The sequence below is a fragment of the Candidatus Paceibacterota bacterium genome (assembly GCA_035452965.1).
Taxonomy (GTDB): domain Bacteria; phylum Verrucomicrobiota; class Verrucomicrobiia; order Limisphaerales; family UBA8199; genus UBA8199.
On sequence record DAOTCE010000041.1, the window covers coordinates 1 to 42079 of the forward strand.

At 63.0% G+C, this 42079-nt stretch carries 30 protein-coding genes; 19 read left to right on the plus strand and 11 right to left on the minus strand.

Features of this window, described 5'->3' with window-relative positions:
* Both P5205_19960 and P5205_19965 read left to right on the plus strand, forming a co-directional pair.
* The coding region (locus P5205_19960; GenBank protein ID HSA12641.1) for a hypothetical protein at positions 1-894 on the plus strand (894 nt) is incomplete at its 5' end.
* A 127-nt stretch (positions 895-1021) separates the two neighbouring features.
* Entirely contained in the window at positions 1022-2071 is a 1050-nt protein-coding gene (locus tag P5205_19965) for an NAD-dependent epimerase/dehydratase family protein (protein ID HSA12642.1), read from the plus strand.
* Here P5205_19965 and galK read toward each other — a convergent pair.
* From galK to P5205_19985, 4 genes are all read right to left on the minus strand, one after another.
* A complete protein-coding gene (gene galK / locus P5205_19970; protein ID HSA12643.1) occupies positions 2068-3237 on the minus strand; it encodes a galactokinase in 1170 nt (389 codons plus the stop codon). The two genes, P5205_19965 and galK, sit on opposite strands and share 4 nt — an antisense overlap.
* Before the next feature lie 25 nt (positions 3238-3262).
* The gene (locus tag P5205_19975) at positions 3263-4312 is read right to left on the minus strand and encodes an aldose epimerase family protein (GenBank protein HSA12644.1); all 1050 of its coding nucleotides are present in this window, start codon (positions 4310-4312) and stop codon (positions 3263-3265) included.
* A gap of 108 nt (positions 4313-4420) precedes the next feature.
* On the minus strand, positions 4421-4645 hold the full coding sequence (locus tag P5205_19980; protein ID HSA12645.1) for a hypothetical protein: 225 nt from the start codon (positions 4643-4645) through the stop codon (positions 4421-4423).
* Between the two features lie 16 nt (positions 4646-4661).
* Positions 4662-6593, minus strand: a complete 1932-nt coding sequence (locus tag P5205_19985) for a sodium:solute symporter family protein (GenBank protein HSA12646.1) — start codon at positions 6591-6593, stop codon at positions 4662-4664.
* A 227-nt stretch (positions 6594-6820) separates the two neighbouring features.
* Here P5205_19985 and P5205_19990 point away from each other — a divergent pair, with 227 nt between their 5' ends.
* Positions 6821-8002: an aminopeptidase gene (locus P5205_19990; protein ID HSA12647.1), complete on the plus strand. Its 1182-nt coding sequence runs from the start codon at positions 6821-6823 to the stop codon at positions 8000-8002.
* Between the two features lie 58 nt (positions 8003-8060).
* Here the strand turns inward: P5205_19990 and P5205_19995 are convergent, their stop codons facing one another.
* Together P5205_19995 and P5205_20000 are read right to left on the minus strand one after the other, a co-directional pair.
* On the minus strand, positions 8061-8546 hold the full coding sequence (locus tag P5205_19995) for a hypothetical protein (GenBank protein ID HSA12648.1): 486 nt from the start codon (positions 8544-8546) through the stop codon (positions 8061-8063).
* Positions 8547-8756: 210 nt separating this feature from the next.
* Complete coding sequence (locus P5205_20000; protein ID HSA12649.1) at positions 8757-10103, minus strand: twin-arginine translocation signal domain-containing protein; 1347 nt, start codon at positions 10101-10103, stop codon at positions 8757-8759.
* 318 nt (positions 10104-10421) lie between these two features.
* Between P5205_20000 and P5205_20005 the strand changes: the two genes are divergently transcribed.
* The 3 genes from P5205_20005 (at position 10422) to gltA (ending at position 13901) form a co-directional block, all read left to right on the plus strand.
* Complete coding sequence (locus P5205_20005) at positions 10422-11366, plus strand: hypothetical protein (GenBank protein HSA12650.1); 945 nt, start codon at positions 10422-10424, stop codon at positions 11364-11366.
* A gap of 231 nt (positions 11367-11597) precedes the next feature.
* On the plus strand, positions 11598-12437 hold the full coding sequence (locus P5205_20010; protein ID HSA12651.1) for a sulfide/dihydroorotate dehydrogenase-like FAD/NAD-binding protein: 840 nt from the start codon (positions 11598-11600) through the stop codon (positions 12435-12437).
* Positions 12438-12488: 51 nt separating this feature from the next.
* Entirely contained in the window at positions 12489-13901 is a 1413-nt protein-coding gene (gltA, locus tag P5205_20015; GenBank protein ID HSA12652.1) for an NADPH-dependent glutamate synthase, read from the plus strand.
* A gap of 122 nt (positions 13902-14023) precedes the next feature.
* Here gltA and P5205_20020 read toward each other — a convergent pair whose 3' ends face one another.
* On the minus strand, positions 14024-17140 hold the full coding sequence (locus tag P5205_20020; protein HSA12653.1) for a sulfatase-like hydrolase/transferase: 3117 nt from the start codon (positions 17138-17140) through the stop codon (positions 14024-14026).
* A gap of 135 nt (positions 17141-17275) precedes the next feature.
* Here P5205_20020 and P5205_20025 point away from each other — a divergent pair, with 135 nt between their 5' ends.
* From P5205_20025 to P5205_20050, 6 genes are all read left to right on the plus strand, one after another.
* Positions 17276-20131 (plus strand): sulfatase-like hydrolase/transferase, encoded by a 2856-nt coding sequence (locus P5205_20025; GenBank protein ID HSA12654.1) that lies wholly within the window; start codon positions 17276-17278, stop codon positions 20129-20131.
* Positions 20132-20608: 477 nt separating this feature from the next.
* Positions 20609-23404 (plus strand): hypothetical protein, encoded by a 2796-nt coding sequence (locus P5205_20030; GenBank protein HSA12655.1) that lies wholly within the window; start codon positions 20609-20611, stop codon positions 23402-23404.
* 29 nt (positions 23405-23433) lie between these two features.
* Positions 23434-24720, plus strand: a complete 1287-nt coding sequence (locus tag P5205_20035) for a coproporphyrinogen-III oxidase family protein (protein ID HSA12656.1) — start codon at positions 23434-23436, stop codon at positions 24718-24720.
* Positions 24717-25613, plus strand: coding sequence for a radical SAM protein (locus P5205_20040; protein HSA12657.1), 897 nt, complete (start codon positions 24717-24719; stop codon positions 25611-25613). The genes P5205_20035 and P5205_20040 overlap by 4 nt, the downstream gene beginning before the upstream one ends.
* 189 nt (positions 25614-25802) lie before the next feature.
* Positions 25803-26591 (plus strand): hypothetical protein, encoded by a 789-nt coding sequence (locus tag P5205_20045; protein ID HSA12658.1) that lies wholly within the window; start codon positions 25803-25805, stop codon positions 26589-26591.
* 75 nt (positions 26592-26666) lie between these two features.
* Positions 26667-27896, plus strand: coding sequence for a M14 family zinc carboxypeptidase (locus tag P5205_20050; protein HSA12659.1), 1230 nt, complete (start codon positions 26667-26669; stop codon positions 27894-27896).
* Between the two features lie 51 nt (positions 27897-27947).
* Here the strand turns inward: P5205_20050 and P5205_20055 are convergent, their stop codons facing one another.
* Complete coding sequence (locus P5205_20055; protein ID HSA12660.1) at positions 27948-28925, minus strand: alpha/beta hydrolase; 978 nt, start codon at positions 28923-28925, stop codon at positions 27948-27950.
* 170 nt (positions 28926-29095) lie between these two features.
* Here P5205_20055 and P5205_20060 point away from each other — a divergent pair, with 170 nt between their 5' ends.
* Positions 29096-29935: a uracil-DNA glycosylase gene (locus tag P5205_20060; protein HSA12661.1), complete on the plus strand. Its 840-nt coding sequence runs from the start codon at positions 29096-29098 to the stop codon at positions 29933-29935.
* Positions 29936-30274: 339 nt separating this feature from the next.
* A complete protein-coding gene (locus tag P5205_20065) occupies positions 30275-30949 on the plus strand; it encodes a DedA family protein (GenBank protein HSA12662.1) in 675 nt (224 codons plus the stop codon).
* Here the strand turns inward: P5205_20065 and P5205_20070 are convergent.
* The 3 genes from P5205_20070 to P5205_20080 form a co-directional block, all read right to left on the minus strand.
* Positions 30936-31163, minus strand: a complete 228-nt coding sequence (locus P5205_20070; GenBank protein HSA12663.1) for a hypothetical protein — start codon at positions 31161-31163, stop codon at positions 30936-30938. The two genes, P5205_20065 and P5205_20070, sit on opposite strands and share 14 nt — an antisense overlap.
* Positions 31164-31343: 180 nt before the next feature.
* Complete coding sequence (locus tag P5205_20075) at positions 31344-33494, minus strand: right-handed parallel beta-helix repeat-containing protein (protein HSA12664.1); 2151 nt, start codon at positions 33492-33494, stop codon at positions 31344-31346.
* Positions 33491-34579 carry an alanine--glyoxylate aminotransferase family protein gene (locus tag P5205_20080; GenBank protein HSA12665.1) on the minus strand — a complete coding sequence of 363 codons (1089 nt, stop codon included), beginning with the start codon at positions 34577-34579 and terminating at the stop codon, positions 33491-33493. Before P5205_20080 ends, P5205_20075 begins: the two co-directional genes overlap by 4 nt.
* Before the next feature lie 204 nt (positions 34580-34783).
* On the opposite strand from P5205_20080, the gene P5205_20085 reads away from it, so the two are divergent.
* From P5205_20085 to rsfS, 5 genes are all read left to right on the plus strand, one after another.
* A complete protein-coding gene (locus tag P5205_20085; GenBank protein ID HSA12666.1) occupies positions 34784-36415 on the plus strand; it encodes a sigma-70 family RNA polymerase sigma factor in 1632 nt (543 codons plus the stop codon).
* 238 nt (positions 36416-36653) lie between these two features.
* Positions 36654-38549, plus strand: coding sequence for a M61 family peptidase (locus P5205_20090; protein ID HSA12667.1), 1896 nt, complete (start codon positions 36654-36656; stop codon positions 38547-38549).
* Positions 38550-38649: 100 nt separating this feature from the next.
* A complete protein-coding gene (locus P5205_20095; protein HSA12668.1) occupies positions 38650-41037 on the plus strand; it encodes a carbon starvation CstA family protein in 2388 nt (795 codons plus the stop codon).
* Positions 41038-41057: 20 nt separating this feature from the next.
* Positions 41058-41633, plus strand: a complete 576-nt coding sequence (nadD, locus tag P5205_20100; GenBank protein HSA12669.1) for a nicotinate (nicotinamide) nucleotide adenylyltransferase — start codon at positions 41058-41060, stop codon at positions 41631-41633.
* 27 nt (positions 41634-41660) lie between these two features.
* Positions 41661-42032, plus strand: a complete 372-nt coding sequence (gene rsfS / locus P5205_20105) for a ribosome silencing factor (protein HSA12670.1) — start codon at positions 41661-41663, stop codon at positions 42030-42032.
* Positions 42033-42079: the final 47 nt, after the last annotated feature.

The window sequence follows — 42079 nt, forward strand, 5'->3', positions numbered from 1 at the left end:
TCCGAGAGCCGCACCCCGCGTCGTTGTGAACAACTATGGAAACCGTATCAGGCCCTGGTGCCTCTGGCGGGCACTCAAGCCCCGTCCATCCTGTATCTGAGTGACGACGCTTCGGGCGTGCCCATGCGCCCAGAGGAACTGGAAGGCCGGGCTGGCAAAGGGCCCGAGGGCCAAGCCAAGACCCGCATGGCTAATCTGGGTTGCGTCTTCACACAGCATCAGGTCGATGATAAAGGCCACCCCATACGCGATCCCAACTCAACCACCTACGTGTCCACTATGGGGCCGATCGAGGAGTTCGGCCCACTGTTGCGGCAAGAGGCCATTCGCCGGGGGCTGGCCTTAGCTACCTTTGTGGTGCTGCTCATCGACGGGGCTGAGGGATTGGCCAACATGGGGCGGCTCTGTTTCTCCACGGCCCTCCAAATCGTGGACTTCTATCACGCTATGGAGCACGCTCACAAGGTGTTGGTGGCCCTGCTGGGCAGCAAGGATCATCCCGATTATAAGCGGCGGCTCGGACGTTGGGCGCGGCAATTACTCCGAAATAAAGTCGAACGCCTCATCGCAGTCACGCGCAAGGAATGCGCGGGCACCGCCCGCGCCGACGCGGTAGAAAAGGAATTGGGTTACTTTGTTCGTAACGTCCAACGTATGCAGTATGGCACTTTCCGTAGCCGCGGATTCTTCATTCGTTCGGGGGTCATCGAAGCCGGCTGTACGACGATCATCGGGGCGCGCTGCAAGCAGTCAGGCATGTTCTGGAGCGTACCGGGTGCGCAAAATATCCTCGCACTTCGCTGCACCAGCGCCAGTCGTCGCCTCGACGACTTCTGGAAAGCACGGCTCAACACCCACGCCGCCGCCAATGATTGCTTAGCACTGGCCGCCTAACCGGAGAAATTTGTCCCGCGCACTCTAAATTATCCAACCTCCTTTTGGACTCGCCACTTGGCTTCCCGGCTGGCAACTTATCAAGCCCGGCCCCTGAAGCAGTGCGCCGCGGTAGAAGAAAGAGTCTATGATTATTGAAAAGAAACGACTGATTGAGAAAGACCCAAAGCTCAAAAAGGACGATCTGATCGTTATTGGGGGTGGCGGTGGATTCATCGGCGGGGCGCTGGCCCGCTACTTCCGCGATAAAGGATTTACGCGCATTCGTTCGGCGGACAAGAAACCGTTGCCGGAGTGGTATCAGCACGTGACCGGGGTCGAGCGCCTTCACTTGGACCTGACCATTCCGGAGAACTGTGCGCGCCTCTGCGAAGGGGCCGTCGAGGTGTACAATTTGGCGGCCGACATGGGCGGCATGGGTTTCATCGAGCGCTTCCGCGTCGAGTGCTTGCGCAGCGTGCTGATCAACACGCACATGATCGAGGCTGCGTACCGAGCGGGCGCGCGTCGCTATTTCTACTCCTCGTCGGCTTGCGCCTACAACATCACTTTGCAGCAGGACCCGAAGGTGCGCGCATTGAAGGAATCCGACGCCTATCCGGCGATGGCCGAGCGCGGTTACGGCTGGGAGAAGCTGATCTCCGAGATGTTCTGCGAGGAATACTGGGCCGAGCGCGGCATGAAAACCGCCATCGCGCGATTCCACAACGTGTATGGCCCGTGGGGCACCTGGGACGGCGGGCGTGAAAAGGCCCCCGCGGCCATCTGCCGCAAAGTCATTACTGCCATAGACACCGGCAAACTCGTGATCAATATTTGGGGCGACGGCACGGTGACCCGCAGCTTCATGTATATTGATGACTGCGTGAAGGGGATTGACATGATCATGCACTGCGACGACCTGATTGCCACACCGATCAATCTCGGCACCAGCGAACTGGTGACCATTAACGAGCTGGTATCCAAGGTGGAGAAGATCGCCGGGGTGAAGCTCAAGCGGGAGTATGACCCGACCCAGCCGCGTGGCGTGGCAGGACGCAATAGCGACAACACCTTCATCAAGAAGATGCTCCACTGGGAGCCCGACACCCCGTTGGACAAGGGCCTGCGCGAGACCTACAAGTGGATCAAGACGCAGTACCTGGCCAAAAAGGCCGGCAAGCGAGTGGTGGACTAGGTCCGCAGCACCGTCGCCCCAGCGGCGGGGCGCGAGACAAAGAGGGAGGGCTTGATCTTTGTGCGCTGCTCGTATTCGGCAGCGACACGCTCGGAAATAGCCCCGACCTTATCCGCGCGGACCAGCGCCACGGCGCAGCCGCCGAAGCCGCCACCGGTCATCCGGCAGCCGATCACGCCGCCTTGGGGGCCGATCGCCCGGGCAATCTCCACCACGGCGTCCAGTTCCGGGCAACTGACCTCGTAGTCGTCACGCAAGGAAGCATGGCTGGCGTACATCAGCTCCCCGACCGCCGGCCAGTTTGAAGCACGCACTTTTTCGGCCGCGCGAGGGGTCCGCTCGATTTCGCCAATGACATGCCGCGCGCGGCGGAACACGACGTCCTCCATCCCGCTCCGGCTCCGTTCCAGCTGGTCGGCTGTGGCGTCGCGCAAGGAGGCGACCCTGAGGATTCTTGCCGCCTGCTCGCACTGGGCCCGGCGTTTGGCGTACTCCCCGCCGGTCAATTCGTGTTTCACGTTGGTATTGATGATGAGGAGCTCCATCGCCGGGTCGCTCATCGGCACCAATTCCGGCCTGCGGGAACGGCAATCCAACAGCAGCAGATGGTTCTCCTTGCCCATCACCGAGATGAACTGATCCATGATGCCGCAAGGCATCCCGGCGTAATCGTGCTCGGCCTTCTGACAAAGCAGCGCCTTCTCGACGGGATCAAGCTTCTGGCCCGTGATGATCTCCAGCAGTGTCGCGGTGGCAACCTCCAGCGCGGCGCTACTCGACAACCCGCCGCCCAGAGGCACGGTGGAATGCAGCACGGCGTCGAAGCCAGCCGGCTTGTGGCCGCGCGCGAGGAAGCCGGCGATCACACCCATGGGGTAGTTCGCCCAATAACCTCGCGGGCCGGGACGGAGCGGCTGGCTCAGGTCCACGCTGGCGGTGCCATTGCCCGAGGCGCTGCGGAGCGTAATCTTGTCCGAACCATTCGGCGACGCGGCGATGACCGTGTAACGATCAATGGCCATCGGCAGAACAAAGCCATCGTTGTAGTCCGTATGTTCACCGATCACGTTGACGCGCCCGGGGGCGGCGGCGATCCATTGGGGGTCGCGGTTGAAGCTCTTCCTGAAGTCAGCGGTCGTGAGCTGGGCAAGTTCTTGGAGTTTCATAGGTGTGATGGATGACGCGCGCGGCTTAACTGGTTGAGAACCGGTGGATGGTCAACTGGTGGTAGGTCTCGCCCGGCCGCAAGACTGTGTTCGGGAAATGCGGGATGTGAATCGAGTTTGGGAAATGCTGCGCTTCGAGGCAAAGCCCGCAATGCCGGACGTAAACGACGCCGTCCCGGCCAATGAGCGAGCCGTCCAGCCAGTTCGCCGTGTAAAGCTGCACGCCTGGCTCCGTTGTAAAGACCTCCATCACGCGGCCCGACCGCGGTTCGACCACCCGGGCGCAGAAAGCAGGCTGGCCGGAGTTTGTGGCGTCGCCCCGGAGGACAAAATTATGATCGTAACCCTGCGGCTTCCCACCCAGTTCCGCAAACCGCGCGCCGACGGTCGTGGGCCTGGTAAAGTTGAGCGGCGTGCCTCGGACCGGACGGACTTCGCCTGTCGGCACGTTGGTGGGGCTCTTCGGCGTATAGAAGTCTGCCGCGATGGTCAGCTTGTGGGCCTTGATGTCTCCCTGGCCCGCCAGGTTGAAGTAGGAATGATTCGTGAGGTTGATCGGCGTGGGCTTGTTCGTCGTGGCCGTGTAGCTAATCAGGAACTCGTTTGCGTCCGTGAGCTTCATGCAGACAATCACGGCCAGCTTTCCCGGGTAACCTTCCTCGCCGTCCGCGCTGGTGTAACTGAAACGCACCGTTGCTCCCCGGAGCGGCTCGGCCTTCCAGAGCACCTTGTCGAAGCCCCGGATACCCCCGTGCAACGCGTTGGGACCGTTGTTAACTGCCAGAGAGTAGTGCTTGCCGTCGAGCGTGAACTGCCCGCCGGCAATCCGGTTGGCCACACGCCCCACTGTGCAGCCAAAGTAAGGATGGTCCTTGAGATACTGTCCGAGGTTGTCGAACCCGCACACCACGTTGCCCAGGCGGCCCGTGCGGTCGGGCACGCGCAGTTCCGTAAGCATCGCCCCGTAGTTGGTGATCCTGGCGACGAGGCCGTGGGCATTCGTTAGCGTAAACAAGTCCGCGGCCCGGCCAGAGGGCAACTTGCCGAACGGCGATTTGACGACGGTGGCTTTCATGGGCAATGAACGGTTCGGCGTAGCGGACTAGTCGAAAGGAGCAGCAGGCAGCCGCATCCCAGAACCTTGGGGAGGGAACGACGCGCCGAAGAACTCATGCAACGGCCGCTACTTCTGCACGGGCCCGGCCGCGCTGTCCTTTTTGCGCATGGCCATAATGAGCATGAACACGCCGAACAGGAGCAGAATAATGCCCCAGATCAGGTTGACGTTGATGCCGAGCGATCGCTGATACATTTCGGCGTCGCCCCGGGTGGCAAAGCCGAAGATGGTCATCAACAAACCGACGAGCGAGAACATGAGGCCGATTGGCCAGCGAATATCGAGACCCATAAAGAGTTTCTTTCGTTTACCAGAAAATGATGTTGAGAATGACGCAGGCGATCAACAAGACCGTGCCCACGACCGCGGGGCGCAGATACCATGCGGTATCTTCGTCCTTGATCTTGGGTGTGAGCGAATAGACCAGTCCCTTGAGTTCCTCGTTGGTCTTGGTCCGGCGCGTGGCCAGGGAGATGACCAGCGTCAGCGTAAAGCAGACCAGGAAGGCGAAGCCGGCCAGCCAGAAGTTCTGCGCCATTTCGCTCGGGAAAATCTTCATCACACCCAGGTAGCCGCCCTTGACGCCCGGTGTGTTGCCGGTCGCAATGGTCAATGCGTGGAAGACGGCCGAGCCGCCGATGCCGCCGAACAACCCGAGGAAGGCCCCGGTGCCCGTGCAGCGAGCCCAGAACATGCCCAACAGGAAGGTCGCAAACAGCGGTGCGTTCACAAAGCCGAACACGAGCTGAATAATGTCCATGGCGTTGTTGTAAAGCGACGCGAAGTAGGCGGCCCCTATACTCACCAGAATGCCCACTACTGTCGCCGCCTGTCCCATCCAGAAATAGTGTTGGTCGCTCTTCTTCGGCGCGATGTAGGCCTGGTAAAGATCGTAGGTCCAGACCGTGTTGAAGGCGGTCACGTTGCCCGCCATGCCCGACATGAACGACGCCAGCAACGCCGTCAGCGCCAGGCCCAGCAGGCCGGTCGGACAGTACTTCTTCACCAGGGATAGGATCACACCGTCATAGTCGTACTCGGCGACCGCGTTGTAGAGCCCCTCTTTGATCTGCTCATCCTGCAGGCTGCCGGCGTCCTTGACCAGCGCGGCGACCTTTTCTTGATCCATCTTCTTGCCGATGGCATCGCTCACCGCTTTGAATGCGACCGTGCCGTCCATCGCACCAGCGGTCTTCACCACTGCCGCCGCGTTGGCATACACCTCGTCACTGATGATCGGTGGCGGGATGCGGTAATTCTTGTTCGGCATCGAGGTCAACGCCACCGCAATCATGCCGGGCACGATCACCAGCATCGGGAAGAGCATTTTCGGCACGGCGGCAACGAGTGGTGTGTTGCGGGCGGCGGTCATGTTCCGGGCGGCCATCGCGCGCTGCACCACGAGGAAGTTTGTGCACCAGTAGCCAAACGACAGCACGAAGCCCAGACCGAATACCATCGCAAACCAATCCACGCCCATTGGGTTGTTGGCCGGCCCGGCCAGTAGCGGCTGCCAGGCGCTGGACCAGGCGTTTGAGGCGTAGGTCGTGCCGGCTTCCTTCAAGTGCAGCGCTCCGGGATTCGTAGCCACGCTTTCCAGCGCCTTGTTCATTGACCCCCAGCCGCCGACATCCTTAAGGCCGAGGTAAACCACCGGCGCAAATCCGAGCACGATCATGAAGAACTGCAGCACCTCGGTGTAGATCGCGGAGGTCAGGCCGCCCTTGAGAACGTAAACCAGCACGACCCCGGAGCAGATCCACAGCGCGACGTGATAGTTCCACCCCAGAAGTTGGTTGAGCAGCTTGGCCAGGGCGTTCATTGAGATGCCGGAAGCGAACACGGTCATGACCGCGAAGGCGACCGAGTTCAGCGCCCGCACCCGCTCGTCGAACCTCATTTTGAGGTATTCCGGCACGGAGCGCGCCTTCGAGCCATAGTAGAAGGGCATCATGAAGATCGCCAGGAAGACCATCGCCGGAATTGCTCCCACCCAGTAGAAATGGCTGGTGGCGATGCCATACTTGGCCCCGCTGGCTGCCATGCCGACCAACTCCAGCGCGCCGAGGTTCGCCGAGATGAAAGCCAGTCCCGTTACCCATGTCGGGATGGACCGGCCCGAGGTCAGGAAGTCCGACGAGCTCTTGAGGTACTTGCGAAGGGCGAAACCAATGCCGATGACAAAGCCCGTGTAAGCGAGAAGGATGAAGTAATCGGGCCAGGCGAGTTGTACATGCATAGAGTTCGAATAGATTGGTGAGGTATTTAGGGTTTCTGCCGGCTGCTTGGCAAGTTCAAAATGCCCGCCGTTGGAGGCTGGTGGGGTGCGGTCGGCTAATGGCGTCAACGAGTGATGGCGGTCATGGGTGACCGACGGCGCGACATCTTCAGCTCGCACCCATCTGGACGCAGATTCGACATTTGCCAAAGTCCTCGCGACGATTTAATGGGAAAGGGCGGATTCTGATGAAGTTGAACCCGATACAAGTCCAATGGGGGCGCCGCTGGCTGTCGGCGCCCGCCCTCCTGCTGGCGGTGCTGGTTGTGTCCGGCTGCCGGTCGCTGAGTTATTACGGCCAGGCAATCAAGGGCCACTACCAGGTCATCGCGCATGACCAGAAGATCGAGAAACTGCTGGCCGACCCGGAAACACCGGAACCGCTTAGAGCGAGACTGCAACTCGTTCACGAATTGCTCGTCTTCGCCGCGGAAGACCTCAAGCTGCCTGTGAATGGGCAATACCGGAAGTATGCGGACGTGCACCGCCCGTTCGTGGTGTGGAATGTCGAGGCCGCGCCGGAGTTTTCGCTCGAACCCAAAGCATGGTGGTATCCGTCTGTCGGGCGCCTAGAGTATCGCGGATATTTTACCGAGCGCGGCGCGCGGAAGTACGGCGCGTGGCTGCAGCAGAAGGGGTATGATGTCTACCTGGGTGGCGTGAGGGCGTATTCGACGCTGGGCTGGTTCAAGGACCCCGTGCTCAACACTTTCATTTTCGATGCCGAGCCAAATTTGGCGGAAACCATCTTTCACGAGCTAGGCCACCAGCGCGTTTTTGCCAAAGGCGATACTGACTTCAACGAGGCCTTTGCGACGGTTGTAGGTCAGGAAGGCGCCCGACGCTGGTTGCAGGCGAAAGCCGATGCGACGGCCCTGGAGGATTACCTGGCCCAGCTTCGGCGCACCGCCCAGTTCGTGCGCTTGGTGATGAGTACCCGTCAGAAGTTGGAATCGCTTTACGGCGACGAGCGCGATAGGGGAGGCAAGATCAAGACGGCCAAACGAAAGCGCACGGTTCCGCCCGAGCAGTTGCGGCAGCAAAAGCTACAGTTGCTCAACCAATTGCGGCAGGAATACGAGGCGCTAAAGGCGCGATGGGGTGGGAGTCCGGAATATGACGACTGGTTCGCCGGCGCGCTCAACAATGCCCAGCTCAATTCAGTGGCGGCCTACTACGATCTAGTGCCCGGCTTTGAACGGCTGCTCGCGCAGAATGGGGGCGACTTGGAACGCTTCTACGAGGAAGTTCACAAGCTGGTCAAAAAGCCCAAAGCGGAGCGCCATCATCGGCTGCGGGCACTGGGGGCCGCCGGGCATACAGCCCTTCAGCGCCCTATTGCGTGGTGGAGCGATGCAACGTGGCCGTAGGGCTGGACCTCCGAGGTCTAACGCCAGTTCGGGGTCTTGACCGTGGGCAGATCGCAGGTCAGAACGACCAGTTTACAAATGGGAAGACCACCGCCAGCCTGTCTGGAAACTCGTCGAACCAGGAATTGTCCGTGATGATATTGACAAAGCCGAGCTGCACGCCGCGGAAACTTTCGGAGTAATTCACAAACCCGCATTGAACGCCGGAGGCGTGCGTGGCCACATTCACACCGCCCCACTGCAGGCCTTTGAATTCCTCCCGCGCGTAATTCACAACGCCGAGCTGCAACCCGGTGTATCTCTCCGCGTAGTTGACCAGGCCCCAGCTAAAGCCGCTGCTCTCGCCGGTGCTTCCATTGACGAAGCCCAATGCGAACGCGCTCTGCGGATTCTCGCCCCAGATGCTCAGCGAGAGGCCTTTGATAAATGTATCGCGCGAGTAAAGGGCAACGTCCGGCGTCAGAGACAGTTGCAGCGCCTTCTCCTCGGCCGTTACGCTGACAGTCGCGGTACAGAGAATGACCAGGGCAATGAGTTTCTTCATAATGGGGAGCATAGAGCCACCTGACCCAGTCGGCAATTCGCGGTATCAGGCCGACATGCGAGCAAGCGTAACGGATGGCCGCGGTTAACACGCTGTCGAAGCTGCGAGGCGGGAGTATGGTGTGCTGCTGTGCCATGCCGGTGAGTTCAGCCTGTCCTCTCCCATCCACCGCAGACGTTGTTCGAGAAGACGGAACGGGTGGGTGTCGTCTCAGACCCCCGGAGTTTGGCCCGGCATGGCGACAGGGTAGTGACCCTTTGCATCGGGCATGGCCGGCGGGTTGGAGTCCCAGGTGAAATTGTCAAGTCCGGGGGCCAGTTCAATCTTGGAACCGATGGCTTCGTCCCAGGTAATCAGCTTCCCGGATTCGCAGGCCATGCGGCCCATGATGGCGGTGAAGCACGACTTGGCGCAGCGCTCGCTCTCGTTGTAAGGCTTGTCGTTGCGGATGGCATCGAAGAGCAGGTCATGCTCGCGCTGATACTGATCGCACGGCTCCCCTTTGTAGCTCCAGATGAGGCTATCGGAGGTTTGGCGGTAGCCCTGGAAAAGGCGCGGTTTGGGCTGGCCTTCGCCGAGAATGGCGCTGCCCTTGGTGCCTTGGAGGATGCTGCCGAAGAAATCATAACAGTTGGCAATGTGCCGTCCTTGCGCCACGAATCGTGTGCCGTCAGGGAATGTGTATTCCGCCTCGTAGTGGTCGAAGAGCTGGTCAGCATCCTTGCGGACTTGTCGTCCGCCCATGCCCTGGACGGAGACGGGCCACGCATTTTTGGCCCAGCAACACACGTCAATATTGTGGATCAGCCAGTCTTCGAGAAAAGTGCCGTTGAGCCAGGTGAAGCAACTGTAGTTGGCGATCTGGTAGGCCAACTCCTTCGTGCCGGGTTCCCGGGCGCCGATGCCGACGGGGCCGTGCATCCGGTAGGCCCAGCAGGTGACCAGCTCGCCGATCAAACCGTCGTGGACCTTCTGGATAGCTTCTTCGAGAGGTTTGGAGTGTCGGCTCATAAGGCCGCCGGCGATCTTGAGGTTCTTCTGCGCGGCTTCCTCGCCGGCCTTCAGCACGCGGTGGATGCCGGGCGCATCTACTGCAAAGGACTTCTCCATGAAGACATGCACGCCTTTGCGCACCGCGAATTCGAGGTGGATGGGTCGAAAGGCGGGTGCGGTGGCCAGCAGAACGACGTCGCCCTTGTCGAGAGAGTCAATGGCCTTCATGAATGCGTCCAGCCCGACGAACTGGCGTTCCGGGGGCACATCGAGCTGTTGCCCGTGTTTGGCTTTCAGATTCCCCAGGCTGCTTTGGAGGCGATGCTGGAAGACATCCGCCATGGCCCAGAGCTTGGTGGGGCCTTGGGTGGAAAGAGCCTGCGCGGCGGCGCCGGTGCCGCGTCCGCCGCACCCGACGAGGGCGAGTTTAATGGTGTTGTTCTCGGCGGCGTGGCCTGGGCGGGCGACGGCGCCGGCCAGGGCGGCGCCAGCCAGCATGGTGCCGGAGGTTTTGAGGAATTTCCGGCGGGAGGTGGCCGTCAGGGTGGGGGAATTGGAATTCATGGGGAGTTCAGGACTCGTGATCAAAGACAAACTGCTCATTACGGTCAGCCCCATGATTCCCGGGCTGAGGGTTTTTGGCAAGGCTGTTTGAGCGGTCGCAGCGGGCGCGTATTGCGGAGTTCATTTTCGGATTTGCAGGGTCAAAGGGCTTTGTTAAGGTCAGGCGCTCGCAGTCATCAACTGCGAATCGTGGGCGGAATGCGCCAGACATTACACGGCGGGCGACCTCGGAGGCTGGACCTGTCAGACCCGGGAATCGCTGCGGTGACGGAGCAGAATTAACGCAGAAGGAAGAAAGGCAGAGTTGTGAGAAACCGGATGAAACTGAACGTTGAATTGACAGGGCTTGCCATGCGGTTGGCGTGCGCGGCGGGTTTGCTGTTGGCGGCGGCGGCGCTGGCGTCCGAGAATGCGCCGCACCGGCCGTTCGCGCAATGGGCCGAGCTGCCGCGTCCGCGCCAGTTTGTGGTCGGGCTGGTGTACGCGGAGTCCGAGGCTTACCGCATTTGGGCTGGCGGCAAGGAGCGCGACATCAAAGTGAAGGACGGCGGAGAGAGTTACGGGATTGACATCAACCAGGGGTACCTGGCGCTGCAGTACGGCATTACGGAGCGGTGGGCGGCTGATTTGAATGTCGGCTTTACGTCCTGCGGATGGCGCAGCTTCTCCCCGGACCAGGGGACGGAATCCACCACCGGGCTGATGGATTTCTCCTTCGGCGTTCGCTACCAGATTTTCAACGAGGCCCAGCACACCAACCCGGCGTGGCTGCCGACGCTGACTTTCCGGGCGGGCGCAGTGCTGCCGGGCACGTATGACGAGGACTTCGAGTTCGCGCCGGGCTTGCGCTCGGCGGCGATCGAGCCGGAGCTGCTGGCCCGCAAGCACTTCGGCTGGCCGGGCCTGGGGGCCTACTGCGACGCGTTGTATCGGTGGAATCGCACCACGGGCAATGACCATTACATCGTGGCAGTGGGGCTGTTTCAGCAGATCAAAGGCTGGGAGCTGGACGTGGGCTATCGGCGGCTGCAGACACTCTCGGGCGATGACATTCAGTTCGGGAACCCTAACGATCTGAGCACGATTGATTACCCGCGGGACCCGCGGGAGATCAGCGACTCGCTGGAAACCGGTTTCAGCTACACAACCGCCAAGCGGCAAATCCGCTATGGCTTCCAATTGCGCTGGGTGTGTGACGGCAACAACACTGACCGCAAGCTCTGGGTGGGGGGCTCGGTGGACATACCGATTGGGGGGAGGTAAGGCCCTCCCGGCAGCGCGGCGAGCGGGAAGCTGGCGACGCTGAGGCAAAGCGGGCGCCAGCTGTTCCGTGTTACCCTGTTTGCTCAAGCGCCCGAGGGAGATTGTGGAGCGCGATCTATGCGGCACAACCTCTCCCCGCATGGTTTTCCTGCGAATAGTCAGAGCCAGCCAGTTGACTCCGGTGTAGTCTATGCGCAGTATGATGACCGTATGTCAGTTCGGCCGTTGCGCATGCATAGTATTGTTGCCAAAGTCCAGCTGAGCCCCAATGTCACCCGGCTCGATGTCGTTGCTCCGCGGATTGCCCAGATCCGGCAGCCTGGCCAGTTCGTGATCGTGCACCGGGCCGAGGGAGCGGAACGCATCCCGCTTACCATCGCAGACGCGGACCCCGAGGCCGGGACGATTGCGCTGGTGATCCAGGCGGTGGGCAAGAGCACGCGAGAACTGGTGGCACTGGAGCCGGGCGCGGCCATTGCTGACATCGCCGGGCCGCTGGGTCATCCGACCGAGTTAATTGCCGCGGGCCGGGCTCTCTGTGTCGGAGGGGGCGTCGGCACGGCCGTGGTGCATCCCATTGCCCAGGGCTTGAAACGCCGGGGCGTGGGAGTGCTTAGTATCATCGGCGGGCGATCGAAGGAGTGGGTCATATTCGAGGCGGAGCTGGGGCGGTTAGGCGAAGTCATGGTCTGCACCGACGACGGCAGCTACGGGCGCCGCGGCTTCGTGACCGACGCCGCCAAAGACGTCCTGGCCGGGGGCGGCATTGGCGTTGTCTATGCGGTCGGCCCGGTGCCGATGATGCGCGCCGTGGTGAACCTGACCAGGCCGCTAGGCGTTCGCACTATCGTCTCACTCAACCCTGTGATGGTGGATGGCACCGGCATGTGCGGCGGCTGCCGGGTCGCGGTCGGCGGCCAGACCCTGTTTGCTTGTGTGGATGGTCCGGAGTTCGATGGGCACCAAGTTGACTTCGACCTGCTTATGGACCGTTTATCTACCTACCGTGACTTCGAACAACGCGCCCTTGCCGCTTGTGCTGACGGCGCCTGCAAGATTGGGCTGGGGTAGGCGCTCCTCATGGCACCTCGGCAGTTTCCTTAATTCGGATCACAGAATTCTGTGCCTCCCAAGCTCTCCACCAAGCAACGCCTGCAAATCAACCGCCAGAAGATGACGGAGCAGGACCCGCTGGTCCGCAGCGCCAACTTCAACGAGGTCAACCTGGGTCTGCCTGAGAAGGTCGCCTTGCTCGAAGCCGAACGTTGCCTGCTGTGTAAGGATCCCAAGTGCATTACGGGCTGCCCGGTGAGCGTCAACATCCCGCGCTTCATCGCGCTGCTGTCCGAGGGCAAGCTGCCCGAGGCCGCGCAGTGCATGCTCGAAGACAACGCGCTGCCGGCAATCACCGGCCGCGTTTGCCCGCAAGAGACGCAGTGCGAGATCGAGTGCATTCGCGGGAACAAGGGCCTGCCAGTGGCCATCGGCTACCTCGAACGCTACGTCGGTGACTGGGCCCGCGGCCACAGCGACCAGCAAACGCTGCACATCGCCCCGCCCAGCGGCAGGAAGGTGGCGGTCGTTGGGTCCGGCCCCGGCGGCCTTACCGCCGCGGGGGAACTGGCCAAGTCGGGCCATGCCGTCACGATCTTCGAGGCGCTGCACAAACCGGGCGGCGTGCTGGTCTATGGCATTCCCGAGTTTCGCCTGCCCAAGAAGATCGTCGAGGCGGAAGTCGCGCGCCTCCAGCGGGCCGGGGTGAAGATCGTCTGCAATACGGTCATTGGCCGGACTTATACGGTGCAGGAGCTGCGCGAGCAGTTCGACGCCGTGTTCATCGCCAACGGCGCTGGCCTGCCCGTGTTCATGAACGTGCCGGGGGAGAATCTCAAGGGCGTATATTCCGCCAACGAATATCTTACCCGCGTGAACCTCATGGCTGCCTACCAATTCCCGCGGGCCGATACTCCCGTCCTGCAGGGCCAGCGTGTTGCCACCATTGGCGGTGGCAACGTCGCCATGGACTCCGCCCGCACCGCCAAGCGGCTCGGAGCCGCGTCCTCCATGGTTATCTACCGCCGTACGCGCAAGGAAATGCCCGCGCGCGCCGAGGAAATCCACCACGCCGAAGAGGAGAATATCCAGTTCGAATTCCTCACCGCGCCCGTTGAGGTGCTCGGCAACGACAAAAAGTGGGTCACTGGCCTGAAGTGCATTCGCATGAAACTGGGTGAGCCCGACGCCTCCGGCCGCGCCCGGCCCGTCGTCATCCCCGGTTCGGAGTTTGTCGTGCCCTGCGACGTAGTGGTCGTGGCGATTGGCACCCGCGCCAACCCGCTGCTGACCGCCACCTGTCCCGAACTGAAGCTCAACCAGCGGGGCAATGTCGTTGTGGACGACCGCGGCATGACCAGCCTTCCGGGCGTCTTTGCTGGCGGCGACATTGTCCGCGGCGCCGCCACCGTCATCCTCGCCATGGGCGACGGCAAGCGCACGGCCAAGGCGATAGACGAGTATTTGCGCGGCGCGGGTTAACACCCCCCTCGCCATCGTTCCCGGCAGGAGTCAATAGCCCCCTGGCTTTGGCAGCCTCTCTCCTTCAAAGAGAGAGGAGGCTCGCATTAGTTCCCTGGTTCGTTCCCGTTCAGGTGCGCGGTTCAGGACTTCTTCTGCTTCGCAGGTTTCTTGTCCGGCGGCTGACCGCGCCAGGATCCGAGCGGCAGGACATTGGCCCGCGCCGCCCACGCTCGCCACTGGGCAGCCAAGTTCCTTGCCTTGCCCGGGCGCTGCGCGGCGAGGTTGTACATTTCCGTCCGGTCCGCGGACATGTCATAGAGTTCCCACGGTTGGTTAGCCTTGGCAACGAGCTTCCATTGGCCGTCGCGGATGGCGCGGTTGCTCTCATGCTCCCAGCAAATCGGCTGAGCGCGCGCGATGCTTTCTCCCGCGAAGGCCGGACGAAGGCTGACTCCTTCCATGGGCTGGATTTTCTGTCCGCCTTTCTCGGCCGGGTAGGTAGCTCCGCCTACGTCTACGCAGGTGGACATTAGATCAACCAGATGGGCGGGCTCGGCCACGAGCTGGTTGCGCAACGTTTCGGGGATGGCCTTGGGCCAATGGACGATGAGCGGGGTGGCGATGCCTCCTTCGTGCACCCAGTGTTTGTATTCGCGGAACGGGGTGTTGGAGACGTTCGCCCAGCCGCGCCCATAGCCCACGTAGGTATCCTCCGGCCCCGGCATAACATCGGGGCCGGTGCGCACGGGACGGCCGTCGCGTGTCTGCATCGGCGGCCAGATTTGCTTCTGGAGTTCGTCGGGAGCCATCGGCTTGCAGACCATGTTTCTCACCTCGTCGGCATTCGACTTGCGCCCCATCGGTTCGGCACAGCCGCCGTTGTCTTGCAGGAAGAAGATGAGGGTGTTGTCGAGGCGGTTCTGCCGCTTGAGTTCGGCGACGATGCGGCCGATGCCCTGATCCAGCCGGTCCACCATCGCGGCATAGACTTCCATGCAGCGAGTTTCCCAAGCCTTGTTGGTGACGGTGGCCCAGTCTTCAGCTTGGGGCGACAGCTCCCACGCGCGGTCAATTAGGCCCAGTTCCTTAAGCCGGGCGAAGCGGGCGGCGCGGACCGGGCCGTAGCCGGCGTCGTATTTGCCCCGGTACTTGGCGATATCCTCCGGCGGCGCGTGCATGGGCCAGTGGGCGGCGGTGTAGGCGACATACATGAAGAACGGTTCGCTGGGCTGGCTTTGCGCGTGGTCGCGGATGAAGGTAATGGCGTTGTCGCTGATGGCGTCGGTGTAGTAAAAGCGCGCGGGTTTGTATTCGGGATCATTGGCGGGCGTGATGTAGGTGTTGTCGCGGCAGAGGGTGGTGGGGTCGTAGAAGCTCCCGGCGCCGGTGACGGTGCCGTAGAAGCGGTCGAACCCGCGCTGCAATGGCCAGTTATGTTTCGGGCCATCGGGTGCGATGGCATCGCATACGTGCCACTTGCCGCATACATAGGTGCGGTAACCTGCCGGGCGCAGCGCCTCGGCAATCGTCACGCAGCGCTGGTTCAAGTCCCCCGCATAACCGTCGTCTCGGCCGCTGCCGTGGCCGGTCATGTGCCCCATGCCGGCCTGGTGCGGGTAAAGCCCGGTCAGCAGGCTGGCCCGGGTCGGACAGCAACGCGCGGTGTTGTAGAACTGGGTGAAGCGCAACCCGTTCTTCGCGAGGGCATCCAGGTTGGGTGTGGCAATCTCGCTCCCGTAGCAGCCAAGGTCGGAGAAGCCCATGTCGTCGGACATGATGAGGAGGATGTCGGGACGCGAGGCCGCGGCGGAGACCGGCGCGGGGCCCGGAAGCGACTTCTGCCACTTGAGCGCCTGGGTGGAGAGGCTCTCGGCTGTAGCCTGCTCTTTGTCGGCCAGGTTGGCCGTTTCATTCGGATCGGCGGCGATATTGTAAAGCTCGCGCTGGGTGCCATCCGCGTTCACCAGCAGCTTCCAGTTACCGTCACGGACAGCCACGTTCGGGCTGCGGTCGGCTCCCTTGGGGTAGGCGAAGGCATGGTCGTTGCGGCCGTATTCCCAGAAGAGCGGCCGCGCGCGATTGGCGGCTGGCTTGCCCGAAAAGGCCGCGCTGAGGTCCACGCCGTCGAGCGCGGCATCTTGCGGCAGCGGCGCGCCGGCGAGGGCGCAGAGGCTGGGGAAGAGGTCCACCGCGCCCATCAGCGTTTGGTCATCTGTGCGCCCGGCTGGAGCGTGGCCGGGCCAGCGCACGAGGAACGGCATGCGAATGCCGCCTTCGTAAAGGCTGAGTTTGCTGCCGCGCAGGCCTCCCGAGCGCGTCCCGTGGAAGGTGGGCAGCGCGCCGTTGTCACTGGAGAAGATCACCAGTGTCTTTGCGTCGAGGCCCAACTCCTTCAGCCCGGTCATGAACCGGCCGAGCTGCCGGTCGTATTCGTCGAGCACAGCGCTGAACTTGCGCTCCTCCTCCGGGCCGTTCGGGTATTCGCGAAGCCGTTCCTCGCTGGGGACCCAGGGCGTGTGGACTTCGTCCGGCCAGATGTTCACGTAGCAGGGCTGATCGCGATGCCGATTGAGGAAATCGAGCGCCTTGTCCACGAAGAACGCCGAGCGGTCCCATCGTTTGACCTTGTCGTGCTGGGACCAGATCCAGTTGGTCGCCGTGATGTCCGGGTGCGGGTCCGGGCTTTCCCAGGTGCTGGCGTGTTCGTCGAAGCCGTAGGCGGAGAAGGGCGGGGCGTTGGTCACGTCGCGTCCGCCGCCCATGTGCCATTTGCCGAAGTGCCCGGTGGCGTAGCCGGCCGCCCGGAGTGTGCGGGCCAGCGATGGGGCCTTTGGATCGAGGAAGTCCGCCTGCTCGCAAGCGCGGTTACCCTTGCGCGTCTGCAGGTAGCTGGTGATCCGCCAGCGGGCGGGATACATCCCAGTGGTAAAGCCGGTGCGCGACGGCGAGCAAATCGGCGAGGCGGTGTAGAACCGGGTGAAGCGGATGCCCTCCCGCGCCAGGCGATCCATATTGGGGGTGGGCGCAAACTTGCCGCCGTAGCAACCGGGGTCGCCATAGCCCATGTCGTCCGTGAGGATGAAGACGATGTTAGGACGGCTGGTCGGAGCGAGATCGGCTGCCGCGAGCGGGGTGGCGCGTTCGAGGCAAAAGGCAGCGACGATTGCAAGTCCGCCAACATGCCAGGGCTGCTTCAGCCTGAATCTGGATCTCGGGGGATGGCTTGGTTTGCTGGGGTCCTGTCTGGTTGCAGTCATAGATACATAGGGCAATGCTGTAATGCGGCAAATCTTAGGGACAATCATGGTCCCGGCACAACGATTTGTCTTGCGTAACCTTGGGCCAATCTAAACCGTCTTAGCCCTATGCGTGCTCTTCTAAGCCGATTGTTGATGCTATTCCCACTGGCCACTTTGACTGTGGCGGGAGCGGCCTCCCGGCCCAATATCATCTTCATCCTCACTGACGACCAGGGTTACGGCGACCTGTCCTGCCACGGGAATCCTGTCCTCAAGACACCGAACCTCGATCGCCTGCACGATGAGGGTGTGCGTTTCACTGATTTCCACGTTAGCCCCACCTGCGCGCCAACCCGGGCGGCACTGAACAGCGGCCGGCATGAGTTTTGCAACGGTGTGACCCACACCATCCACGAGCGCGAGCGGCTCTCGCTCAAGACCACGACGCTGGCCCAGATGCTCAAGGCGGCCGGCTACACGACGGGCATCTTCGGCAAATGGCATCTGGGGGACGAGGCGGAATACCAGCCCAACCGGCGCGGCTTCGATGAGGTGTTCATTCACGGCGCGGGTGGCATCGGCCAGACTTACCCGGGCAGTTGCGGCGATGCGCCGGGCAACACCTATTTCGACCCGGCCATTCTGCACAACGGCAAGTTCGCGCAGACGCGGGGCTATTGCACGGACGTGTTCTTCGCCCAGGCGATCAAGTGGATCGAATCCGTGAAGGGGGCGCGGCCTTTCTACGCCTATATCACGCCCAATGCGCCGCACAAGCCGCTCCAGGTGCCCAAGGAGTACGAGCAGCGCTACGCCGGCAAGGTGGGCGGCGACGTGGCGAAGTTCTTCGGCATGATCGCCAACATTGACGACAACGTGGGCCGGCTGCTTGCGAAGCTGAAGGAATGGGGCATTGAGCGCGACACGCTGGTGGTGTTCATGAACGACAATGGCGGTACCGCGGGCACCCAAATCTTCAATGCCGGTATGCGGGGGGCGAAGAACTCGCCCTGGCTGGGTGGCACACGGGCGGCTTCGTTCTGGCGCTGGCCGGGAACTTTCCAGCCCGCGGACGTTAGTGCGCTGGCAGCCAACATTGATTTCTTCCCGACCCTGATCGAGCTGGCTGGCGCGAAACTGGGCCCCGGGATGCAGGCGCAAGTCGAAGGCCGCAGCCTGGTCCCGCTGCTGAAGAATCCCAAGACGCCCTGGGCCGACCGAGTGCTGTTCACCCACACCGGCCGCTGGGAGCGTGGCCAGGCGGCACAGTCCAAATACCGCAACTGCAGCGTGCGCAACAGCCGTTGGCACCTGGTTTGTGTCTCCGGGTCTGGGGAGAAGGCCTGGCAGTTGTTCGACGTTCAGGCCGATCCGGGCGAGAAGAACGATGTGGTGGCGCAGCATCCCGAGGTGGTCCGGGAACTCGACGCCGCGTACGACAAATGGTGGGAGTCCGTCCAACCGCAGCTCGTGAACGAGAATGCCGTTGGGCCGAAGGTGAACCCCTTTAAGGAGCTGTACTGGAAGCAGTTTGGGGGCGGGCCGGACGAAGAGGCGTCCCGGCAGAAGGACTCGGCCCAATCCGGGCAGCGCGCCAAGACCCGGCCGAACGTCCTGTTTATCGCCGTGGACGACCTGCGGCCGGAGTTGGGTTGTTACGGCAACACTGTCATCAAAAGCCCCAACATTGACCGCCTGGCCCGCGCCGGAGTCGTCTTCAACCACGCCTACTGCCAGCAGGCGGTCTGCTCGCCGTCCCGCACCAGCCTGTTGACCGGCACCCGGCCCGATACCACCAAAGTCTGGGACCTCCAGACCCATTTCCGCAAAGCACTGCCCGATGTCGTCACCCTCCCGCAGCACTTCAAGAACAACGGCTACTTCGTCCAGGGCATGGGCAAGATCTACCACGGAAGCCTCGACGACGCGATCTCGTGGTCGGTGCCCTGGGCCGGCCCCAAGACCGAAACCTACGCCTCAGCCGATAACCGGGCGCTGGTGGAGAAGAAGCGCCAGAAGGCGAAGGCGGCGGGCAAGAAGGGGGACAACCTCCAGCGGGCGAGCAAGGGTCCGGCCTACGAGGGGGAGAACGTGCCCGACAACACCTTCCACGATGGCGCGTTGGCGGATATGGCCGTTGCCGCCCTCCGCGGCCTCAAGCAGAAGCAAGAGCCTTTCTTCCTGGCCGTCGGCTTCATTCGCCCCCACCTGCCCTTTGTCTCGCCCAGGAAGTACTGGGACCTCTACGACCCGGCGAGGATTCCGCTGGCCCCCAATCCGTTCCGTCCCAAGGGCGCGCCGGATTACGCCGTGCTGGAGGGGGGCGAGTTGCACGCTTACGAAGGCGTTCCCCCCGGCCATATTCCGGACGACTTCGCCCGCCGGCTCAAGCACGGCTACTACGCCGCGACCAGCTACATGGATGCCCAGGTTGGCAAGGTGCTGGACGAACTCGAGCGCCTCGGCCTGCGCGACAACACCATTATCATCCTCTGGGGCGACCACGGCTGGAAACTCGGCGAGCATGACGCCTGGTGCAAGCACAGCACCGTCGAGAATGACACCCGGGTTCCGCTGCTCATCTCCGCGCCCGGCATGCAGCACGCCGGGAAACGCACCGACGCCCTGGTCGAGTTCGTGGACATCTACCCCTCATTGGCCGACCTAGCCAGCCTGCCTCTGCCCAGCCATCTCGAGGGCACCAGCTTCCGACCGGTGCTCGATGACCTCAAACGTCCTTGGAAGCCCGCTGTCTTTAGCCAATACCCACGCCCTGCCAGCGGCAAACAGCTCATGGGCTACAGCATGCGCACCGACCGCTACCGCATGACCGCCTGGCTGCACCGTGACGACCACTCGAAGGTTGATGCCCTCGAACTCTACGATCACCAGGCCGATCCGCAGGAGAACGTAAACATCGCCAGCCGGCCCGAGAATACCGCGCTGGTCAACGAGCTGAGAGCGAAGCTCAAGGCGGGCTGGCAGGCGGCTCTCCCGCCCCGCCCGTAATTGAGGACCGCACGCGTCCCATGGGCAGGCCGGGGCGTTCCGCCCGAGGTCGTTCCTGGCGCTCGCCAGCCGCCTCCGCCAAAGGTATGCGGCGCCGTTGGCGTGCGTGTGCGGGAAAACCCGCTCGTATTCCGCTGATATTCCGCTCGTACTCATTGCCGGTGGACGGAAACATTGGGGAGAGTTCGGCGCCTCACTGGTGTAGCTTCACGCGTTGTTCGCCGGCTCGACCGGCAGGGCTGCGTTGCTCCAGAAGGCAATCCGGTGAGCGGGATCGCCAGGGGAGGACGATTGATTGGCTCGATGTTCGGTCCTCTATTTTCGATTACCCAACTTCGACACAATAGCGCATCATGACGGTCGAACAGGATAGACAGTTGGATTGCCTGAAATGATCACAACATGCGACGATTACTACCGCCCCAAACAACCGATTGTCCTAACTCCCGGTTCACCAACAAACGATCGGAAGGATCCATGAAAGCTCGACACATTTTACTCGCATTCCTCACGCTCTCGTGCGCTGTGGCGCTGGCCGAGGACACTTACTACCACATTCCGCTCACCTCTCTGAAGCTGGCAGAAGGGGCGTTGCCCACCGGCTATGAATGGAAGGGCCCGGCATGGCGGATGGCCGAAGCGCTGCAGCCCTATGCGGTGCTCGACGGGGAGAGGGAAGCCTATGTTGGCGGTGGAAGCATTGCACCCTGGAGCCTTGCCGAACAGGCCTTCCAGAACAGGCTCCTGGTGCTCCGTATGCCCAATGGTCGGCCCCCCACTGGCCGCCTGTTTGTCCCCAATACCAACCTGAGCGGGATGGTCGCGCTCAAGTTCAAGGTGGCGGCCGCCTCCGCGTCAGCGGCGTCTAAGCGGGAGTTCTTCAAAGCTAAGGAGGACTACTACCGCAACTTGCGGCAGCAGAACATCCCGGGCGGCGCCTGGTTCCGCCATCAGGAAAGCGAGGCAGCCAAGGCCAGCGGCACTAATGTGATGAGGGAACAGGCCGACCGTGGTTTCAATCCGCGCCGGCCAGGGTCCTGGGACGATAGTTATGACTCGACCTACGACCTGTTTAGCGGCGGCCGCGCTCTCAGCGAGAACCTGCAATTGGACCGGTTGCTGACTCCTGTCGGGACGAACACAAACCTTGTTGCCCTCAGCACTCTCACCGGCGTTACCGTGCGCGAGATGGATTGGAAAACGCTGCTTCAGGACCGCAAGCCCGCCCTTGACCCGCTGGCCGCGCATATCCCTTTCGACCAGCATGCCTTGTTCTTCTCCACCTTCGAGGCGATGAGCCGCTGGATTGATGAAGCCGACCAGGACGGCACACCGGTCCTGCAGATCTTCGAGCCCCGCGCCGAGGACGCCAATTCGCGGGGGCGTTACCAAAAGCAACTGTGTCTTGAACTCAATGCCCTCTCGCGCCTGATCGGCCCCCAACTCATCGCCAGCGCCGCGTTCACCGGTTCCGACCCGTACCTGCGCACGGGCAGCGATTTGGCGGTGTTATTCGAGACAACCTCACCGGCGATGCTGAAGGCGCTGCTCCAGGCCCGGCAGGCCGCCGCGCAGCAGGCCAATCCAGCGGTCAAGGCCGTCAAAGGCGACATTGCCGGCGTGGCTTACACGGGCATGATCTCGGAAGACCGCGCGGTTTGTTCCTATGTCGCGGCCCTGGAGGATGCCGTGCTGGTGAGCAATTCCCGCGCGCAACTGGAGCGCATTATCAGCGTCGCCAAAGGCAAGACCCCCGCTCTGGCGTCTCAAGACGATTACCGTTATTTCCGGCAGAAGTACCCCAGGACCGAGCCCGGCGAAACCGGCTTCCTGGTCCTCTCGGATGCTACCATCCGACGCTGGTGTGGTCCCCAATGGCGCATCGCCAACTCCCGCCGCACTCGCGCCGCGGCCGTCCTGACTTGGCTTCAGGCCGCGCACGCGGACGAGTTGGCCACCGGCCAGGCCAAACCCGGCTGCATCGCGACCAACCTGCCCGAGGTTGGCGACGTGCTGCTCACTACCAACGGGGTGCTTTCCGCCACCTACGGCACGATCGCGTTCCTGACGCCGATCCTCGAACTGCCCCTGACGCAGGCGACCCAGGCCGAAGCCGACGCCTATAACCGCTGGCGAGAGGGCTACCAGCGAAACTGGAGCCAGGTCTTTGACCCCATCGCCATCCGCTTTTCGTTGCAACCGGAACGCCTCAGCGCTGAACTGAGCGTGATGCCGCTCATCGCGGGCTCCGAGTACCGCCAGTTCATCCTGATGAGCAGCGGCGGGCGCATTGCACCGGACGCCGGCGATCCGCACCCCGAGGCGCTGCTCCATCTGGCCCTGGCGATCAACGCGCAATCCGAACCCGTAAGAGAGTCCGGCAATTTCCTCGGCGGTTTCAGTCCTTTGCTCAAGGTGAACCCGCTGGGCTGGCTGGGCCAGTGTTTGGCCATCTACGCGGACCAGGATCCTTTCTGGGATCAGCTGAGCAAAGCAGCGAAGAGCTCCGAGTTCCTGGAGAAGAGTTATCCCCGACTGCCGGTGGCCCTTTATTGCCAAGTCAAGAACCCGTTGGGGGTCACGGCATTTCTCACCACCGTGCGCGGGTTCGTGGAACAATCGGCACCGCACATGACCACCTGGGAGAATCTCGAATACAATGGCCAGGCCTATGTGAAGGTCACTGCCTCGCAACAGACGCAGGCCGAAGGGGGAGTGACCAACCTGTGCGTCTATTACGCTGTGACCCCCAATTCGCTGGTCTTAACCCTGAGCGAATCGGTTTTGAAACGAGCCCTCGACCGCCAGCACACTCAAGTCGCCGATCGGCAGGCCGCCCGGACCAACGCGCTACCGGCACAGCCTTGGTTGGGCACCAACCTTTGCCTTCGGGTTGATCAGAGCTTCGTGCCCACTCTCGAGTGCCTCTTCCGCGACGGATTCCGCCCCGCGCAGCAGCGGCTGGCGTGGAGCAACCTACCCATCCTCAACGAGTGGAAGCGTCGCTATCCGCAGCAGGACCCGGTCAAGCTGCATGAACGACTCTGGCACACCACGCTGGTCTGCCCCGGCGGCGGCCACTATGTTTGGAATGAGCAATGGCAGACGATGGAATCCACAGTGTATGGCCATCCCGCCCAGCCCAAGCCCGGCCCCGAGAAGATCCTGCCCGTCGCCAACGTAACCAGCGCCAACCTCGGTGTGAGCTTCGAGAACCAGGGGCTCTCCGCCAAGGCTGTCCTGGAACGCAACGCCAGCAAATCAGTTCCCTGAGAGAAGAAAGGGGGCTGGTTCCGGCCCGTATGCAGAAGTCTGACCTGTGCTGGAAGCCGTTCCTGCATCGCGCAGTGACGGGCCGGTGGCAGCGGCCGCGGCTTTCCGCCATCGCAGCCCCCTGGCCCAGCGGCTTGGAGCGGGCGGGACTCTACTTGCACGTCCCGTTTTGCAGGAACCTCTGTCCTTTTTGCCCCTACAACCGCACGCTGTACTCGGATGCGGGCTACGCGCGGTTCGAGGCAGGAGTGCACGCGGAAATTGACCTCTACGCCCCGTGCCTCAAGGGAACGAAGATTGACACGCTTTACATCGGTGGCGGCACGCCCACGGTCAATCCGCCCGGGCTGCTTCGCCTCGTGCGGCACATCCGCGAGGCCTTTCCCGGCGTTTACGACGGGTGCGTCGAGTTGCACCCCTCCAGCATGGACGACGGCTGCCTGGCGCTCTTGCAGGGCGCTGGAATCAGGCGGCTCTCCGTCGGCGTGGAGTCCGCGAGCGACCGGCTGCTGGCGTTGCTGGGGCGGAGCCATGATGGGGCGACGGCGCTGGAGGCAACGCGCCGCGCGATGGCCGCCGGGTTCGATTCAGTCAATGTGGATCTGATGTTTGCGCTCCCGACGCAGACGCTCGCCGAATGGCAGGCCGACCTCGAAGCGGTCTTGAGTCTGGGGGTGGATCAGATCAGCACTTACCCGCTCTTCGGATTTCCCTACTCCGAGCGGGGCCGGGAGCGCCGGCTTTCGGAGATCGAGCGTCCTTCGGGCGCGTTGATCCGGTCCATGCTTGCTCTGACCCACGAGGAGGCGGAACGGCATCACCTGAAACAGTGCGCCGTGTGGAGCTGGATCAGGCCGGGACGAAGCAAGTTCAGCTCGATCACGCGTCATCACTATGTGGGGTTTGGCCCCAGCGCCGCCTCGATGATCGGCAGCGCGTTCTACGTCAACACGTTTGACGTGGACGCCTACGCGGACGCGCTGACGCGTGGGCGGCCGGTGGCGCTGGTGCTGCCGGTGGACCGCCGGCTGGAAATGGCCTACTGGCTCTACTGGCGCGCCTACGAGCTGAAGGCCCGCGAGGCGGACTTCCAGAAGGTGTTTGGGGTGGACGCATCGCTGGAAGGCACCTTCGGAAAGATCACGCGGTTGTTCAGGGCATTGAGGCTGGTGCAAAGCGAACCGGACGGTTGGCGCATTACCCGCCGGGGCGCTTACTGGATTCATCGCCTGCAAAACGAGTATAGCCTGAATTACATCAACCGTCTGTGGGGGACCTGCCGGCGTGTGGCGTGGCCGCAAGAGGTGAGGCTATGAAGGCGAGGGTCTGGGCGGAACGGGCGGCCTACGCCTTCAAGACGCTGGTGCTGCGGCAGCATCGCCCTTGGCTTGTCGGGCTGGTGATAACCGATCAATGCAACCTGAATTGCCACTACTGCGAAAGCAAGAACACCGGGCAATACCGCTTCACCTGGCCGGAAACCTGCAAAGCCGTCGAAGCCGCCTATGGTCGCGGTTGCCGCTCACTCTATTTCACCGGCGGCGAGCCCATGCTTTGGCGCGATGGCGATAAAGCCATCCAGGACGCCGTCTCTTACGCGCAGAGCCTGGGATTTCACGAGATCTTCATCTTCACGAACGGGACATTTCCACTGAATACCCGGGGCTGCCACTTTATCGTCACCGTGGATGGGCCGCGGGCAGTCCACGAGCGGATTCGGCCCGGCACGTATGACCTGATCCTGCACAACGTGAGACAGGCCGTCACGAAGGCAGTGTTCGCCTCCATCACGCTGGGGCGCCAGAATGTCGATTGCATTGAGGAATTCGCCCGGGAGATGGTGTCAGCCGGGTTGTTCCGGGGTATCTCTTTCAATTTGCTCACGCACTGGCCGGAGATGGTTCAGCGCCACGGCATCCCTCCCGCCGATCGTCTGGCGGTAATGGATCGGCTTTGGCGCCTCAAGCAGAAAGGGTATCCCATTGTGCTTTCGCGGGCGGCGTGGCGCGCGCTGCGTGACAACCGCTGGAAGCGGCCTATTCGCGAGATCCAACTCATCACGAACCAGCGAGTTTTCGACTGCTGCCGCGATGTGGATAACCCTGCCATCTGCGAGAATTGCGGCTATGCGAACTGTGTGGAAGTCGCGCAGATACTGGCGCTTCGGCCTTCCGCTCTCTGGCAGGTGCTCAAAATAGTCGGGAACTGATCTCCTGGCCCAGCCGGTCTATCGCCATCTACACCTCCTGCAGGATCCCAGGCTCTGAGGCCGTTGCCGGCGCAGAGCTGTGTGGGTTCGACGGTCATGGCCAGGGCATGGGGCATTTGCACTCAGGTAGCAGCCGGGTATGTTTACTTTGGTGCAAGGGTGCGAAACCTGCGCGCCACGTGTGCGAGTATGCGCCTGACCGAGTCGGATTTGAAGTTTGTCGTGCAGACCGTGGCTACCCTGCGGCGGGACCATGACAACATCCTCAGTTTAGTCCGAGACAAGGATGACCTGCTGGAGCTGATGCTGGAGGACCCGAAGCTGGCGGAGCGCTTGCTCGCCGGACGGGAAGTGTTCGTCCACGTCTCGCCGTACCTGACGTTTGCGGTGCTCCTGCGGCGCATCCAGCGCGATCTCGAAGGCCAGTCGTTCCTGATCGACCGCGACGCCCGCGGCAGGTCCATTCCCGTATTCGAGGCGCGGCGGGCCGTTCAACTGCTCAAAGACCCATCCACGCGCGAGTATCTGACCGAGATGCTCTGCTCGTTTGTGCGGACCAACACGGGCATGCTTTACTGGAAGGGGCATGGCGCCTGGCACAAACGGAGAATCAGCGACATGGATATGGACGACATGATCGCGCTGTGCAACTTAGCGGAGCCGGCGTTTAAGCCGCGCCTGTACCGGCGCATTGCGGACATCGCGCTGTTCCTGACAGGCATCTACCCCGACCATGCGTCCTCTGCGGAAGGGCGGGCGCGGGGCCAAGCTGCCCGCCGGCGGACCGTGCCCGACTACGAGCGCGAAGGCCGGCGCTTCTATGCCCTCGCCGCGCGCGCACCTGAGCCGCCGTGGTCGGCCTCGGTTTTCGAGGGACTGGCCGAGCAATTCACGCTCGCTCGCGAGGCGCTGACCGCGTTAAGCGACCGCTACCTCAAACCGCTCCGGGACCGGTATTTCGACTTGGCGGCCAATTGATTGAGGATTCTGGTTGGCGCCCGGCATTCCCTGGCCTACCGTCGGCGCACCGCAGACGTTTTGATTAACTCGATTATGCCGCGCACCACGATTCGCCGACCGGGATTCATTATCACTCTGGGGGCGGTGTTGTTCGGCCTTGCTCTTGGCTCGAGCGCAGCCGAGCCGCGGATCCGCATTGATGCGGATTTTCCCGGCGGCAATATCGTGGTGGATTCCATCGCGGGCGACACGGTGACGCTGCACCAGGATTTGCGTGACACGGCGGGCAACTGGTTTTACTGGTGCTTTCGCGTTCGCGGTGCCGCGGGGCGAACCTTGCGCTTCGGCTTCTCTGAATCCAATCCCATCGGCACACGCGGACCAGCCCTCAGCTTGGACAGCGGCAAGTCCTGGACATGGCTGGGCACAAATGCGGTGCAGGGAAAGGAGTTTTCCTGCGCCATTCCCCGAGGAGCGCGCGAAGCGCGATTCTGTTTCGCGATCCCTTACCTGGAGGGCAATCTCAAGGAATTCCTCAAACGCCATTCGCGCCACCCCAATCTGAAGGTGGAGTCGCTGTGCCGGACGCCGAAAGGCCGGCGCGTGGAACTGCTGCGGCTGGGCCGACTGGACGGGAAGGCCGAACACGCCGTCCTCCTGACCTGCCGCCATCATGCCTGCGAGATGATCGCCAGCTACAGCCTCGAGGGCATCATGGAGGCGGTGCTCGATGCCGACGAAGGGCGCCGGCTGCGGGAGCAGGTGGAGTTCTTTGTGGTGCCGTTTATGGACAAGGACGGGGTCGAAGACGGCGACCAGGGTAAGAACCGCAAGCCGCACGACCACAACCGCGACTATGATGGCAACAGCCTGTATGCCTCGGTGCGGGCGGTGCGCGAGCTGGTCGCGGGGCGTCTCGGCTCGCGGAAGATCGCTCTCGCGCTGGATATGCACTGCCCCCATATTCGCGGCGCTCGCAACGAGCACATCTACTTTGTCGGCGGGCCGGAGCCGGAGAATTGGGCCCGGGTGGGAGAGTTTTCGGAGGTGCTGCAGACGGTGCGGCGCGGGCCGCTTCGTTATCGGTCCTCGGACAACCTGCCGCACGGGCAGGCGTGGAACACCTTGTCCGGTCCGCCGCGCAGCTTCGGACAATGGGCCGCCGCGCAGCCGAACGTGCTCATCGGCACCAGCATCGAGATTCCTTACGCGAACGTGGGCAAAACAACGGTTACGGCCGAGAATGCGCGCGCCTTCGGCCACGATCTGGCCCGGGCTATGGACCAATACCTCCTGCCGCCTTCAACGTCGGCGAGCCGCTAGGACTGCGCGCTCGCCCCTGTTCGAGTCAGCGCGGCCAGGTCGTGGTTTGCGTTACGGGCTCAGAAACTTGTTCACGCGCGGCGACCCGGTGAGATAACCAAGCGAGGTGAGGAATTGGTCTGCCTTCTCCAGGGTCTCGCGGAAGTACCGGGTATTCCGGCGGCCAAAGTTGAAGAAGCCATGCCCCTGGCCGGCAAAGCCGACGAGCTCGCACCGGTTGCCGGCAGCCTTCATCTTCGCGGCGAAGGCCTCAGCCGTAGCGAAAGGGACGGTGGTATCGGCCTTGCCATGCAGGACGAGCATTGGGGGGGCGCCTGCCCGAACGTGGTGAGCGGGAGAAATCAACCGCGGCTCGATCCCCAGGCGCGCGGCGCTGGCCCGTGACGCAAACGCCGCAAGGTTCGTGCTCGCCAGTGGCGCCAAAACCAGCACGGGGTTGAACAGCACCGCCGCGTTCGGCACCGCGCTGACGGAGGTATCCTCGCCGGGTTCATCCAGCCCCGGCACGACTGCGGCACACGCGGCGATGTGGCCGCCGGCCGAGCCCCCGGCTGCGACTACGCAATTGGGATCAATGCCCAGCCGCGCGGCGTTCTTGCGCACCCAGCGAATGGCAGACTTGGCATCCGCCACACATTGGGCCGCTTTGGCGCCCTGGCGGGAGGCGACGCGGTAGTCGGCCGCAATCGCCACCATCCCCCGCGAAGCGAAATACTGGCACTGTTTCTCGAATTGCTGGGGTGAACCCGAAGTCCAGCCGCCGCCGAAGAAGAACACGATCGCCGGGCGCTGATTCGTCCGCGCGCTGTCTTTCGGGGTGAAGACATAGAGCTGGAGGTTGGTCTGGCCAATAGTCTTGTAGGTTTCGGCGCGCGCCTCCGGCAGGACCGGGGGGTAGGTGCGCGGGCGAACGGTGCGCGCGGCCTCCGCCTGACCGCCCCCAAGCCCGGAGGCCGATAAGGCCAAGGCCAGCCCGGCGCAGAAGAGGGAGATGCGATGTGGAGTGCGGCGCATTTGTTGGCCTGTCATAAACTTGGTCCGCAACCAGAGTCGAGCTGTCCCCCTGCGAAGTCAAGAGTGCGCCTGCATCATGCGGGAATGTCCTCTAAACGGCATTGGGGCGGAATGCGCATGGCGCGGCTTGGGCGGATTATAGAAATCCCTCGTGCCACGTCGGCCGGGCGGGTAGCATCACTCCAATGTCCGCTGCGTATAATCAACTGCTCGACGGGATCATCCAACATCTGGAAGAGCTGAATGAGCGCGGTGTCCGCTTTGTTTCCGTCTCGCCGGAAACGCTGGCGGGGTTATCGCGGCGTCCGCCGGTTGTCCCGGCCGGGCGCCCCGCAGCGCCTGCGCCGCAGCCAGTTGTTCGGCCGCCCGTGAAACCGCAATTGGATGTTCCTAAGCCGGTCGAAGCAACTGTACCCGCGTTCGCTGAATTGCGACAGCGCGTATCCGCTTGCGTGAAATGCTCCCACCTCGCCGCCTCCCGCAAGAATGTCGTCTTCGGCGTGGGCAGCATCAACGCGCAGCTCATGTTCATTGGCGAAGCGCCGGGAGCCGACGAAGACCAGCAGGGCGAGCCTTTTGTGGGCAAGGCCGGGCAGTTGCTGACCAAGATCATCCAAACCATGGGCCTCACCCGGGAAACGGTCTATATCGGCAACATCCTGAAGTGCCGGCCCGACACTCCCGGTAAGGCGTCGGGCAACCGCAAACCCACCCCGGCGGAGATGCAGACGTGCATACCCTACCTCCACGAGCAGATTGACTTGATACGGCCCAAGGTCATCGTGGCCCTGGGCGCGACGGCCGTGGAAGGGTTGCTGGGCAAAACCCTTGCCATCACCCGCCTCCGCGGCCAATGGCGCACCTACCGTGGCATCCCCCTCATGCCCACCTACCACCCGGCCTACCTGCTGCGAAACCAGGCCCTTGCCGAGAAGCGCCGGGTCTGGGAAGACATGTTGCAGGTCATGGAGAAGCTTGATTTGCCAATCAGCGAGAAGCAGCGCCGGTTCTTCCTGAAAGGCTGAAAAGTCGTCTCCCCGGGCAGGTGAGTTCAAGACCTGCGCCGCAAGCCGGGTGTATCCGTCCACGCGCGCTGGCTGCCGCCCCTCCCCCAGAGCTGGAGCACATCCCATGCCCAAGCCATCTGCGGCGATGGGACGGTGCCAATCCGGCGGGACCCCTGTGTGTATCCCATGGGGGTCGGCCCCCATGGGAACCACACCGGGGCATAACGGGTGTCACAGCGTTGTCACACCGGGGCGGCCAATCGGTCCAGGAAAAGGGGGCTGGATTGATGAATTGCTGTAATTAGGCCGCGGATGCCGCTTGCGGCTGCACGCCTTTCGGCTATAACTCCCGCGCTCATGCTCAAAACGCTCATTGATTGGTATCTGCGCACGCTGGAAAGCGGCGGTTTTGCGCTGGTGGCCCTGTTGATGGCCATCGAAAGCTCGATCGTCCCGCTGCCCAGCGAGGTCGTCATCCCCCCCGCGGCGCATCTGGCATGGAACGATGGCATCCATTTCCTCGGCCTCCACTTCACCGGGTGGTCAGGCCAGGTTGGCCTGGTAATCGCCGGGGCGGTGGGTTCCTGGCTCGGCGCAACGGCGATGTACTGGGCTTCACGGCTTGCCGGACGGCCTTTGGTGATGCGCTATGGCCGTTACTTCCTGATCTCGCCCGCCAAGGTGGAAGGGGCTGAGCGCTGGGCGGCCAACTACGGGTCCTTTGGCATCTTCGCCTCGCGGCTGCTGCCTGTGGTCAGGCATCTTATCGGCATCCCGGCCGGCATTGTGCGTATGGACTACCTGAAGTTTTCAATCTACACGCTGATCGGTTCGGCAATTTGGTCCGCAGTGTTGTGTTGGCTGGGGGTTAAGGTCGGCGCCGATATCACCAAGGGCGAGATGCACAAAGTCACCTACTGGTTGTTCGGCTTTCTGGTTGTGGTCGGCGTGATGTATTACTTCTTTGTCCACCGCCACATGCAGCAGCGGAATCCGCCGCCGCCCGGCACCGACAAAGCTAAGGGCCGGTAACACCCAGCAGCCGCTCGAATTCAGCCGAGAATTTCTGGAGGGCGTCGCCAATGCGCTGCGGTTGCTTGGTGATCGTCTCCATCATGCTCTCCGCTGTCTCGGGCCTGTAACGGATCAACTCCACAGATGCGACGATCAACGACAGGTAGTTGTTGATGTCGTGGCGCATGAGCGACAGCTTGGAGTTCAACTCAGTGACTTGTGCGGCGGTCAAAGAGACTGATTGCTCGGGCAAAGGCATCGCTGACAATGTGCTGTAAATGAGCTGTAAGGCAAGGGAGTTTGCGCTGTCCCAGGGCGTTCCTGAAAAGCCTGCCAGTCACGCCTTATACCCTCCGGATTGGCCCGCCAGTCCAATGTCGGCGGTTGGTTGTTCGCTGGCGGCGTCCTGGCGTCAGTGGCTGGCCCTTGCACCGGGCAGGCTGGACCGCAGCTTATCGCGGCGCAGGCCGATTTCCCCGAACGGAATGGGCTTGAAACCGAGCTCCCAGGCGGGGGAACTGCGGAGGAGGGCAAAGTCCTGAGCGCGCGGCGGGTCGCCGGGCGGGCGGCGGAAGGCGGTGACGGCGTTGGTGAGATTGTTGTCCAGGCGGATCATGTCGGCGGTGGCAAGCCAATAGGCGTGCAGCCACCTGCCGACGCACACGTTGTGCCCGACGACATTGCCCTCGGGGGGCACGCCCTTGAAATCGGCGCCGGTTATGGGAGGGCCGCCGGGCGGGCCGTAATATTGATCGAGGGCCTTGAGAGCGGGGTAGCGGTCGCGGTAAAGGGACAGTGGAACCTCGGTAAGGCGGAGGCGCATCGTGTTGTTCACCATGTTATGCCAGACGGGGTTCGGGTTGAGCCCGCGGCCATCCAATTCCACCGCGTAATCGCAGTCCACGAAGATATTATTGAGCACCTGGTGATCCCGCCCGCCGCCGAGAAAGACGGCTCGTTTGACCTGGTAAAAGACATTGCCGAGGATTTCCGTGCCGCTGACGTTGTCGTCCATATAGACGCCCATTGAACCCATGCCGACCCCGCCGGGGGCGTGGAGGAAGTTGTGGCGGATGCGGTTGCCGCGGTAGGTGTAGTCACGCCCGGTGTAGATGGCGCCGACATCCCCGGTCTCCAGGGCATAGCGGTAGATTTCGTTGAATTCCAGCAGATGATCGTTGCCGTTGAAGAGGATGGCACAATGGGGGTGGTCGTGGATAAGATTGTGCGACGCGCGCAAGCCCACGCCGCCGATGAGGACAGCGGGCACGTAGCATTTGGACCAGCGACCCTGGCGGGCGAAATGGCAGTTCTCGACGTAATGCCCTCCGGGCCGGAGGGTTTGGCGGTCACCGCCGTCCATGGAAACACCGCCATCGCCCGTGTCAAAGATGTCGCACCCGCTCACGCCATGGCCCGTGCCGCCAGTGATGGTGACGCCGTAGTCGCCAATGTTGCGGATGAGGCAGCCGGCAATAAGGTTGCTGGTGCCGCCCCGGATCTCGACGGCGTTGCCACGATTGGCTTCGAAGATCAGACCGCGGAAGGTGACATGCGAGGCGTTGGTGAGGACGAGGAGTGGCTTGGCCAGGAGTGAGAGCAGAATTTCGGGCGCGCCAGAGGACTGGCGCACGCCTGGATCCGGCGGCCAGAAATAGAGCAGGCCGGCGTTGCGGTCCAGGAACCACTCGCCCGGCTGGTCAAGCTCTTCCATCACATTCAGGAAATAGAACCGCTGCTTCTTGCGGAAGCTGTAGAGGCCGTAGGGCGCGGCGGTCTTGATGTGTCGGCGGTCCACATCAATTGAGGCGACGCGTTCATAGGAGTTGGCCCAGTCCCAAGACCAGTAACCGTGGACCCAGAGCTCGCTGATGTCCCTCCACCCGCGCGGGCGGTCGCCGTTGTAGAGGAAGCCGTCCTCCAACTTGCCGACGTCCTTCCCCCATTCGTTCTTGGCCGCGCCGGCCTCGGGCCAGCCGGCGATGCGCTCCCACTCACCTTCGTTCGGCCAGCGGGCCAGCGTCATCGGGCGGCCGCCGAAGAACAACTCGCAGTGGGCTGCCGTGAGTGGACGAGCGAATCCCCGCGATTGCATTTGGCCGAAATCGGTGATGCCAAGGGTTCTGAGGTTGACCTGCACGATATGCTCGCGTCCAGGCTCAGGGAGGCGGCCAAGGGTTGCGGGATCGGTGACGGGCACGAAGCCGGAGAGTGGTCGGCCGCCCAGCAGGCGGACCGTCTCGCCCTTGATGGCGCTCCAACAGACGGGAGTATTCGGCGTGCCGGAGTCCTCGGCAGTAAGATCGAGTGCGTTGGTGCGGAAGTAATCGCCCGCCCGGAGCCAGATGGTGAGGGCACCTTTGGATGGCTTGTGGTTCTGCCTGAGGCGGCGAGCCTCGTCGCGGGCGCGTTCAAGCGTGGCGAATGGCCTGGCCCGCGTGCCGGCATTGGAGTCGCTGCCGGCGGGGGAGACGTAAAGGTCTGCCGCGGGGCAGACTGGCGCGAGAAGGAGCGCTGCGCCGAGCGCTGCCCAGCGCGGCAGATCCTGCCAGGCAGCGGTCACAATTGCTTCATCGCGTTGTCCATCGCCGCGAAGAGCTGGGCCATCGTTGCCTCCGTCTCGTCGCCCATGTTGGACACGCGGAAAGTCGTCCCTTTGATCTTGCCGTAGCCGCCGTCAATCAGCCAGCCCTGGTCCTTGACCAGCTTCTGCAGCTTCGGCACGTCCACCGTGCGCCCGCCTGGCCGCGCGCCGTTGCTCACGCAGGTGAGCGTGAGCGACTCGAACCCCGGCTCCGGGAACAAGTTGAACCCGTGCTTGGCCGCCCAATCGCGCGTCATTTGGTTGGTCCGGCGATGCCGCGCGTAACGCGCCTCCAGCCCTTCGGCGAAGATGTCCTGGAGCTTGGACTCCAAGGCATACACGTGGCCGATGCTCGGTGTGCTGGGCGTCATGCTCTGCTCGACGTTCTTCTGGAACTCCAGCAGGTCGAAGTAATAACCGCGATCCTTGATCGTCGCCGCCCTGGCCAGTGCCGCCTTCGAGCAGACGAAGATCGCCGTGCCCGGCGGCAGCGCAAACGCCTTCTGCGTCCCGGCCAGCAGCACGTCAACGCCCAACTCGTCGAACTTGAGCGGCACCGCGCTCATCGAGCTGACCGAGTCCACGATGAACATCACGTCCGGATACTTCTTCTTGAGCCCGGCAATCTCCTCGATCGGGCTCATCACGCCTGTGGAGGTCTCGTTGTGGATCACCGTCAGCGCGTCGAACTGGCCGCTCGCCAGCTTCTTGTCCACCTCCGCGGCGCGGATGGGCGAGCCCCACCCCACCTGCAGCGCCTCGGCTTCCTTGCCGCATCGCTTGGAGACGTCGAACCACTTGTCCGAGAACGCGCCGCACATGCAGTTGAGCACCTTCCGGGACACCAGGTTGCGGATGGCCCCTTCCATCACGCCCCAGGCTGAGGACGTGCTGATATAGACCAATTGCTTCGTGTAGAGCAACTGCTGGAGCTGCGGTTGGATCTTTGCGTAAAGATCTTTAAAGCCCTGCCCGCGATGTCCGATCATCGGGGTGCAGAAAGCGCGGAAGGTCTTCTCGCTGACTTCCACCGGGCCTGGTATGTGTAATTTAACGTGTCCCATAAAGTGGCGGGATTCTTTCACCACTCCGCCGCCGAAGGCAAGGGATTTTCAGGACTTGCGGCAAGGCCTCAGTCTTGGGTAGGGCCGCCTCGCCGAGGCGGTCAAACGGTGGCGCTTTCGGCGAAAGCGCCCTGCCAGACTGAGGGATTACGACTTGCGATTCCCTGTCACGTTTTCCCTCCCACGAACGACGTATGCGGTGATATGATGACCACCAGCACGATGTCAGCAGCGGCATCTAACGATGCGGACCTGGTCGCCGATACCCTCGCCGGCAACCGCGAGGCCTTCGGCCAGATTGTCGCCCGCTACCAGTCCTTGATCTGCTCGCTGGCCTACAGCGCCACCGGCAGCCTCGGCCAGAGCGAGGACCTTGCCCAGGAAACCTTCATCACCGCCTGGAAACGGCTCCGGCTCCTGCGCGAGCCCCCCAAACTCCGCGCCTGGCTCTGCGGCATCGCCCGCAACCGCATCAACGACTCCCTCCGTCGCGAGGGCCGCCAGCCCTTGGCAGACTCCGAACCCCTCGACGCAGCCCACGACGCGCCCGCGCCCGAGCCGCTGCCCCCCGAGCAGACCATCAGTCATGAGGAGGAGACGATTCTCTGGCGCTCGCTGGAGCGCATCCCGCCGCTTTACCGCGAGCCGCTGGTCCTGTTCTACCGCCAGCACCAGTCCATCGAGCGCGTCGCCGAGGCGCTTGAGCTGTCCGAGGACGCCGTCAAGCAGCGCCTTTCGCGGGGGCGCAAACTGCTGCACGAACAGGTCCTCGCCTTCGTTGAAGGCACACTGGAGAAGACTAACCCAGGCAGGGCTTTCACGCTGGGCGTGCTGGCGGCGCTGCCGCTCTATGCCACTTCCGCTGCGGCGGCCACCGTCGGCGCCACCGCCGCCAAAGGCAGCGCCACCGCCAAAGCCGCCGCTACGGCTGGCGTCGTGGCCGCGGTCGCTGGCCCGTTGATCGCCTTCCTCGGAACCTACATCGGCTACCGCTTCGGCTGTGACACCGCGCAATACCCGCGCGAACGGGAACTGCTCAAGAAATTCTACCGCCTGCTGTGCTTCTCCATCGGCGCGTTCATCCTGCTGACTTTCCCCATCATCTTCTACGGCCGTACGCTGGTCCATTCGCATCCCTGGGTATTCGCAAGCATGGTGCTGGTGTTGGTGACGGCCTATACGACGGTGGTTGTGGTCGGTGGCTTAAAGCTCCTTCGTCAGCAGAGCCGCCTCGTCCGGGATCATGCGGCCGGCGGCGCGCGCCAGCCAGCCGCCCCGAGACCCAGGCCCGCCTGGGAATACCGCTCCCCGCTCAGTCTCCTCGGCCTGCCTCTCCTGCACATCCGCATCGGTGGCGACCTGTCCCTCCGCTGCAAACCGCTTAAGGCCTGGATCGCCGTGGCCGACACGGCCATTGGCGTGCTCTTTGCCTATGGTGGTGTCGCCATCGCGCCGCTGGCGGTCGGTGGCCTGGCCATCGGTCTGGTGCCCTTGGGCGGCTGTGCCATCGGCCTTGTAGCGCTGGGCGGCCTCAGCCTGGGCTGGTGGTCCTTCGGCGGCTGTGCCGTCGGTTGGCTGGCCTTCGGCGGGTGCGCTCTGGCCTGGCAAGCCGCCCTGGGCCAACTGGCCCTCGCCCGCGAATTTGCCCTTGGCGCCGCCGCCTATGCCGCCCATTTCAACGACGCCACCGCGCAAGCCCTTGCTCAGAACACCCTGTTCTTCCGCTGGGCTAATGTGGCTTTGCGTTACCTCTGGTTGATCAACCTGGCCTGGATCATCCCCATGATCATCTGGTGGCGTGTGGAAAAGCGCAGCCACGCAACTCGGGCGCAATAGTCTTTGCCTCAGACAAGCCTCAGCCTCCGTTGCCTATAGCGTGTTTAGAAATGGTGTAGCCGCCGCCGTCAGTCGGCGCATACTGTAGCGGCAAGAGATGATATGGCGCGAACTAACGTTCGCGGCTACAGGATTAATTAAAGTGCTCTAGCGGCTGCGCTTCCCACCTCAGCGCCGCTCAAAAGCGTTGTCACGCAACGGACCTTGGCGTACACCGTACGCCGAGATTCAATTCGTTATGCCTGCACTTGAACCCTCCCTGCCCGGGCGCGCTCGTTTCCTCGGCGTGGCCGTTGCCGCGTGCTCCCTCCTGGCCGCCCCGGCTGTCCTGGCGGATGCTCCTCACATCAAGCTCGAGGTGGACGCCGCTGACGCCCCGCGCAAGATTCTGCATGCCCGTCTCGAGTTCCCGGCCTCGCCCGGTCCTCTTACGCTCGTTTATCCCAAATGGCTTCCCGGCCATCACGCTCCCAACGGCCCCATCACCGACCTTACGGGGTTGAAGATGCGTGCCGCCGGCCAGGACGTCCCCTGGCACCGTGACCCCGAAGATATGCACGCCTTCAACCTTGAAGTGCCCGTCGGCGCCGCATCCCTTCAGGTCACGCTGGATTATCTCTTGCCCGCCGGTGCGGACGGTTCGGCCTCCGTCAAAGTCGCCGACGTCTGCTGGAACGAAGTCCTCCTCTACCCCAAAGGCGCCAAAGCCCGCGACCTACAGTTTGCTGCCGCGCTGCGCCTGCCGGACGGCTGGCAATTCGGCACCGCCTTGACGCCGATCTCTCAGTCCGGCAACGCCATCCAATTCGGGACCGTGTCGTTGGAAACACTCGTGGACTCGCCTGTGATCGCCGGCGCTTATTTCCGCACCGTGGACCTCAGTCCCGGCGCCGTGCCGCCGCACTTCCTGCACATCGTCGCCGACAGCGCCGCCGCCATGGAGCTGAAGCCCGAAAACGACGGCAGCCTCGCCCGCCTCGTGCCCGAAACGGCCGCCCTTTTCGGCGCGCGCCACTATCGCGCCTACCACTTCCTGCTGACTCTCAGCGACCACGTCGCCCACTTCGGCCTCGAACACCACGAGTCCAGCGATAACCGTGAGGCCGAGAGGTATCTCGTGGACGCCGACCTGTTCAAGGTTCGGGCCGGCCTGTTGCCCCACGAACTCATCCATTCCTGGAACGGCAAGTACCGCCGTCCCGCGGGCCTGGCCACGCCCGACTTCCAGCAGCCCATGCACGGCGAGCTGCTGTGGGTTTACGAAGGTCTCACCGACTATCTCGATGGCGTCCTCTCCGTCCGCTGTGGCCTCTGGACCGAAGATGACTACCGCCAGCGGCTCGCTCTCGATGCCGCCCGCCTCGATCGTGAACCCGGCCGCACGTGGCGCCCGCTCGCCGACACCGCCGTCGCTGCCCAACTCCTCTACGACGCCGCCAGGGCGGGCACTGCCTGGCGCCGCAGCGTGGATTTCTACCCCGAAGGCGCCCTCATCTGGCTCGAAGCCGACACCCTCATCCGTCAGCAAACACGAGGCAAACTCTCCCTCGACGACTTCTGCCGCGGCTTCTGCGGCGGCAGAAGCGGTCCCCCGCGTGTGGTCACCTACACGCTCGACGATGTGCTCAACGCCCTGAACGAAATCGCCTCGCACGACTGGCGCGGCTTCTTCCAGTCGCGTGTATACGCCACCACCACGAGCGCGCCTCTGGGCGGCATCGAGAACGCCGGCTGGCGCCTTGCCTACACCAACACCCTCTCCCCCATGCTCAAATCCATGGAAACCGCGCAGAAGTTCACCGATCTCCGCTACTCCCTCGGCTTGACCCTCAAAGAAGACGGCGCCGTCCAGGATGTCATCCCTGGCTCACCCGCCGCCAAAGCCGGCGTCGCCCCTGCGATGAACCTCCTCGCGGTCAATGGCCGCCGTTGGACCGCCGAGCTCCTGCGCACCGCCATCCAGCACGCGCGAACCAACTCCTCCCCAATCGAGCTGCTATTCGAAGACGACGACTACTTCCAGACCTGCAAGCTCGACTACCACGAGGGCGAGAAATACCCACAGCTCCAACGCAACTCGTCCAAACCCGACTTGCTCGCCCAAATCCTCAAGCCGCTCGCCCCGGCGAAGTAGGCCCTTCGGGAAGCGGCGGCGAGTTGAGTTTTGCCTGCCTCCACGCGGCGATTCTTGGATTTGCGGCCCGCGCCAAAACCCGGTATTTAGAAGGCGCGGAATGAAGAAAGTCCTGGCCAACATCCTTTGGTTACTGATCGCCCTTGCCGGCGCCGGCGCTTATGCAACCCTGGCTCTCTACCGTGGGGAAGCGCTTAACTCGGTATATCTGCTCATCGCCGCCCTGTGCACCTACACCATCGGTTACCGGTTCTACTCCAAGTGGATTGCCGCGCGCGTTCTTATGCTCAACGACCGCCGCGCGACCCCCTGCGAGGTGCACGATGACGGCAAAGACTTCGTCAAAACCAACAAGTGGATCGTCTTCGGCCATCATTTCGCCGCCATCTCCGGGCCAGGACCGCTGGTCGGCCCGGTTCTCGCGGCCCAGTTCGGCTATCTGCCCGGCACGCTTTGGATTCTTATCGGCGTCGTCCTGGGCGGCGCCGTCCAGGACTTTGTGATCCTGTTCTGCTCGATTCGCCGTGACGGCAAATCCCTGGCCCAAATGATCAAGGACGAATTGGGCACACCTGCGGGCGCGGTCGCCGTCGTGGCGGTCGTGGCGATCCTGATCATCCTCCTGGCCGTGCTCGCCCTGGTGGTGGTCAATGCGCTGGGCGAAAGCCCCTGGGGCATCTTCACGGTCGGCGCCACCATTCCCATTGCAATGTTCATGGGCGGCTACCTGCGCTTTTGGCGGGTGGGTCGAGTCAGGGAGGTGACCGTCATCGGCGTCGTGATGTTGTTGCTGGCGGTCTGGGGCGGGCAATACGTCTACCATCACCCCGCCCTGTCCCGCTTCTTCACCCTGGGCAAGGAGCCCATCGCTTGGGCCATCATCGGATACGGTTTGGCCGCCAGCATCCTGCCGGTCTGGCTGCTGCTCGCCCCGCGCGATTATCTGAGCACGTTCATGAAGCTCGGCACCATCTTCGCCCTCGCCTTCGGCATTTTCCTCGTGCTGCCCGAACTGCGGATGCCGCCGCTCACCCGGTTCCTGGACGGGTCCGGCCTCGTGATACCGGGCACGGTGTTTCCCTTTTGCTTTATCACGATTGCCTGCGGCGCCATCTCCGGCTTCCACACCTTGGTGGCCAGCGGCATCACGCCCAAGATCATCACCCGCGAAAGCTACGCGCGGCCCGTGGGCTACGGGGCTATGTGTCTCGAATCCCTCGTCGCCATCATGGCCATGATCGCCGCCTGCACGCTGGAGCCGGGGGTGTATCTGAGCATGAACGTTGACGTGGGCAACATGCCGGTGGTGGCCAAGGTCGCAGCCACTGCCGCCAAAGTGACCGGCGCAGGTTTCCCCGTGACCGCTGACCAGATGACAAAGCTGGCCGCCGAAGTGGGTGAGCCCAGTCTCGTCGGCAAGACCGGTGGCGCTGTCACACTGGCCGTGGGCATGGCCAACATCTTCTCGCGGGTGACGCAGGGTCGCTGGCTCGATCTCTGGTACCACTTCGCCATCATGTTTGAGGCCCTCTTCATCCTGACCACTATTGATGCCGGCACCCGCGTCGGCCGCTATCTGCTGCAGGATGCGCTCGGTCACATCTGGAAACCGCTGCGCCAGACCGGTCACCTCGGCGCGAATCTGCTGGCCAGTGGCGGCATGGTGGTGGGCTGGGGATTCTTTCTTATCATGGGGGTGCGCGACCCCGAAGGCGGCGTCAAAGCGCTCTGGCCCATCTTCGGCATCTCCAATCAGATGCTTTCCGGCATCGCCCTCTGCCTGGCCACCACCATCATTCTGAAAACCACTTTGCAGGATCGGGCCAACCAGACCCAGGCGCCACGGTCCCCGGCGCTCGCGCTCATCACCCTGCTGCCGCTGGTGTGGCTGCTCGGCGTGACCTTCACCGCCGGGGCGCAGAAGATCGCGCATTCCCAACCCGGCATCGGCTTTCTGGCCGCCAACCGTGTGCTGCGCGAGCAGGAACCGAAACTGCAAGCGGCGCTGGCTGCCGCCGAGGCCGGCAGCGATGCACCTGCTCTCGCTCGGGCGAAGGCGGACCTGCGCCTCAACCGCGTCAAGCGGTTCAACAACAGTGTGGACGCGGTGGCGACCGGCTTCTTCATGGTCCTGGTCACCGCCATTGTCGTCCTCAGCGTGCGCGAATGGGTGCTGCTGCTGCGGCGGCGACGCCCGGCGGTGTTGCGCGAGACAGAGCCAGTTTGGCTGCCTGATTACGCCATCAAGGAGTCCAAACCGTTCCGCGTCGCCGGCGTGGCGGCTCTGGCCTTTGCGCTCGCCAAGGAGCTTTCAGGCGAGGCGGAGATGGACCGGGCCGCCCAGGATGCCCGGCGCTGCGAGTGCAGACACGATGGCGCTGACAAGGACCTGGCAGATTTGCGCGGCATCCGGCCTCACAAGACCGATGTGCAGATTTACCTCCAAGTCGCGGAGAAACGATTCAAGGGCGTTAAGCGGTGCTGCTGAACCGGAGGGAAACGCTTAATATGGAGCGCATTGGCTTATTCGGCGGTTCTTTTGACCCGGTCCATCTGGGCCACCTTCTGGTTGCGCAGGCGGCACGGGAGGAGTTGGGCCTGGGCCGGCTGTTCTTCATTCCGGCGGCGCAATCCCCCTTCAAGCCGGACGCTCAGCCCACCGCGGCCCCGGAGCGCCTGCGCCTGCTGCGCCTGGCGCTGGCGGGCCAGACCTGGTGCGAGATTGACGAGCAGGAAATTCAGCGCGGCGGCGTGTCCTACACTATTGACACCGTTCAAGATTACGCGCGCCGCTTCCCGCATGCGCAACAGTTCTACCTGATTGGCGCAGATCACCTGCCGAAATTGCCGCAGTGGCGCGCGGCGGAAGAGCTGGCCAGGTTGGTGGAGTTTGTCGTCATACCCCGGCCCGGGCAGACGGCGGCGGCAATTCCAGCGCCGTTTCACGGGCGGCCGCTGACGGGTTTTCCCTTGGGGGTTTCCTCCTCCCAGATCCGCGCGCGCGTGAAGGCCGGCCTGCCGATAGAGCACTTGGTGCCGGGCCGGGTGGCCGAGGCCATCCGCAATAATCGGCTTTATCTTTGACCCGGCCTGGGCGAACATCTGCAACAGATGGATTCAAGAAAACTCGCGTTGCTTTGCCGCAAGCTGGCGGACAACAAGAAGGCGGAAGACATCGTCATCCTGGACGTGCGTGAGCTGTCGTCGGTCACGGATTACTTCGTGATTGCCGGCGGCACAAGCGAACCCCACCTGCGGGCAATCGTGGATGAGGTTGCGGACCGCTTGCGCGAGGACTGCGGCCTGAGGCCAAAGGCCGTTGACGGCACTACACGAGCTGCGTGGGTCGTGCTGGATTACTTTGACGTCATCGTCCATGTCATGCGACAGGACGTGCGTGAGCGGTATGATTTGGAAACGCTGTGGGGCGATGCGCCGCGAGTCAAGGCAAGAAAGCGCGCCGGCACCCTGGCGGCAGGGTAAGAATGTTCAGATGAGCAAGCGCCTGTGAAATTGTGTTTTTCTCTCCC

Bases quoted from the DNA above. Each gene is read 5' to 3' on its own strand.
- P5205_20050 (HSA12659.1), top strand. From the start codon at position 26,667: ATGCCGCGCACCACGATTCGCCGACCGGGATTCATTATCACTCTGGGG.
- P5205_20060 (HSA12661.1), top strand. From the start codon at position 29,096: ATGTCCGCTGCGTATAATCAACTGCTCGACGGGATCATCCAACATCTG.
- P5205_20090 (HSA12667.1), top strand. From the start codon at position 36,654: ATGCCTGCACTTGAACCCTCCCTGCCCGGGCGCGCTCGTTTCCTCGGC.
- P5205_20035 (HSA12656.1), top strand. From the start codon at position 23,434: ATGCAGAAGTCTGACCTGTGCTGGAAGCCGTTCCTGCATCGCGCAGTG.
- P5205_20080 (HSA12665.1), bottom strand. From the start codon at position 34,579: ATGGGACACGTTAAATTACACATACCAGGCCCGGTGGAAGTCAGCGAG.
- P5205_19985 (HSA12646.1), bottom strand. From the start codon at position 6,593: ATGCATGTACAACTCGCCTGGCCCGATTACTTCATCCTTCTCGCTTAC.
- P5205_20025 (HSA12654.1), top strand. From the start codon at position 17,276: ATGCTATTCCCACTGGCCACTTTGACTGTGGCGGGAGCGGCCTCCCGG.
- P5205_20085 (HSA12666.1), top strand. From the start codon at position 34,784: ATGATGACCACCAGCACGATGTCAGCAGCGGCATCTAACGATGCGGAC.
- P5205_20040 (HSA12657.1), top strand. From the start codon at position 24,717: ATGAAGGCGAGGGTCTGGGCGGAACGGGCGGCCTACGCCTTCAAGACG.
- nadD (HSA12669.1), top strand. From the start codon at position 41,058: ATGGAGCGCATTGGCTTATTCGGCGGTTCTTTTGACCCGGTCCATCTG.
- P5205_20010 (HSA12651.1), top strand. From the start codon at position 11,598: ATGCATAGTATTGTTGCCAAAGTCCAGCTGAGCCCCAATGTCACCCGG.
- P5205_19990 (HSA12647.1), top strand. From the start codon at position 6,821: ATGAAGTTGAACCCGATACAAGTCCAATGGGGGCGCCGCTGGCTGTCG.
- P5205_19975 (HSA12644.1), bottom strand. From the start codon at position 4,312: ATGAAAGCCACCGTCGTCAAATCGCCGTTCGGCAAGTTGCCCTCTGGC.
- P5205_19995 (HSA12648.1), bottom strand. From the start codon at position 8,546: ATGAAGAAACTCATTGCCCTGGTCATTCTCTGTACCGCGACTGTCAGC.
- P5205_20095 (HSA12668.1), top strand. From the start codon at position 38,650: ATGAAGAAAGTCCTGGCCAACATCCTTTGGTTACTGATCGCCCTTGCC.
- P5205_19980 (HSA12645.1), bottom strand. From the start codon at position 4,645: ATGGGTCTCGATATTCGCTGGCCAATCGGCCTCATGTTCTCGCTCGTC.
- P5205_20030 (HSA12655.1), top strand. From the start codon at position 20,609: ATGAAAGCTCGACACATTTTACTCGCATTCCTCACGCTCTCGTGCGCT.
- P5205_20045 (HSA12658.1), top strand. From the start codon at position 25,803: ATGCGCCTGACCGAGTCGGATTTGAAGTTTGTCGTGCAGACCGTGGCT.
- P5205_20000 (HSA12649.1), bottom strand. From the start codon at position 10,103: ATGAATTCCAATTCCCCCACCCTGACGGCCACCTCCCGCCGGAAATTC.
- P5205_20055 (HSA12660.1), bottom strand. From the start codon at position 28,925: ATGACAGGCCAACAAATGCGCCGCACTCCACATCGCATCTCCCTCTTC.
- galK (HSA12643.1), bottom strand. From the start codon at position 3,237: ATGAAACTCCAAGAACTTGCCCAGCTCACGACCGCTGACTTCAGGAAG.
- rsfS (HSA12670.1), top strand. From the start codon at position 41,661: ATGGATTCAAGAAAACTCGCGTTGCTTTGCCGCAAGCTGGCGGACAAC.
- P5205_20065 (HSA12662.1), top strand. From the start codon at position 30,275: ATGCTCAAAACGCTCATTGATTGGTATCTGCGCACGCTGGAAAGCGGC.
- P5205_20020 (HSA12653.1), bottom strand. From the start codon at position 17,140: ATGACTGCAACCAGACAGGACCCCAGCAAACCAAGCCATCCCCCGAGA.
- P5205_19965 (HSA12642.1), top strand. From the start codon at position 1,022: ATGATTATTGAAAAGAAACGACTGATTGAGAAAGACCCAAAGCTCAAA.
- P5205_20005 (HSA12650.1), top strand. From the start codon at position 10,422: ATGAAACTGAACGTTGAATTGACAGGGCTTGCCATGCGGTTGGCGTGC.